Annotated in this window: 54 protein-coding genes, 2 tRNA genes and 1 other RNA gene (2 of these 57 cut by a window edge); 44 read left to right on the forward strand and 13 right to left on the reverse strand. The window is 54.0% G+C overall.

Going from position 1 to position 57,335, the window contains the following annotated elements:
- From ACW44H_RS01375 to ACW44H_RS01410, 8 genes are all read left to right on the forward strand, one after another.
- Window positions 1-283, forward strand: the 3' end of a protein-coding gene (locus ACW44H_RS01375) for an alkaline phosphatase D family protein (RefSeq protein ID WP_457506337.1). The gene continues 1,637 nt to the left of window position 1, outside the view; the window shows 283 of its 1,920 coding nt (coding positions 1,638-1,920); the start codon falls outside the window, past its left edge; the stop codon is at window positions 281-283.
- 192 nt (window positions 284-475) lie between these two features.
- Complete coding sequence (locus ACW44H_RS01380; RefSeq protein ID WP_457506339.1) at window positions 476-2,287, forward strand: bifunctional diguanylate cyclase/phosphodiesterase; 1,812 nt, start codon at window positions 476-478, stop codon at window positions 2,285-2,287.
- A gap of 92 nt (window positions 2,288-2,379) precedes the next feature.
- Window positions 2,380-3,345, forward strand: a complete 966-nt coding sequence (gene phnD / locus ACW44H_RS01385; protein WP_457506341.1) for a phosphate/phosphite/phosphonate ABC transporter substrate-binding protein — start codon at window positions 2,380-2,382, stop codon at window positions 3,343-3,345.
- A gap of 77 nt (window positions 3,346-3,422) precedes the next feature.
- Window positions 3,423-4,268, forward strand: coding sequence for a phosphonate ABC transporter ATP-binding protein (phnC, locus tag ACW44H_RS01390; protein WP_457506343.1), 846 nt, complete (start codon window positions 3,423-3,425; stop codon window positions 4,266-4,268).
- Window positions 4,265-5,125 carry a phosphonate ABC transporter, permease protein PhnE gene (gene phnE, locus ACW44H_RS01395; protein WP_447045371.1) on the forward strand — a complete coding sequence of 287 codons (861 nt, stop codon included), beginning with the start codon at window positions 4,265-4,267 and terminating at the stop codon, window positions 5,123-5,125. The genes phnC and phnE (ACW44H_RS01395) overlap by 4 nt, the downstream gene beginning before the upstream one ends.
- 61 nt (window positions 5,126-5,186) lie before the next feature.
- The gene (gene phnE, locus ACW44H_RS01400) at window positions 5,187-6,002 is read left to right on the forward strand and encodes a phosphonate ABC transporter, permease protein PhnE (RefSeq protein WP_113269776.1); all 816 of its coding nucleotides are present in this window, start codon (window positions 5,187-5,189) and stop codon (window positions 6,000-6,002) included.
- Window positions 6,003-6,028: 26 nt separating this feature from the next.
- Complete coding sequence (locus ACW44H_RS01405; RefSeq protein ID WP_457506345.1) at window positions 6,029-6,658, forward strand: histidine phosphatase family protein; 630 nt, start codon at window positions 6,029-6,031, stop codon at window positions 6,656-6,658.
- A gap of 235 nt (window positions 6,659-6,893) precedes the next feature.
- Window positions 6,894-8,699, forward strand: a complete 1,806-nt coding sequence (locus ACW44H_RS01410; RefSeq protein WP_457506347.1) for a putative bifunctional diguanylate cyclase/phosphodiesterase — start codon at window positions 6,894-6,896, stop codon at window positions 8,697-8,699.
- On the opposite strand, the gene ACW44H_RS01415 is transcribed toward ACW44H_RS01410, so the two are convergent.
- Entirely contained in the window at window positions 8,696-8,905 is a 210-nt protein-coding gene (locus tag ACW44H_RS01415; protein WP_457506349.1) for a hypothetical protein, read from the reverse strand. The two genes, ACW44H_RS01410 and ACW44H_RS01415, sit on opposite strands and share 4 nt — an antisense overlap.
- Window positions 8,805-9,380 (reverse strand): putative metalloprotease CJM1_0395 family protein, encoded by a 576-nt coding sequence (locus ACW44H_RS01420; RefSeq protein ID WP_457506351.1) that lies wholly within the window; start codon window positions 9,378-9,380, stop codon window positions 8,805-8,807. Before ACW44H_RS01420 ends, ACW44H_RS01415 begins: the two co-directional genes overlap by 101 nt.
- A gap of 135 nt (window positions 9,381-9,515) precedes the next feature.
- On the opposite strand from ACW44H_RS01420, the gene ACW44H_RS01425 reads away from it, so the two are divergent.
- The 5 genes from ACW44H_RS01425 (at window position 9,516) to ACW44H_RS01445 (ending at window position 13,763) form a co-directional block, all read left to right on the forward strand.
- The gene (locus ACW44H_RS01425) at window positions 9,516-9,743 is read left to right on the forward strand and encodes a DUF2835 family protein (RefSeq protein WP_113269772.1); all 228 of its coding nucleotides are present in this window, start codon (window positions 9,516-9,518) and stop codon (window positions 9,741-9,743) included.
- A gap of 7 nt (window positions 9,744-9,750) precedes the next feature.
- Window positions 9,751-10,134: a hypothetical protein gene (locus tag ACW44H_RS01430; RefSeq protein WP_113269771.1), complete on the forward strand. Its 384-nt coding sequence runs from the start codon at window positions 9,751-9,753 to the stop codon at window positions 10,132-10,134.
- A 151-nt stretch (window positions 10,135-10,285) separates the two neighbouring features.
- A complete protein-coding gene (locus ACW44H_RS01435) occupies window positions 10,286-10,867 on the forward strand; it encodes an antibiotic biosynthesis monooxygenase (RefSeq protein WP_113269770.1) in 582 nt (193 codons plus the stop codon).
- Window positions 10,868-11,036: 169 nt separating this feature from the next.
- Window positions 11,037-11,708 carry a glutathione S-transferase gene (locus ACW44H_RS01440; protein WP_457506353.1) on the forward strand — a complete coding sequence of 224 codons (672 nt, stop codon included), beginning with the start codon at window positions 11,037-11,039 and terminating at the stop codon, window positions 11,706-11,708.
- 102 nt (window positions 11,709-11,810) lie between these two features.
- Window positions 11,811-13,763 (forward strand): putative bifunctional diguanylate cyclase/phosphodiesterase, encoded by a 1,953-nt coding sequence (locus ACW44H_RS01445; protein ID WP_457506355.1) that lies wholly within the window; start codon window positions 11,811-11,813, stop codon window positions 13,761-13,763.
- Between the two features lie 66 nt (window positions 13,764-13,829).
- Here ACW44H_RS01445 and nhaD read toward each other — a convergent pair whose 3' ends face one another.
- On the reverse strand, window positions 13,830-15,308 hold the full coding sequence (gene nhaD, locus ACW44H_RS01450) for a sodium:proton antiporter NhaD (protein WP_447045381.1): 1,479 nt from the start codon (window positions 15,306-15,308) through the stop codon (window positions 13,830-13,832).
- Window positions 15,309-15,751: 443 nt separating this feature from the next.
- On the opposite strand from nhaD, the gene ACW44H_RS01455 reads away from it, so the two are divergent.
- Together ACW44H_RS01455 and ACW44H_RS01460 are read left to right on the forward strand one after the other, a co-directional pair.
- Window positions 15,752-16,729, forward strand: a complete 978-nt coding sequence (locus tag ACW44H_RS01455) for a TAXI family TRAP transporter solute-binding subunit (RefSeq protein ID WP_457506358.1) — start codon at window positions 15,752-15,754, stop codon at window positions 16,727-16,729.
- A gap of 95 nt (window positions 16,730-16,824) precedes the next feature.
- Entirely contained in the window at window positions 16,825-18,624 is a 1,800-nt protein-coding gene (locus tag ACW44H_RS01460) for a TRAP transporter permease (protein ID WP_457506360.1), read from the forward strand.
- Between the two features lie 7 nt (window positions 18,625-18,631).
- Here the strand turns inward: ACW44H_RS01460 and ACW44H_RS01465 are convergent, their stop codons facing one another.
- The gene (locus ACW44H_RS01465; protein WP_457506362.1) at window positions 18,632-19,189 is read right to left on the reverse strand and encodes a hypothetical protein; all 558 of its coding nucleotides are present in this window, start codon (window positions 19,187-19,189) and stop codon (window positions 18,632-18,634) included.
- Window positions 19,190-19,235: 46 nt separating this feature from the next.
- Window positions 19,236-20,192, reverse strand: coding sequence for a calcium/sodium antiporter (locus tag ACW44H_RS01470; protein WP_457506364.1), 957 nt, complete (start codon window positions 20,190-20,192; stop codon window positions 19,236-19,238).
- 369 nt (window positions 20,193-20,561) lie between these two features.
- Here ACW44H_RS01470 and ACW44H_RS01475 point away from each other — a divergent pair, with 369 nt between their 5' ends.
- The 4 genes from ACW44H_RS01475 (at window position 20,562) to ACW44H_RS01490 (ending at window position 23,923) form a co-directional block, all read left to right on the forward strand.
- Entirely contained in the window at window positions 20,562-20,768 is a 207-nt protein-coding gene (locus ACW44H_RS01475) for a cold-shock protein (protein ID WP_007111857.1), read from the forward strand.
- Window positions 20,769-21,036: 268 nt separating this feature from the next.
- Window positions 21,037-21,786, forward strand: a complete 750-nt coding sequence (locus tag ACW44H_RS01480) for a metal-binding protein ZinT (RefSeq protein ID WP_457506366.1) — start codon at window positions 21,037-21,039, stop codon at window positions 21,784-21,786.
- Between the two features lie 146 nt (window positions 21,787-21,932).
- Window positions 21,933-22,331, forward strand: a complete 399-nt coding sequence (locus tag ACW44H_RS01485; protein WP_457506368.1) for a lysozyme inhibitor LprI family protein — start codon at window positions 21,933-21,935, stop codon at window positions 22,329-22,331.
- Window positions 22,332-22,561: 230 nt separating this feature from the next.
- Complete coding sequence (locus ACW44H_RS01490) at window positions 22,562-23,923, forward strand: GntP family permease (RefSeq protein ID WP_457506370.1); 1,362 nt, start codon at window positions 22,562-22,564, stop codon at window positions 23,921-23,923.
- Between the two features lie 193 nt (window positions 23,924-24,116).
- Here the strand turns inward: ACW44H_RS01490 and ssrA are convergent.
- Window positions 24,117-24,496, reverse strand: a transfer-messenger RNA (tmRNA) gene (ssrA, locus tag ACW44H_RS01495).
- A 45-nt stretch (window positions 24,497-24,541) separates the two neighbouring features.
- On the reverse strand, window positions 24,542-25,033 hold the full coding sequence (gene smpB, locus ACW44H_RS01500; RefSeq protein WP_008958772.1) for an SsrA-binding protein SmpB: 492 nt from the start codon (window positions 25,031-25,033) through the stop codon (window positions 24,542-24,544).
- Window positions 25,034-25,159: 126 nt separating this feature from the next.
- On the opposite strand from smpB, the gene ACW44H_RS01505 reads away from it, so the two are divergent.
- Window positions 25,160-25,594 carry a type II toxin-antitoxin system RatA family toxin gene (locus tag ACW44H_RS01505; protein WP_447045396.1) on the forward strand — a complete coding sequence of 145 codons (435 nt, stop codon included), beginning with the start codon at window positions 25,160-25,162 and terminating at the stop codon, window positions 25,592-25,594.
- Window positions 25,584-25,901, forward strand: a complete 318-nt coding sequence (locus ACW44H_RS01510; protein WP_457506373.1) for an RnfH family protein — start codon at window positions 25,584-25,586, stop codon at window positions 25,899-25,901. Before ACW44H_RS01505 ends, ACW44H_RS01510 begins: the two co-directional genes overlap by 11 nt.
- Window positions 25,902-25,908: 7 nt before the next feature.
- On the opposite strand, the gene ACW44H_RS01515 is transcribed toward ACW44H_RS01510, so the two are convergent.
- Complete coding sequence (locus tag ACW44H_RS01515; protein WP_113269757.1) at window positions 25,909-26,367, reverse strand: outer membrane protein assembly factor BamE; 459 nt, start codon at window positions 26,365-26,367, stop codon at window positions 25,909-25,911.
- 72 nt (window positions 26,368-26,439) lie between these two features.
- On the opposite strand from ACW44H_RS01515, the gene fur reads away from it, so the two are divergent.
- Window positions 26,440-26,892, forward strand: coding sequence for a ferric iron uptake transcriptional regulator (gene fur, locus ACW44H_RS01520; RefSeq protein WP_096276274.1), 453 nt, complete (start codon window positions 26,440-26,442; stop codon window positions 26,890-26,892).
- A 174-nt stretch (window positions 26,893-27,066) separates the two neighbouring features.
- On the opposite strand, the gene recN is transcribed toward fur, so the two are convergent.
- Entirely contained in the window at window positions 27,067-28,740 is a 1,674-nt protein-coding gene (recN, locus tag ACW44H_RS01525; protein WP_457506376.1) for a DNA repair protein RecN, read from the reverse strand.
- A gap of 214 nt (window positions 28,741-28,954) precedes the next feature.
- Here recN and grpE point away from each other — a divergent pair, with 214 nt between their 5' ends.
- From grpE to ACW44H_RS01545, 4 genes are all read left to right on the forward strand, one after another.
- Window positions 28,955-29,596: a nucleotide exchange factor GrpE gene (gene grpE / locus ACW44H_RS01530; protein ID WP_113269755.1), complete on the forward strand. Its 642-nt coding sequence runs from the start codon at window positions 28,955-28,957 to the stop codon at window positions 29,594-29,596.
- A 158-nt stretch (window positions 29,597-29,754) separates the two neighbouring features.
- Window positions 29,755-31,689: a molecular chaperone DnaK gene (gene dnaK / locus ACW44H_RS01535; protein ID WP_113269754.1), complete on the forward strand. Its 1,935-nt coding sequence runs from the start codon at window positions 29,755-29,757 to the stop codon at window positions 31,687-31,689.
- Window positions 31,690-31,840: 151 nt separating this feature from the next.
- Window positions 31,841-32,983: a molecular chaperone DnaJ gene (gene dnaJ / locus ACW44H_RS01540; RefSeq protein ID WP_447045402.1), complete on the forward strand. Its 1,143-nt coding sequence runs from the start codon at window positions 31,841-31,843 to the stop codon at window positions 32,981-32,983.
- Window positions 32,984-33,072: 89 nt separating this feature from the next.
- Entirely contained in the window at window positions 33,073-33,978 is a 906-nt protein-coding gene (locus tag ACW44H_RS01545) for a DMT family transporter (RefSeq protein ID WP_457506379.1), read from the forward strand.
- Here ACW44H_RS01545 and ACW44H_RS01550 read toward each other — a convergent pair.
- The 3 genes from ACW44H_RS01550 to ACW44H_RS01560 are packed head-to-tail and all read right to left on the reverse strand — an operon-like array spanning window position 33,975 to window position 36,911.
- The gene (locus ACW44H_RS01550; protein ID WP_457506381.1) at window positions 33,975-34,724 is read right to left on the reverse strand and encodes an ABC transporter ATP-binding protein; all 750 of its coding nucleotides are present in this window, start codon (window positions 34,722-34,724) and stop codon (window positions 33,975-33,977) included. The two genes, ACW44H_RS01545 and ACW44H_RS01550, sit on opposite strands and share 4 nt — an antisense overlap.
- Complete coding sequence (locus tag ACW44H_RS01555) at window positions 34,718-35,773, reverse strand: FecCD family ABC transporter permease (protein WP_457506383.1); 1,056 nt, start codon at window positions 35,771-35,773, stop codon at window positions 34,718-34,720. Before ACW44H_RS01555 ends, ACW44H_RS01550 begins: the two co-directional genes overlap by 7 nt.
- A gap of 4 nt (window positions 35,774-35,777) precedes the next feature.
- Window positions 35,778-36,911, reverse strand: a complete 1,134-nt coding sequence (locus tag ACW44H_RS01560; RefSeq protein ID WP_457506385.1) for an ABC transporter substrate-binding protein — start codon at window positions 36,909-36,911, stop codon at window positions 35,778-35,780.
- A 270-nt stretch (window positions 36,912-37,181) separates the two neighbouring features.
- Here ACW44H_RS01560 and ACW44H_RS01565 point away from each other — a divergent pair, with 270 nt between their 5' ends.
- The 5 genes from ACW44H_RS01565 (at window position 37,182) to greA (ending at window position 43,686) form a co-directional block, all read left to right on the forward strand.
- A complete protein-coding gene (locus ACW44H_RS01565) occupies window positions 37,182-37,463 on the forward strand; it encodes a DUF2218 domain-containing protein (RefSeq protein WP_113269748.1) in 282 nt (93 codons plus the stop codon).
- 118 nt (window positions 37,464-37,581) lie between these two features.
- Entirely contained in the window at window positions 37,582-38,388 is an 807-nt protein-coding gene (gene dapB / locus ACW44H_RS01570) for a 4-hydroxy-tetrahydrodipicolinate reductase (RefSeq protein WP_457506387.1), read from the forward strand.
- A gap of 381 nt (window positions 38,389-38,769) precedes the next feature.
- A complete protein-coding gene (carA, locus tag ACW44H_RS01575) occupies window positions 38,770-39,915 on the forward strand; it encodes a glutamine-hydrolyzing carbamoyl-phosphate synthase small subunit (RefSeq protein WP_457508887.1) in 1,146 nt (381 codons plus the stop codon).
- A gap of 67 nt (window positions 39,916-39,982) precedes the next feature.
- Window positions 39,983-43,213: a carbamoyl-phosphate synthase large subunit gene (gene carB / locus ACW44H_RS01580; RefSeq protein WP_457506389.1), complete on the forward strand. Its 3,231-nt coding sequence runs from the start codon at window positions 39,983-39,985 to the stop codon at window positions 43,211-43,213.
- Window positions 43,210-43,686 (forward strand): transcription elongation factor GreA, encoded by a 477-nt coding sequence (greA, locus tag ACW44H_RS01585; protein WP_113269745.1) that lies wholly within the window; start codon window positions 43,210-43,212, stop codon window positions 43,684-43,686. The genes carB and greA overlap by 4 nt, the downstream gene beginning before the upstream one ends.
- Window positions 43,687-43,782: 96 nt before the next feature.
- Here greA and yhbY read toward each other — a convergent pair whose 3' ends face one another.
- Window positions 43,783-44,109 (reverse strand): ribosome assembly RNA-binding protein YhbY, encoded by a 327-nt coding sequence (gene yhbY, locus ACW44H_RS01590; protein WP_113269879.1) that lies wholly within the window; start codon window positions 44,107-44,109, stop codon window positions 43,783-43,785.
- Window positions 44,110-44,223: 114 nt separating this feature from the next.
- Here yhbY and rlmE point away from each other — a divergent pair, with 114 nt between their 5' ends.
- From rlmE to truB, 13 genes are all read left to right on the forward strand, one after another.
- Complete coding sequence (gene rlmE, locus ACW44H_RS01595; protein ID WP_447045410.1) at window positions 44,224-44,871, forward strand: 23S rRNA (uridine(2552)-2'-O)-methyltransferase RlmE; 648 nt, start codon at window positions 44,224-44,226, stop codon at window positions 44,869-44,871.
- Window positions 44,872-45,148: 277 nt separating this feature from the next.
- Window positions 45,149-47,167, forward strand: a complete 2,019-nt coding sequence (gene ftsH / locus ACW44H_RS01600) for an ATP-dependent zinc metalloprotease FtsH (RefSeq protein ID WP_457506391.1) — start codon at window positions 45,149-45,151, stop codon at window positions 47,165-47,167.
- Window positions 47,168-47,273: 106 nt separating this feature from the next.
- On the forward strand, window positions 47,274-48,188 hold the full coding sequence (gene folP / locus ACW44H_RS01605; RefSeq protein ID WP_457506393.1) for a dihydropteroate synthase: 915 nt from the start codon (window positions 47,274-47,276) through the stop codon (window positions 48,186-48,188).
- Window positions 48,185-49,534, forward strand: coding sequence for a phosphoglucosamine mutase (gene glmM / locus ACW44H_RS01610; protein ID WP_457506395.1), 1,350 nt, complete (start codon window positions 48,185-48,187; stop codon window positions 49,532-49,534). The genes folP and glmM overlap by 4 nt, the downstream gene beginning before the upstream one ends.
- 94 nt (window positions 49,535-49,628) lie before the next feature.
- Window positions 49,629-50,378: a triose-phosphate isomerase gene (gene tpiA / locus ACW44H_RS01615; RefSeq protein WP_113269740.1), complete on the forward strand. Its 750-nt coding sequence runs from the start codon at window positions 49,629-49,631 to the stop codon at window positions 50,376-50,378.
- A gap of 4 nt (window positions 50,379-50,382) precedes the next feature.
- Complete coding sequence (secG, locus tag ACW44H_RS01620) at window positions 50,383-50,742, forward strand: preprotein translocase subunit SecG (RefSeq protein WP_457506397.1); 360 nt, start codon at window positions 50,383-50,385, stop codon at window positions 50,740-50,742.
- A 44-nt stretch (window positions 50,743-50,786) separates the two neighbouring features.
- A tRNA-Leu gene (locus tag ACW44H_RS01625) sits at window positions 50,787-50,873 on the forward strand.
- Window positions 50,874-51,061: 188 nt separating this feature from the next.
- A tRNA-Met gene (locus tag ACW44H_RS01630) sits at window positions 51,062-51,138 on the forward strand.
- 339 nt (window positions 51,139-51,477) lie between these two features.
- Window positions 51,478-51,939, forward strand: a complete 462-nt coding sequence (gene rimP, locus ACW44H_RS01635; protein ID WP_113269738.1) for a ribosome maturation factor RimP — start codon at window positions 51,478-51,480, stop codon at window positions 51,937-51,939.
- A 72-nt stretch (window positions 51,940-52,011) separates the two neighbouring features.
- Window positions 52,012-53,526 (forward strand): transcription termination factor NusA, encoded by a 1,515-nt coding sequence (gene nusA / locus ACW44H_RS01640; RefSeq protein ID WP_113269737.1) that lies wholly within the window; start codon window positions 52,012-52,014, stop codon window positions 53,524-53,526.
- Window positions 53,527-53,553: 27 nt separating this feature from the next.
- Window positions 53,554-56,133, forward strand: coding sequence for a translation initiation factor IF-2 (infB, locus tag ACW44H_RS01645; protein ID WP_447045415.1), 2,580 nt, complete (start codon window positions 53,554-53,556; stop codon window positions 56,131-56,133).
- Window positions 56,134-56,151: 18 nt separating this feature from the next.
- Window positions 56,152-56,562, forward strand: a complete 411-nt coding sequence (gene rbfA, locus ACW44H_RS01650; RefSeq protein ID WP_113269735.1) for a 30S ribosome-binding factor RbfA — start codon at window positions 56,152-56,154, stop codon at window positions 56,560-56,562.
- Window positions 56,562-57,335: the 5' portion of a tRNA pseudouridine(55) synthase TruB gene (gene truB / locus ACW44H_RS01655; protein ID WP_457506400.1), read on the forward strand. The gene runs 147 nt beyond the window's last position; the window shows 774 of its 921 coding nt (coding positions 1-774); the start codon lies at window positions 56,562-56,564; its stop codon lies off the right edge, out of view. Before rbfA ends, truB begins: the two co-directional genes overlap by 1 nt.

The following is a 57,335-nucleotide window of genomic DNA, read 5'->3' on the forward strand; positions in this document are numbered from 1 at the left end:
TGGGATTAAAAACACCTTTCCGACAACCCTGCTCAATACCTTTGATCGCCTGAACCGCTGGCTTTATGCGCCGTGGTCGCCGCTGAACTGGTTCACCAAGCGCCGCAAGCTGAGTGTTCATCCGCGTGATCCTGATCGCGCCAGCGCTGGCGAACGGCTCTGGAACGCTAGCGGCATTGGTTTGGTGACGCTGGATGAGAAAGGTCACCCAAGCGATATTCGTCAGCTTGACGCGGATGGCCGTGATGTCGTTTTCCCGCCGCCCGAGAAGCCTCTTTTATAAAGAGTCCTACTCCTAAGCAGGGCCTGTACAGAAAGGCTATTACGACGTTAACTGACTGAATCTATAGTTGATTGTCATGATAGCGTCACGAAAATGACGCACGCTTGCAGTTTCTCAATAACCTCCAGGGAAGGTTGCACATCAGTATCCACGTCGCTGTTTGATAGGGCTGATGAAGAGGACAGCAAGTAAATGACCGCACAAGAAGCGCAGTGGCTTAACCAGATTATTGCGACAGAAGAGTTGCATGTGCTATTTCAGCCCATTGTGGACGCCAGCCAACAGGCGATTTATGGCTACGAAGCCCTGATTCGTGGGCCTAAATCATCACCACTGCACTCGCCGTTACGGCTATTTGATGTGGCGACCCAAGCGGGGCTGCTGGTGGAGTTGGACCTACTCTGCCGTCGTTTGGCCATCCATCGATTTGCAGAGCTGGAGCTACCCGGCTTGCTGTTTCTTAACGTCATGCCGTTGACCATTGTAGAGCGTGATTTTCGCGAAGGCTTAACGCTGGGCTTTATTCGCGAAAGCGGCTTACCCCCCGAGCGGGTGGTGATTGAACTCACTGAGCATGTGCCGATTCATGACTATGACCTGATGCGCCAAGCGGTGGCTCATTATCGCGATATGGGCTTCCAGGTTGCACTCGATGACTTGGGAGCAGGGCACTCAAGCTTGCGTCACTGGTCAGAGCTGCGCCCTGATTTCGTTAAGCTCGACCGGCACTTTATCTCCGGCATCGATCAGGATCCTGCCAAGCGAGAATTTCTGCGATCGATTCTTGACGTGGCGCGTAGCCTGGATTGTCAGCTGATCGCTGAAGGCGTGGAGACCGCCGCTGAGCATCTTTGCTTGTGGGAACTCGACCGCGGCCTCGCTCTACTGCAAGGCTTCTATTTCGCCCGTCCCAGCCGGCAGCCGCCTTTAGAGCTCAACATGCTGCTACCGGCGACCACCCATTTAAAAAGCCCAGCTGGCCGCACTGCACGCTCTATCTTGCGCCCAATCGACGCTATCACGGCTGATTGCTCGGTGCCGCTAGTTTCCGAGCGGTTTCGCCAACACCCCGGCTTGCGCTGTGTGGCGGTGGTAGAAGATAGGAAGCCTGTGGCGGTGGTGCGCCGCAACGCATTTCTGACCCTGTTTACCAATCCTTTTAGCCACGCGCTGTATGCCAAGCGTTGCGTGCTGGATGTTGCTGATGCCCGCATGCTAGTGGCAGAGGCGGATACGCCGCTTGAGATGTTGAGCCAGGAATTGACCGATAGCCGCGATATTGAGCAAGAGGATTTTGTGATCGTCAGCCCTGAGGGGGACTACCTGGGCATGGGCAATATTGTTGATCTGCTACGCGAGATCACCGCGATACAAGTGCGGCAAGCGCGCCACGCCAACCCACTGACCGGTTTGCCAGGTAATATCCTGATTAACGAAACCCTGGCTACCTATTTAGCCGCTGAGCAGGGTTTTGCCGCTGCTTATGTCGACTTGGATAATTTTAAAGCGTTTAACGATGCTTACGGCTATGCCCGGGGCGACCATGTGATTATTTCGCTATCGCGGCTACTGCAGGCACAAGTGGAGAGCGCCGGCGGCTTTATCGGCCATATTGGTGGTGACGACTTTATGATGCTGTTACCGCTCGGTCATTGGGAAAATGTTTGTCAGCAGATACTGCGCTCATTCGAAGTAATGGCGCCGGGCTTTTACGAAGAAGCTGATCGCCTTCAGGGCGGTCTTCATATTGAAAATCGACAGAACATGGTGACATTTTACCCTTTTGTTAGCGTCTCGATTGCGGTGAAGCCCATTACTGATACCTCTCTCTGCCAATCGTTAGCTATCGCAGGCGAGCTTTCCGAACTAAAGCACCAAGCCAAAAAAATGGCGGGTAACAGCCTGTTCGTTGAGCGCCGTGGTCACTGCTCTGAACCGGTTCAGGACCCCGTTCAGGAACAGGTTCAGGCCAACGTGGCGGGCACTGTCGCTGAGCATTCATAAAGTTGTCACCAACTGGTCATGGGAGTGACCTGCCGTTGTCATGTGAAGTGGTCAGGATTGTGGCTATCTTCTAACAACGCTTTAGGTGTCCCATGCAGACTTTATCTCTATCCCGCACATTCATCAGCACTGCTGTTGCCAGTGCTTTCGCCGTGGTGGCGGTGAATGCCTCAGCGGATCTCTCATCGCGTTATGTCGATAACGATGGCGATATGGTTGCCGATGCGCCCAGCGATGAATCTCAATGGGCCGATCCTGATACGCTTGTGTTTGCCTACACGCCGGTAGAAGACCCAGCGGTTTACGCAGATGTATGGTCCGACTTTTTGGATCACTTGAGTGAAGCCACCGGCAAAGAGGTTCAATTTTTCCCCGTGCAATCCAATGCAGCTCAGCAGGAAGCGCTGCGCGCTGGCCGTTTGCACGTTGCTGGTTTTAATACCGGCGGCGTACCGGTAGCGGTTAACTGCGGTGGTTTCAGGCCGTTTGCCATGATGGCGGCAGAAGATGGTAGTTTCGGCTACGAGATGGAGATCATCACCTACCCTGGCAGCGGTATTGAATCGGTAGAAGACCTTGAGGGCCGCCAACTCGCGTTTACCTCCGAGACCTCTAACTCCGGCTTCCGCGCGCCTTCTGCACTGCTACGCTCCGAGTACGGCATGGAAGCGGGCGAAGATTTTGAAACCGCTTTCTCTGGCTCCCACGACAACTCCATCCTCGGCGTGGTTAACGAAGACTATGATGCGGCGGCCATTGCTAACTCAGTGGGTAAGCGGATGATTTCTCGTGGCGTGGTTAACGAGGGTGATTACGACATTATTTACACCTCAGAAACGTTCCCCACCACCGCTTACGGTCTGGCGAACAACCTGAACCCGGAACTCGCCGAGAAGATTCAGGACGCGTTCTTCAGCTACGACTGGGAAGGCACTGCGCTTGAGTCGGAATTTGCCAACTCGGGAGAAGCGCAGTTTATTCCGATTACTTACCAGGACAATTGGTCTGTTATTCGCACCATTGCGGATGCCAACGGTGTGACTTACGACTGCGATTGATCGTTTATACGGTATCCCTGCTCGGCCAGGAAGGCACGCCTTTCTGGCCGTTTCGCTATACATACGAGGTGGGAAAAATGTTGACACTAAGCGGCGTAGGCAAGCGCTACCCCACCGGGGACCGAGCGCTGACGGATATTGAACTCACCTTGCCGAAAGGCCAGGTAATGGCATTGATTGGGCCTTCTGGCGCGGGTAAAAGCACACTAATTCGCTGTGTGAACCGCCTGGTTGAGCCTACCCAGGGCAGCATTCGCCTGGAAGGCACGGAGCTTACCAAGCTCTCTGGGCATAAACTGCGCCACGCCCGCCGCTCCATGGGAATGATTTTCCAAGAGTATGCGTTGGTAGACCGGCTCACCGTGATGGAGAACGTGCTATCGGGCCAGCTTGGTTATGTCGGCTTTTGGCGCAGTTTTTTGCGACGCTACCCTCAGGAAGCCGTTACCGAAGCCTTTCGGTTACTGGAGCGGGTAGGGCTTTCCCATGCAATAGATAAGCGCGCTGATGCTCTTTCAGGCGGGCAGCGCCAGCGCGTCGGTATCGCCCGGGCGCTATTACAGAGCCCCAAGCTACTGCTGGTTGACGAACCCACCGCCAGCCTCGACCCGAAAACCTCTCGCCAGATCATGCGCTTGATTCGCGAGTTGTGTGCTGAGCGCGATTTGGCGGCGATTATCAATATTCATGACGTGGCACTGGCCCAGCAGTTTGCGGATCGGATTGTCGGCCTGCGCGCAGGAGAAATCGTTTTTGACGGTCAGCCCAGCGAACTCACCAGCGAGATGCTCACCACTATTTATGGTGAAGAGGATTGGGACACCACACCCGAGCCGATAGACGACGAAACTGTTGATGATAGACCAGAAGCGTCTTCTTATCCGGCTAACATGCCGGCGATGGCGGCGGGGAGTGCTCGATGAGTAAGCTGGCTGATGCACCGCTAACAGCAGAAGTGCAGGCAGAAGGGCGGGCGCGCCAACAAGCCGCCAGACAAGGCCATTGGCGGCGCCTGCCGCTGATTGATAACCCGCGACTGCGTTGGGGTCTGGTGATTGGCGCAGTAGTCTATTTAGCCTTGGCGCTCGCATCGGTAGAGGTGAACTGGGCGCGGGTGGCGGAAGGTGCGGGTCGGGCGGTTAATTTTTTGGGTGCCTTTATGCAGCCCGACTTTGTCAGTCGCTACGACGACATTGTGGCTGGCCTGATGGAAAGTTTGACCATGACCCTGACTTCCACGGTGTTGGGGGTATTGCTGGCGATACCCGTAGGCTTAGGGGCCGCGCGTAATATTTCACCCCTACCGATTTACATTGCCTGCCGCGCCATTATTGCCGTTTCACGTACATTCCAGGAGATCATCATCGCAATTCTGTTTGTGGTGATGTTCGGCTTTGGCCCATTTGCGGGCATGATTACCTTGGCATTCGCCACGATTGGTTTTATGGCCAAGCTGCTAGCGGAAGATATTGAAGACCTGGATTGGCGCCAGGTAGAGGCGGTGCGTGCCACCGGAGCTAGCTGGTGGCAGACCATGAATACAGCAGTGCAGCCACAAGTGATGCCACGTTTGATCGGGCTTTCCATGTATCGCCTGGATATTAACTTCCGCGAATCCTCGGTGATTGGCATTGTCGGCGCGGGCGGTATCGGCGCCACCTTGAACACCTCGCTGAGCCGCTATGAATACGACACTTCCGCAGCCATTTTGCTGATCATCATCGCCATCGTGTTGCTGTGCGAGTACAGCTCAAGCCATGTCCGCCGCTGGACCCAATAATTGCTGGATCAATATTTTCTGGGCCGGTCACCGCTGCGCCCGTAATGTGTGGAGAAGTTAAATGCCTGTTTCATTTACACCGAAGGGGCTGCCGGTATGGCGACGGCGTACGACACGTGCTCAATGGCTGGAATATGTAGCCTGGCTGGCGGGTATCAGCCTATTTTTGCTCTGCTGGAAGATGATTTCCGATAACACCATGTGGGTGTTTGTCGAAGACGCTGGGCGTCAAGGGGCCGACCTGATTAGTCGCATGACGCCGCCAGAGTGGCGCTATGCCAATGTGCTGTGGAAGCCCATGTGGGACACGCTGAACATCGCCACTTTGGGCACTGCGCTAGGTATTGTCATGGCGTTCCCCGTCGCCTTTCTCGCTGCCCGTAACACCACGCCTCATCCGCTGGTACGCAGTGCGGCGCTGATAGTGATTGTCTCATCACGATCAATCAACTCGCTGATCTGGGCGATGCTATTGGTGACCATTCTCGGCCCTGGCGTGCTGGCGGGAATTATCGCTATTGCACTGCGCTCGATCGGCTTTGTGGGCAAGTTGCTCTACGAAGCCATTGAAGAGATTCACCCTACGCCGGTGGAAGCGATCAGTGCTACAGGCGCGAGTCGCATGCAGGTGATGAACTATGGCGTGTTGCCCCAGGTGATGCCTGCCTTCGCCGGTATTAGCGTTTATCGTTGGGACATTAATATCCGTGAATCGACGGTGTTGGGTTTGGTGGGCGCAGGGGGTATTGGTTTGCAGTTGAACGCTTCGATTAACAGCCTCGCCTGGGATCAAGTCAGCGTCATTTTTATCATGATTTTCGCTACTGTGTTGGTATCCGAATGGATCTCCGCGCGGGTTCGTCACGCGATTATTTAAACGCGCTAACCGCCCAGGAGTCGAGTATGCGTTTTCCAGATGCGGAAATCATCACTATTGATTTGCTGCGCCATGGTGAGCCGGTGGGAGGGCGTATGCTGCGTGGCTCCACGGATCATCCGCTGAGTGAAGCCGGCTGGCAGCAAGTGACCGATGCAGTCATGCAGCATGCGGTTAATGGGCATTTACCCTACGATGCGATTGTTACATCGCCCTTAATGCGCTGTCGTGAATTCGCCCTGTGGCTAGGGGAAGAGTTTGATCTGCCCGTTCAGGTGGAGGACGATCTTGCCGAGCTGCAGCTGGGGCAATGGGAAGGCAAAACCTACGCGCAGGTATTTGCTGAAGAGGGCACCGAGCGAATGAGGGCGTTTTGGCATGATCCGGCTAAAGTTTCTCCCCCCGGTGGTGAAACCATTCAAGCTTTTGACGCGCGCCTCGCTGACGTATGGCAGCAGCTTTTAATCAATCCGCTTGGTAAGCATGTATTGGTAGTGGCGCATTTGTTTGTCTGTAATGGCCTGCTGCGACAGGTTATCGAGCAGCCACTCTCGCGGATAATGGCGATGGATTTACCTTACGCGGCGATGAGCCGGGTACGCCATGAGCGCCATGCGCTTGGTGAGACCACGTTTATTGAGTGGATCGGCCGCTAACGTACGGTGGATTAAACTTATTATCTTGACAGCCGATAAGGTACTTTGCAGCACAAAGTACCTTGTACGTCATTCAGTGCTAATATGCCGACGTACTGATATGTGTACGAGGGAGGAATAACGGGGCAGGCCTTACTACGGTCAGCCACGATAAAACCTACATCACACGCGCCTAACGCGACGATCTATAACGGTCTATAACGATCTATAACAACGACGAGGAGCGCAAAGACGTATGCATGAATCCTTGAATTTATCGAAGGAACAGTCTTTGTCTCCACAGCCCGCCCAGCTAACTCCTTCACTGCCCCGCTCGGATGTAATGCCAATTGCCTCTGTTAGCGATATAACGTCCCCCACTGAATCCGTGTTTTGCTTCGCCAATGAAGCGATCATTATTACCGATGCGGAAAATCGAGTGGTGCAAGTGAATCCTGCTTTTTGTGAGTTAACAGGCATTATGCAGGGCGATGTGCTAGGCAAAACACCTGAAGCTTTCAGTATTTTACCGCTGGATGATAGCCGCACCACGCGCTTAATGCGCGAAGAGCTGCAATTACGCGATCGTAGCAAGAGCCAAGTGAGCTATCGCAGCCACGATGGCCAGTTTTACCCAGGAATGATGTCGATTAATCGAGTACGCAATGAGCACGGTGAGATTGACCACCATGTTATTGTGCTGGCAGACCTTTCGGCGATTCCCGCGCATGCTCGTCACCTCAATCGTGAAGTCTACTTTGACGCCCTGACGGGGCTGCCCAACCTGCAGTTGCTGACGCAATTGATTCAAGAATCTATTCAGCATGCAGAAGCCAAACAGCTCCCATTGGCGGTATGCTCACTGGATATCGATTTCTTCAAAAATATTAATGACCGACTAGGCGCATGCGTGGGTGATTCGCTGCTTGCTTCATTTTCCCAGCGGATAAGCCATCTGCTGTTTGGGGATGATGTCCTTGCGCGGGTGGGGGGCGATGAGTTTGTGCTGTTACTCCACCACGGTGTAGACGACGATTTTTTTGAGAAATTGTTAGCCTCCATTCGCCAACCGCTAATGATAGATGGGCAGAGCATTCATCTAACGGCAAGTCTAGGGGTGACGCTCTACCCCAATGACCATGTACAGGGGGATGTGCTGCTGCGTCATGCCAATCAGGCAATGTATCGCGCTAAACAGCGTGGCCGTGATACCTATCATTTTTTTGATCCCCACCATGACCGCTTACTACAAGTGCGCCATGAGCAGCGGCAGCGTTTTGTTGATGCGCTCAACCACAATGAGCTGTGTCTTTACTATCAACCTCAGATCGATATGCGCAGTGGTAATGTGGTCGGCGTTGAAGCCTTGATTCGCTGGCAGCACCCTGATGAGGGCCTGCTTGCGCCTGGGCAGTTTTTACCTATCATCGATACCACACCGTTAGAAGCAGAGCTTGGCGAGTGGGTCATTGAGCAGGCACTGCGTCAGTTGTCTGAATGGTATGCCCAAGGCATCACCCTGCCGATCAATGTGAATATTAGTCCTACGCATTTGTTAATGAGCAATTTTAGCCAACGGCTGGGTGAGCTATTGGCGCAACACCCTGATGTACCGCCATCGATGCTAAAGCTCGAAGTGCTGGAAAGTGCCGCGATGCATGATATCCAAGCCGCGTTGCAAAATATGTCACGCTGTCAAGACCTGGGTGTCAGCTTTGCCATTGATGACTTTGGCACTGGGTTTTCGTCGTTAACCCATTTGCGTCAGTTGCCGGTTAACTTGATTAAAATTGACCAGAGCTTTGTGCGCGATATGCTCAGCGATCAAGATGATATGGCGATTGTGGAGAGCGTTATTTACATGGCTAACCGCTTTAAGCGGCCGATGCTGGCTGAAGGCGTAGAAACACTTGAGCACGCTAGAGCCTTGATGGCGCTGGGTTGCGAATTAGCGCAGGGCTATGGCATTGCACGCCCAATGCCTGCCAAAGACTTGCCTGCTTGGCTGGCGCGCTGGCCTACACGTAAGGATTGGAATTCATTGGCGCAGTCGAATAATTAAGCGGCCTGCTCGTCAGTCGATGACGCAGAGGTTGATGGTACAGAAGTTGGTGACTCAGCAGTTGATGAATTAGTCGCCGCGCCTGCACTACGAGCTTGCTCCATTTCACTGCGCAGCATGGCTGCTTCTAGCTTGGCCTCCAATAGATATTGACGCGCTTGGGCGGCTACTTGGTAATCTTTTGGCGAAGGGTCTGCAGGTGCCATGGCGGCGGCGATAACGGTCTGCATTTTTTTCGATAGTAGCCTGAGGGTCGTTAGGCACCGGGCCATAATCAATGGGCACTTCGCCCGCTACCGCGTAGCGTTTGCCATCGGGACCAGCTTCATAGTCATAGCTGGCACCGCCCGCATAGGGGCCTCCCACCACTTGATGAGCCATCTCGTGCTGGCGTACTTCGCGGTCGGTTTGTTTAAGCTGTTCTAATTGCTGAATCTCTTCCGGTGCCATAGGCGTACCGTCAGCCCGTTTAGGGCCAGCAGGAGTGCTACTCTCTTCATTATCTTTACTGCTGCTTTCTTCACTGCTGTTGGTACGGGCCAAGCTCGTATCTTTTTTAGTTTCCTCGTCCTCTTGAGTAGCACGGCCTTTTGCGACTTGTTCAACACGTGGTGACGCAGCATTTGCTGCGGGGTATGCCCAGGTAGCGATGGAAGTGGTACTAACGGAAGAAACGGCCATAGGTCATTACCGACGAAGTAAGAGTTGGGATATCATGAAGTATTAGCGAGCAAAGCCGACAGCGCAAGTTTGCGCGGTACGATGCTAACCCTTTTCTGACACGATGCCAGCCCATGCCAATCCTATCCCCGCGCTATGCAAACCATTGATGTGGTCATTCATCTCAACTACGACGAATGCCTGGCTCATTACGAGGGCCGCATTGCCAACGTGCGTACCCGCAGTGTGGATGGCCGTTGGGTGATATTTCCCGCCGAGGCGATTCGCCGAGTCGTCAGTCGTGACGGCGTGCATGGTATTTACCGATTAAGTTTTTCTGAGCAGGGCCGATTTATTAGCATTGCTCCCTTAACCAGACGTTGATCCGCTTATGCACCGCCATGAAACATCAATTACCTTGAATGACCTCATTTATGCCGTTATCCCCAATTTAAACAGCGCTGAAAAGTTAGTTTTCTCTACGCTAGATAGTTTAATTGAAGAGGCTACAACCCCTTTGGATATACTTAAACGCACTGAACAGCGTCAGGCATTTGGGTTGGAAGTTCACCGGATTAGGATTAATTTAGAGCACCTGCTGAACAGCTATCGGCCCGAGGTAGATGCCATATTACGCAGTGAAGGTGAGCACCAAGGGCCGGTAGTAGAAGCCGACCACCACGAGGCAGATGCCATACGCAGTGCTATAGATATCTATCAACACGTCTGTGCTTTCCAACGCGGCGAGCGTCCTCACCCCGCACCTGAACGCTAAATCGTCCTGGCAAACTTTCATAGCGCAAACAGTCACAGCATGGCATCAACATTGCTTGTATAATGTGGCAATTGGACTTTCAGGCTTACCCGTTTGAAAGCAAACAGCCTGCCTACCCGGCGTTGGCTGTCGACACATTAGGAGATATACCATGTCTGCCTCACCTGTCACATTGATGGTGGCGCGTCGCGTTGAGCACGGCCGCTACTTGGATTTTAATCGTTGGCTTAATGAAGGGCGCGAGCTAGCGGCCGATTTTGCCGGCTACCTTGGCTCCGGCGTATTGGCACCCCCCGCTGATGACGATGAATATCAAATCATATTCCGCTTTAGCAACAGCGAAACGTTAGCCGCCTGGGAACACTCGGCCTCGCGCCATGCATGGTTGGCGCGCGGCAAAGGGCTATATGAAGCGCCTCATGAGCACCGCGCCACCGGACTAGATACGTGGTTTCAAACCAGTGGCAGCAGTGCTCCGCCGCGCTGGAAGCAAGCAGTGGCCGTCTGGTTGGCCTTCTTTCCTATCTCGCTGCTATTTCAGTGGATATTTGGTGGTGTGCTCGCCGATTGGGCACTGGTGCCACGTGTGGTGGTTAGCACCTTGATGTTGACGCCGGTAATGGTGTTTGTATTTATCCCCCTCTCTATGCGCCTGTTAGCTCCCTGGTTGCAAGGTAAATGGTCACCTTTGGATCTAGTCGCGCGTTGGCGGCACACCCAGCGTTCATCGTAAGTTTGTCTTTAGTTCTGCGCTTCCATGGGTTCTATGCTGTGTTGGTGCTAATCTTAGTATACTGGTCCTTTGATGATGGCCTTTATGATACTAAGCTGAATGTGCCTGCAGAAAAGGATAACTGACGCCAGTGTAATGCTGGCGTAAAACCCAGCCCCATGGAGTGTTTATGATCCACGTTCACCATCTGGAAAAGTCTCGTTCGCATCGTATCTTATGGCTTCTAGAAGTCCTTGAACTGGATTATGAGCTAGTGGTTTACCAACGCGATGGCAAAACACAGCAAGCGCCAGCTTCGCTGAAAAAGATCCACCCGCTGGGTAAATCGCCGGTAATTACCGATGGTGATCTCACTGTAGCTGAGTCAGGAGCGATCATTGACTACTTGTTACAGCGCTATGGGCAGGGGCGATGCCAGCCTTCCTCCGATGATAGTCGCGCTTGGGTGGATTATCGCTACTGGCTGCACTATGCAGAAGGCTCATTGATGCCGCTATTGGTGATGCAGCTTGTGTTTGGCCAACTTCCCAAGCAGTCACCCTGGTTGATAAAGCCACTGGCAAAAGGCATTAGCGACACGGTTAGTAAGCGCTTTCTAGCACCGCAGCTTAAACAGCATCTCACCTTTATTAACCAACATCTGTCAGCCAACGGCAGTTTTGCGGGGCCATGGCCTAGCGGTGCCGATATTCAAATGAGCTTTCCGCTACAGGCGGTTGCCGCCGTCCAGTCACTGGAAAAATACCCTGCCATTGCCGCTTTTGTTTCCCAAATCGAGCAAGATGCTGCATGGCAGCGAGTGGTAGAGCGGGCAGGTCCGCTTACCATTCCTGGCCAGTAAATAATTGCCATGCGCTATTCGGTAGCGGCTATTAATAGCCGCCAATCGTTTAAAAATTCCGTACTTCAGCGGATGGCTGGCCTGCTCAGAGGTGGCGGGGCGGTGTTTCTTTTGTGGACTTTTTTATACGCGCCACAGAGTTACGCGAAGAATGCCCAACCAGCAGATTTTCTTGGGCGAGCACCGCTGAGTGGGGAGAGTGCTGAGGTTATCGCCAGCGCTGCCTTATTAGCGTCTGCTGCGACACTCCCAGTCGATGTCCTGCGCCGAGTTGACGATTATTTGGGGCGTTGGGGCATTGTGTTACTGCTTGTTCTGCTGTTGTTGGCACTTATTGGCAATGTATTAATGAAGCGCCGTATAAAGCATAACCGTGCTTTGCTACAAACCAATAAAGAGATGCTGGCGACGATACTGGACAGTGTAGACGCCTTTATTTATATCAAATCTCCAACGTTAGAGTATCAGTACGTTAATCGTCGTATTAGCGATCTATTTGGGCTGCCTGCAGACAAGATTATCGGTAAGCGTGATGAGGCATTCTTTGATGCTGGCAGCGCCGCCGAAATCGACCAGGTTGATCGCAATGTATTACTTTCTGGTAAAAAAGTGACGGTAGAGGAGAGTAACGTCTTGCAAGGCGAGAGCCGGGTAAGAACCTTCTTATCAATTAAAATGCCGCTGTCGATGTCTCCAGGGGCGCCTCCTTCGCTATGCGGTATTTCGACCGAACTCACCGATTATCTCGAAATGCAGTCGCACACGCATTACCTAGCTTTTTATGACTCGCTGACGGGACTGCCCAACCGCCGATTACTGTTGGACTCATTAACGGCTGCTATTGAGGATGATGAGTGGGCCGCGTCATATAGCGCAGTGCTGGTGATAGACCTGGATAATTTCCGTTTAGTGAACGATATACAGGGCCATAATAGCGGTGATCAGTTGCTGATTAATGTTGCTGAGCAGCTACGCCAGCGGCTTGGAGAAGAAGCTACCTTGGCACGCTTCAGTAGCGATGAGTTTGTAGTGCTGGTCAATAACCTAGGCGAGCAGCAGACGGATGCTGTTCTTAAAGCCGAGCGCGTGGCGCGCCAACTGTTGGAAACCATTGCCCAGTTAAGAAGCGGCCACTCGTTACCCATCAGTGCCAGCATTGGCATTTCGCTGTTTACTGGGGGCGAGCACAGCATGGATAGCGTGTTGCAACAGGCTGATATGGCCTTGCAACAGGCAAAGCGCGCTGGGGGAAATACGCTGTGCTTTTTTAATACTGACATGCAAACCAGCGTGTTGGAAAGGGCCAGTTTAGAAGCTGATCTGCATAAGGCGCTTGAGCGCAACGAGCTGGCGCTGCATTACCAAGTGCAAGTCGACCATCAGGGCGTTACGACGGGTGTGGAAGCGTTGTTGCGTTGGTATCACCCCCTGCGCGGTTGGGTTTCCCCCGCGACGTTTATTCCTTTGGCGGAGGAGAACCGACTGATTTTGCCGATCGGTTACTGGGTGCTGCGATCAGCTTGCGAGCAATTAGCGAAGTGGTCGCATCAAACGGCCTATGCGCCCTTAAGTATTTCCGTCAATGTGAGTTCAGTGCAGTTTCAGCAGCCGGAGTTCGTGCGTGACGTTGAGGCATTGCTGGCAGAAACGCAGGCACCGCCGAGCCGTTTGGTGCTAGAAGTAACCGAGAGCCTGTTGATGCATGAGCCAACGCGAGTGCGTAATACGATGTTGAGACTCCGGGCTAAGGGGGTCCGCTTTGCGCTTGATGATTTTGGAACAGGCTATTCGTCGCTAAGTTATCTCAAGCGATTGCCGTTAGATGAGTTGAAGATTGACCAATCGTTTATTCATGAACTGCTTACCGATAAAACGGATGCGGCAATTGTTGATACCACGATACTGCTCGCAGTGAGCTTAGGTTTAACGGTGGTGGCGGAAGGGGTAGAGAAAAAAGAGCAGCTTGATTGGCTCAGAGGCCATGGCTGTTACCGCTATCAAGGTTACCTATTTGGCCGCCCGACACCGATTGAGTACCTTTTTGAGAGCTATTAAGCGGTTATATCCCCCCCTTCAAACAAGCTGAAGGGGGGGAAGGCAGTTCAGTATAAGGTGCCCATCTTAGCTAAAAAGCGCAAAGCTCTCAGCGTTGAGCCACATATGTACCAAAATGCTGGCGACATAACCGAGTAAAATAACCGGTGACCAGCGCAAATGGCCCATAAACGTATATGACCCCCTTGCCTGGCCCATGACCGCCACACCAGCAGCTGAACCAATCGATAGTAAGCTGCCCCCGACGCCCGCGGTTAAGGTAATCAGCAGCCATTGGCCATGGGACATGTCGGGCTCCATCGTTAGTACTGCAAACATCACTGGAATGTTGTCGATGACCGCCGAGACAACGCCTAACGTAATATTGGCTGCGGTGGCATTCCAGCCGGTATAGAGCGCTTCCGACAGCAAGCCGAGATAGCCCATAAAGCCAAGCCCGCCGACGCACATAACCACCCCGTAGAAAAACAGCAAGGTATCCCACTCTGCGCGCGCCACGCGGTTAAACACATCGAAGGGAACCACACTGCCCAACTGCGCCAGCTTACGGTCATCACCACGACGGCTATAGCGTTCGCGTTTACGCTCCAGCGAGCGGGGTAGGCTGCGACGCAGGTAGTAGCCAAAGAACTGCAAGTAGCCCAAGCCGGTCATCATGCCCAACACTGGCGGCAGGTGGAGCACAACGTGACACAGTACAGCGGTCACGATCGTCAATAAAAACAGCAGCACAATGCGCCGCGCGCCGCGCTTCATCCACACATCTTCATAAACGCTGGCAGGCTTCTCATCCTTGATGAAGAAGCTCATGATGGCTGCAGGAATCAGGAAGTTGACCAAGGAGGGGAAGAACAGAATGAAGAACTCCTGGAACTCAACCATGCCTGCTTGCCACACCATCAGGGTGGTAATATCGCCAAACGGACTAAACGCCCCCCCCGCGTTGGCGGCCACTACGATATTGATACAGGCCAGGTTAATAAACCGCCGATCACCTTCGGCGACCTTCGTCACCACCGCACACATCAACAGCGCGGTAGTGAGGTTATCGGCAATCGGGGATAACACAAAGGCGAGACCGCCGGTCAGCCAAAACAGTGTGCGATAGTTGAAGCCCTTGCGCAGCATCCAGGAACGCAAGGCGTCAAAGACCCGGCGTTCTTCCATGGCGTTGATATATGTCATGGCCACCAGCAGGAACAGCATCAGCTCGGTGAATTCCAAAAGCGTTACGCGAAAGGCGTACTCGGATGCTTCCGACATACCATTTTGAACATACACCCAGCCGATGAGCCCCCAGATAATGCCGGCGGCAACCAACACGGGTTTAGACTTACGCATATGAATCTTTTCTTCCGCCATGACGAGTGCGTATGCCAGAACGAAAATAGCTAATGCGAAAAAGCCCACGAAAGAAGCCGTTAGATCTAACTCACCGGTGACTGCAAAAGCAGAAGGACTCACAGAAAATAGTAAGGCCGCTAACAAAAAAAGCCAGCGACGATACAATCGAGGCTGGCGAGAGGGTTGGCACAACGTAGGCATGTGACTTTCTTCCTCATGGTTAAGTTGTCAGGAGTGGTTTGAAAACGGAATTAGTTTATCAGCCTATATTGCGATGCAATACCTTATAAAAACGAACGAAAACAGTTCTTCTTAGGGTAATGGCATCTTTTTTTAATAAATTAATCTTTTAGGTAATGGTAACTTTAGCAGTATTAGTTTTACAAAAGACTTAACAAATTCATGATTATTATACTAACGCCGAATAGTATTATTGAATAAACGTCAATTTTATAAATGTTATCACTAATACAGCCTTGCTTAAGCAGTCTCAGGCTTTCTCCGATGTAATCGTGAAGAGGGCGATGGGGAGAGTGCTCGCTTAGGGACATCGTGCTATGTTGAATCCCGCCAAGCTGGCGGCTTGGTAAGATAAAAACGAGGCCCGTTAGAAAACGGCCACTGAATACGCTAAGGAAACAACGATGCGCAATCCATTTCGCTCCCTTTGCCGTACGCTTAGCGTGTCGGCTGCTACGCTCGCGCTGGCGAGTGCCGCTTTCTCTGCCCATGCTGAAACCCGAGTGACCTATAAGTCGGCTTCTGCTGGCACCGCCTATTACCAGATGGGCGTAGAGCTTTCAGAGGCAATTCGCCAGGGTACGGATGACGCTATTGTGCTGACCCTGGAAGAGAGTCAAGGCTCGGTTCAAAACGTAATGGAAGTCATGGCGCGCCAAGGTAACTATGTGTTCACCACACCGCCTGCATTAGTCGCTCAGGCGATGGCTGGGGAAGGGGCGTTTGCAGAACGTCAGAATCCCCGCTTTCAAGAGATACGCGGGTTATTTCCGATTCCCTCGATAACCATGCATTTTGTACTGGCAGGTGACGAAGGCGTCACCGATGTGTCTGCATTGGCAGACAAGCATTTATTAATAGGCCGAGGCACTTTTGGCGCCCGCGAAGCGTCTCGTTATCTGGAACTGTTTGGTCTGGAAGAAAGTGTCCAAATTGCCGATGCAGCCATTGGCAGCGGTCCCGATGCGCTCAAAAATGGTCAGATTGATGGTTTTGTGACCGCCAGTTCTTTCCCGTCTCCTAATGTGATTGAGACGGCCGCCAGCATGCCAGTCTCATTGATCAGCCTGAGCGACGAACAAATTGAACAAACCGGCGCAGCGCGCCAAACGATCCCCGGCGGCACCTACCCCGGTATCGATAAAGATGTCGAGACCACATCGCTGCCGGTGATTGCCTACACTACGACGGCGATGGATGATGACACCGCTTATACACTGACTAAAACATTCTGGGAGCGCCGCGATGCCATGGCCGAAGAGGCCGCCTGGTGGGGCAGTATTACCCCTGGCATGCTGGAAAACATGAGCGGCACGTTACACTCAGGTGCGCTGCGTTATTACGAAGAAGCGGGGTTCGATGTGCCTGATACCCTGCGTTAGCATTTTGCAGTAACCCTTTATGTTTATTTCCCCACCGCCACGGCGCTTACGCTGTGGCAGTCCTGTGTTGATGCAGTATTGATAGGCAATTTGGCATGCGTGTTTTAACCTCGTCGCACACGGCGGCCCCCGCTGATGATGACGCAATAGCGCCTGGTTGGATGATGCTGGGCGCGGTCAGTGTGGTGTTCCATCTTGGGTTGATTTTTTATGGTTTAACGCCTGCACTCGTTAGCCGCCCCCTACACATGGCGCTGTTATTACCTTGGGTGCTGGTCTATATGGCTAACACCCCGGCGCAGCGAATGAGTGGTTGGTTGCTGACAGTGCTGGGTATTGCCGCATGCGGCTATATTGCGATTAACGAGGCTGCGTTAGCCAACCAGTACGGTTTTATTGATACCCACTTACAGATGGCGATTGGACTGTTTTTAATTGCTCTGGCGCTTGAGGCGGCACGCCGGGCAATTGGCTGGCCACTCCCACTGGTGGCCCTGCTGGCTTTGCTATACGGCGCTTTTGGCCAGTATATGCCGGGCGCCTTTGGCCATCCTGGGCTGCCGCTGCCCAGTATGGTGGGCACGTTAACCATTGCCGAGGGCGGGCTATGGGGCTCGCTTACCGGCGTCAGTGTCAGCGTTGTCGCCATTTTTGTGATTTTTGGCGCAGTGCTAAATGCCGGCGAGGCGGGCCAAGGCTTTATGAACCTGGCAAGCGCCGTCGCTGGGCGGTTTACCGGCGGAGCCGCCAAGGTGGCGGTGATTTCCTCTGCGCTAATGGGCTCTATTTCGGGCTCGGCCTCGGCTAACGTGGCGTCCACCGGGGCGATTACCATTCCTTCCATGGTGCGCCTGCGTTATCCGCGCTCGTTAGCCGGTGCGGTAGAAGCAGTTGCCTCCTCTGGCGGACAAATCATGCCACCGCTGATGGGCGCGGGTGCGTTCGTGATGGTGGAACTGACGGGCACACCCTACACCCAGATTATGGCTGCAGCTATGCTGCCGGCAGTGCTCTATTTTTTAACCGTTTGGGTCGGTATTAACGCCTATGCGACCCGGCATGACTTACAGCCTGTGGCTGAAAGCGAACGCCCCGGCGCGAAAGAGGTGGCCATTACTTCGCTGTTTTTCGCGATCCCGTTCGTGCTGCTGTTAGAGCGCATCTTTAATGGCGGTTACACCCCGCAGTACGCGGCTAGCATTGCGATTTTTGCAGGCATGGCGCTGCTATTCTTCAACGTGACGCTGCGTTTTTCGTTTCCCGGTTTTGCCAGTCGGTTAGCGGTCGCCGCGATCACCGCGGGGCGTCAAATTGCGGTGATCGGGGCGATTATCCTGTGCGCTTCGCTGGTGGTGGGCGTGCTGTCGTTGACAGGGTTGGGCGTTAAAATCACCTCAGCTATTTTATCGCTTTCCAATGACATGCTATGGCCAGCGCTGCTACTCACGGCGCTCGCCTGTTTGATTTTAGGCATGGAAGTGCCGACAACCGCCGCCTATGTGATCTGTGTCTCAGTCGCCGGCCCTGCGTTAACATCGCTGGGTTTAGAGCCGCTCTTGGCGCACCTGTTCGTCTTTTGGTACGCGCTGCTTTCGACGATTACGCCGCCGGTGTGTGGCGGTGTGTTTATCGCCGCGGGGATGGTGGGCGAGAACTGGCTCAAAGTCGCCTTCAAGGCCATGGCGTTAGGGATCGGACTATATATCATTCCCTTGGCGATGGTCGCCAACCCAGAAATAATTCGGCTGGCGTTCAACCCTGCAGGTGCCTTGTTTGACGCATTGAAAGTGGCGATTGGCTTGGGTGCCATCTCTTACGGTGTTATTGCGCATAAAGCGCTATGGCAGCGAGGCGCACTTGTCGCGGCGGGGACCCTTCTGATTTTCATGATCTAGTTCTGCTTTAAGTGTCAGCCTCCAGGCGTAGCGAAGAAGACGCCGGCAGTGGGGTGGTGGCAAACATCACCCAGGTATCTAGCGCGGGGCCCAGCGACTGCATCAATCGCAACTGATTGGGTGCCTGCTCGAGTACTTCTGCGGCGCAAATGCCTGCTTCATAACGCCCAGCGAGCAGGCCCTCTGCCACTGCTACTGTGGTAGGGGCCTCAATAATCTCTATGTATTCCGTTAAGTCAGTGTAATAGCGTGTCGCTGGTTGCAGGGCCACCTGGGTGGGCTGGGTAATGGCACGTTGTGCAATCAATGCCAGTGGCTTGCTGCCTGCAATAAACGTATCCACTGGGAAGACACGATGCATATAGCGACCCACACAATCACTGTGGGCCGGGTGAGCAGTACACTGCAGTACATGGCTGGCTTGCCCTGCAAGGAGAGCCTGGAAGGCGTCTTCAAACTGGGTGAATAGTGTCACGCTACCTTTGCCTGAGCCGCGTCTCGTTAAATAACGTTTAGCAATCAGTTCGTGGTTATTGCCACTAGGTCCTAGGGTTGCAATGTACACGGTATTCCTTATTCATCAGGAATGGCCAAACAATTGAGCCAAAAACCTAAAAGATCGTAAAGCTGAGTGCTATATAGGCCGCATAACCGGCGAGTAATGCGGCCCCTTCCCAACGAGATAGGCGCATGCCGGTATACAAAAACAGCACCAGTATGCCGGCGGCACCTAGCATGACCCACTGGTCAAACAGGGCTACGCGTGATGCAAGGGGCAGCGGCTGTAAAAATGCTGAAATGCCCAGGATGCCCAGCAGGTTGAAAATATTACTGCCAAGGATATTACCCACGGCGACATCGGCATGACGGCGCAATGCAGCAATCACCGATACGGCCATTTCAGGTAGCGATGTGCCAACGGCGACAATGGTTAAGCCGATTACCGCCTCGGAAATGCCCATGGCTTGGGCCAGACCAATGGCGCCAAACAGCAGCAACTGTGAACCGCCAATTAGCATGCCCAAACCGACTACTAGCGCGATGGCAATCATCCAGCCTGTGGTGGGGAGCTTGGTCATTTCTTCGGCTTCCGAAGCGTGCATCTCCGCGGCGGGAACGTGCTGACGGCTTTCGCTAATGTATGCCCACACAAGATAACCGACGAGTCCTGCTAAAAAAATTCCCGCATCAATGCGTCCCAATGCGCCGCCGAATGAGAGGCCAATAAACAGTAGGCTGGCCAGTACCACCACCAGGCCATCCCGGCGCAGCGCTAATGGTTGAACTACCATTGGGCAAATAACGGCGCACATGCCCAAAATCAATAAGATGTTGCCGATATTGCTGCCAACAATATTACCCACAGCAATGTCCGGTTGTTGATTAATAGCGGCATCAACCGAGACGACAAGTTCCGGAGCTGAGGTGCCAAAACCAACCACTACAAGCCCTGTGAGCAGTGGCGAAACCCCCACTCTTCGTGCGCCAGCCACCGCGCCGCGAATAAGCGACTCTCCCCCAAGGGTTAAAAGCGCGATACCTGCTAATAAACTGAGTCCATATAGCATTTCCAAAACCTCATCCAGAGTACTCGCCAAGCCGCTATTAATGCGGGGTTTGCTTGGCTAGTAGAGCGCGCTAGGCGGTCGGATTAATGGTGCCCAGCTCACTGCCAAGATTACTGCTTTTTTTAGTAATTTGCGCTGTTTATAAACGTTTATAAAAGGCTGGTCGGCAAATTAAAAAATACAAAAGCTTTGACCTGTTTGTACATACGTGGCAAGGTGTGCGCAGTTAGTAAGTTAGCAAGCAAGCATGGTTCCAGAAACATTCGAATTCTTTCGGTAGTCTGTAATTGTATTCCTTGTTCTACTCACTATTTATCTGGGTAATACCAGGAATTTTACAATTCGCGATTAGCGAGAAGGATTTATATCATGGCAACTGGCACAGTTAAGTGGTTCAACGATTCTAAAGGTTTTGGCTTCATCGCACCGTCTGACGGCAGCGACGACGTTTTTGCTCATTTTTCTGAAATTCAGTCTGATGGCTTCAAAACTCTGCCTGAAGGCGCTAACGTTTCTTTTGACGTTACCCAAGGTCAGAAAGGCCTTCAAGCATCAAACATTAAGCTGCTTTCTTAATCCCAGCGATTATTTAAGTTCTCGAATCGTTTAGATTCGATGATCGGGCCCCGCTCACGCGGGGCCCGATGCGTTTGTGAGTTCACAAGAACCGCCGTAGCCATCATTGCTGTATCCGCTGTCGGTCATCGCTCCCCCCCCCCCGTTATCTCTTTCCTAACACCATCTGTATGCCTTTATAAAACAGCTTGATTAAATGATATGTTATATTGTATCTTTTTTGCTGCTGTTATTTCACAAGGGAGAAAGCAAGATGGGCGTCAGCAAAATGCTAGATAGTAAAATGATGATATCGCCACTTAAGAGTGTGAGTGTCTTAGCATTCAGTACGTTGTTACTGGCGAGTGCTCACTATGCCAGTGCTGATGACCATGACCACAGCCATGATCACGATCATGCTCATCATGACCACGACTACGACCACGACCACGACCACGACCACGACCACGACCACGACCACGACCATAAACATAACCATGATAGCGATATCTATTCGGGTTATTTTGAGGATGAGCAGGTCAAGGATCGCTCGCTGTCAGACTGGGAAGGGGACTGGCAATCCGTCTATCCGTACCTACAAGATGGCACGCTAGATGAAGTGTTTACGAATAAGGCAGATAGTGGCGATAAAACCGCCGAAGAGTACAAAGCGTATTACGAGATAGGGTATGAAACGGAGGTAGATCGTATCGTTATCGAAGGTAGCAATGTCAGCTTCTTTGCGAACGGCGAAGAGATGTCGGGTGACTATCAGTACGATGGCTACGAGATTTTAAATTACGAGGCGGGCAACCGGGGGGTTCGCTTTATATTCGAGCTTGAAGGCGAAGGGGCTGAAGAGCTTCCCCAGTATATTCAGTTCAGCGACCACAGCATTTACCCCACTGATGCAGACCACTACCACCTTTACTGGGGCGATGATCGTGAAGCACTGTTAGAGGAAGTGACTAACTGGCCAACTTATTATGCCTCAGAGCTAAGTGGCGAAGAGATTGTTGAAGAGATGCTGGCCCATTAAGCTGTATTAAGCATACGGTAATGATTGAAAAGCGCTGGCTATCATGCCAGCGCTTTGTTGTTATGGGCACTGTTAAAATAGGATTCAGGACAGATCGACGGCACACTTTCCGTATGGTTTTACCAATTGTCATAGGGCCATTCATTATGCGCTTGTCTGCACTTTTTATTGTTATTGGGTTGTTGGTCTCAAGCAGCTTTGCCTATGCGGGCGATAGGTGTGATAACGCGACTACCCAGGCTGAGCTCACTGAATGCTCGGCGCAGGCCTATCACACAGCTGACGATGCGCTAAATGAAGCCTACCAAGTGCTGGTAGACCAACTGAGTAACAACGTCGCGTCATTGGAAAAGCTTAGAGCCGCCCAGCGGGCGTGGATCGGTTTTCGCGATGCCGAGTGTGCGTTTGAAAGTAGCGCTGTTGAAGGCGGCAGCGCCCAGCCGATGATACGCAATCGCTGTCTTGAAAGTGTGACCCAGGCGCGCACACAAACACTGCTTGAGCATGCCCGCTGTGAAGAGGGAGAACTTAGCTGCCCGCGCTAAGTGAGATAAGAGATTTCGTCGTGAAACGGAAAAGCACCTGAGGGTGCTTTTTTCGAATGGTAGCCGGTGAGATATCCCATACTTTCTGGGGGCAAAGCATGGTTTTTTCACCTTGTTGTGTACGCCATATGGCCGCTTCGGGTACGTTATGCCGACTGCTTGAGTGATTAAAGCGCTGAGCGGAAGGTGATACGTATCAAGCTGAATAAGCAACCATTTAGGAGAAGGGCATGGGGCTGGTCTTAATATTGTTAATCGTAGTGGGGTTTATTGTGCTAGCCACCAGCAGGTGGAAAGTACATCCCTTCCTGGCACTGCTGGGTGCTGCTTTTATCGCGGCCTTCGCTTACCGGTTACCCATTGACTCGATTGTCAGCACGATTACCTCAGGGTTTGGGGGCATTCTCGGCTACATAGGTTTGGTCATCGTGTTGGGCACCATTATCGGGGTGATCTTGGAAAAAAGCGGGGCGGCCATCACCATGGCTGATTTCATTATCGCGCGAATAGGTGACCGCTTTCCTACGCTGACGATGTCGATGATTGGCTATATCGTCTCGATCCCGGTTTTTTGCGATTCCGGCTTTATCATTCTCAATTCGCTCAAGGAGTCGCTCGCCAAAAAGCTGCATACCTCCTCAATTACGATGAGTGTGGCTCTCGCCACCGGCCTGTATGCCACGCACACCTTCGTTCCACCAACGCCGGGCCCTATTGCGGCGGCAGGCAACCTGGGGCTTGAGTCGAATCTTGGACTGGTAATTGCTGCAGGTATTCCCATAGCCGCCGTTGCCGCCATTGCCGGTATGCTCTGGGCAAAGCGTTTTGCACATACCGACCCTGACGTGCACGACACACCCCAGCATACTGATGACCAGTGGCAGGACTGGGAAGCGCTCAAGGCCAGCTACGGCCGTCTGCCTGGGCCTATGGCAGCATTCGCGCCTATCATTGTGCCTATCCTTTTGATCTGTATCGGTACGCTTGCCCGCCTGCCGACAGCGCCTGTTGGCGACGGGGCGGTAATGGACATTCTCAGCCTGCTCGGGCAGCCGCTAACGGCCCTGCTGATCGGTCTGCTGCTTTCCTGCACGCTGCTGAAAAGTGACGATAGGATCGCTGAGTTCAGCGAACGTATCAGCGAAGGCATTCTGGCGGCGGCGCCCATTTTGCTGATTACCGGTGCTGGTGGTGCCTTTGGGGCCGTGCTCAGCGCTTCGCCATTGGGTGACTACCTGGGCAACACGCTCTCCACGCTGGGTATCGGTATCTTGATGCCGTTTATCGTATCGGCCGGGCTGAAGTCGGCGCAGGGCTCTTCTACAGTGGCGCTTGTGACGACATCTGCGCTGGTTGCCCCCATGCTGGACTCGTTAGGGCTGGGTAGCGATATCGGGCGTACGCTCACGGTAATGGCCATCGGCGCAGGTGCCATGACGGTCTCGCATGCCAACGACAGTTTCTTCTGGGTCGTCTCGCGCTTCAGCCGCATGAGCGTAGGGCTTGCCTACCGAGCACAGACGATGGCAACCCTCGTTCAGGGTGTTACCGCGATGCTACTAGTGTATGGGCTATCGCTGGTATTGTTGTAAATCGTACTGACTGCTTTAAATCGTTAACGCCCCTGACCACTCGAAATGGTGTGGCCAGGGGCCAATACGTATACAGCCATGGTTGCTTAGGATTCGCGGAGTTTCTATCACAGGCTGAGTGTCTATCTGAATAGTTTTCTCATATCCGAGACACAAAAAAAGCACCTAAAGGTGCTTGATTTGTAGGGGTGTCTGGTGGAGGCGGCGGGAATTGAACCCGCGTCCGCCAGCACGCGCCTATTGGCTCTACATGCTTAGATTTCGTCATTTGTTTTAACGCGACTGACTCCGACGATCAGGATTCAGCCACGCGAGCCTTCTAAAGTTTAACGGTTGGCGAGAAGACACCACCAACCGCGGTCCTATCAGCTTTAGCTCATATCCCCGCAGTGATGAATAGGCACATCACCTTGGGGCCAGGCAAGAAGCTAACAGTGTTTAAGCTGCTAGCGCGCCTTGAGCGTAGTTTTCGTCATTTGCGACTATTTTTCGTGATGTGGGATTTACGAGATACATCACGCTCTCGGCATGCACCGCAAGGGTTGTCACCGGCGTCGAAACCATGTCGCCCCCTGATTACAGATGAGCATTCTAACGTGCTCACAGCTAATTGACCAGTTATGCCTTGTTATGTTCCCGCATAATTCGACCTTTTTGGCGACTCCAGTCGCGATCTTTTTCGGTGGCGCGCTTGTCATGCAGCTGTTTACCGGTGACCAGCGCCAGCTCGCACTTTACCTTATTGCGCTTCCAGTAAAGTTTTAGAGGTACACAGGTGTGGCCTTTGTCCTGGGTGATCGAAAAGATCTTGGCGATCTCTTTGCGATGCAGCAGCAATTTACGCGTGCGGGTAGGGTCGGCAATTTCATGGGTGCTTGCCGTGTTGAGCGGCATGATGTGGCTGCCCAGCAGAAAAGCCTCGCCATTGCGTACCAAAATATAGGTGTCGGTAAGCTGGGCTTTGCCAGCACGCAAGCTTTTCACTTCCCAGCCAGCCAGCGACAATCCTGCCTCGAAGGTCTCATCGATATGGTATTCAAACCGTGCCTTCTTATTTTGGGCGATAACGCTGCTACCGGGGCCCTTACTATTACCTTTCTTAGTGGCCATGGAACCTCATAATTAATCTGTCAGTGGCATCCCCTTCGTTATTTGGGGAGGCGTGATACCATTTAAGGTCTGAAATAATGTTTCCCATGATACGCTTTGAGCACTGTGAAGTCAGCGGAGAGGTCAATGCCAACCGTCAATCGTTCCGCCTTGGTGCGGCACACCCCCCAAAAGATGTTCGATCTGGTCAACGACTTCGAGCGCTACCCGGAGTTTTTGCCTGGATGCCGTCATGCGCGCTTGATTGAGCATGATGAAGCGCACCTGATCGGCGAAATGACCCTGGGTCGCGCCGGCGTCGAGCAAACCATCACCACGCGCAACGACCTTTTTGCGCCCGAGCGTATTGAGCTTTCGTTGGTAAAAGGACCGTTCAAACGTCTAAAAGGTCGCTGGCTGTTTATCCCCATGGGAGAGGGCGCCTGCAAGGTCAGTTTAGAAATGGAGTTTGAATTCGCCAACCGGCTGCTCGGTATGGCCTTCGGAAAGCTTTTTCAGCAAATAGCTGGGCAGCTGGTCGATGCCTTCACCAAGCGCGCTAACGAGCTGTATGGCCGTTGAAACGCTAACGGTTGAAGTGGCTTTTGCATTGCCGTCTAAGCAGCGCATAGTGGCTCTGCGCGTGCCGGAGGGCACCACCGCACGCCAAGCTGTTGCCTTGGCTGATCTACCGACACTATTCCCTGAGCTGCCTGATACTACATTCTCTCAGGCACCTCTAGGGATCTTCGGTAAAGCACTACGCGACCCTGACACTTACCTGTTGTGTGCAGGTGATCGCGTAGAAGTCTACCGGCCGCTGGCCATCGACCCAAAGGTCGCTCGTTTAGAGCGTGCAAAGCGGCAAGCGAACGACCCAGGGCGGTAAGCGTGCTTTAAGGCTGTGACACGGGCTGCGCACTTGGTGGTATCGGCGTCTGGGTGCTCTCTTCTGGTAATGCATCCATGGGATCAACGCCTTCCGTTGCTGGCCCCATGCTGCTCTCACCCTCAAGCGGCAAATCTTCGGAGAAATCACCTTCTTGCTCAATGTTCGCCAAACGGCCCTGAGGGTCGAAGGTGAGCGTGACGCGGCGTTGCTCTACACCGCCATACGCTTTGTCTAAACGGAACACATAGTCCCATTGACTGGCATCAAAAGGCGCTTCTAGCAGCGGCCTACCCATCACATAAGTGACCTGCTCCCGAGTCATGCCGGGCTGAAGTTGGCTGACCATCTCCTGTGTCACTAGGTTGCCTTGGGGAATGTCGCGCTTGTACACGCCAACGTAGCTGCAGCCACTAACAACGGTCAGGGCAACGGAGAGCGTGATGATTCGAGTCAATTTTTGCATTTGGGCCTATTCTTCACTATCGTGGTTTCGGTTGATCATACCCGACCTAACCTGTTACTGCGAAGAGCGACCATGGCCGATCAGAACCATGAATTGCGCAAAGCCGGTCTAAAAGTGACCCTGCCGCGCGTCAAGATACTTCAGATTCTCGAAAATGTTTCGGGTCAGCACCACCTTAGCGCGGAAGAAGTGTACAAAACACTGATTGATGCGGGCGAAGATGTTGGCCTGGCGACTGTATACCGCGTATTGACTCAGTTTGAGTCAGCGGGTTTGGTTATTCGTCATAATTTTGACGGTGGCCATGCAGTTTTTGAGATGACCCAAGAGGATCACCATGACCACATGGTGTGCCTTGAAAGCGGTGAGATCATCGAGTTTGTCGATGAAATCATCGAGCGTCGTCAGCAAGAGATCGCTGAAGAGCATGGCTACGAACTAGTGGATCATGCGCTGGTGCTTTATGTGCGTCCCCGTGGATCAGATGTGACGCGCCAAGACAGCGGGCCGACGAATAGAAAATAATGTTCGTGGGTCGACACAGTAGCCGTGGATAAGACGTATAAGCGTCCCTGGTCTACTTGGCAAATTCGCTATTAATGGAATTCGCCAAGTAGGCAGGGGCGTTTTGTTGTGCTGGATATAATTGTGCTGGATATAGTTGTGTTGATGTAACTGCGATATCGCAGTTCTCGCTTATCAATGTGGCGGGCGCTGGCTAGCGTGCAGCATTTCGCGTGCGTGGGCGAGGGTTTGATCAGACAGCGTCACACCTCCCAGCATACGTGCCAGTTCGCTGATGCGGCCCTGTTCGTCGAGTAGCGCCATTTGGGTCAGTGTTGTATCGCGTTTGGCCTGTTTCTCAATATGCAGGTGCTGATGCGCCTGTGCCGCTACTTGGGGTAGGTGGGTCACGGTCATCACCTGACCATTTTCACCTAGCTTACGTAGCAATTGACCTACAATTTCGGCAGTGGCGCCGGATATGCCCACATCCACTTCGTCAAATACTAAGCTAGGCACCGTCGAATGGGTTGCTGCGACGACTTGAATCGCTAGGCTGATCCGCGACAACTCGCCGCCGGAAGCCACTTTGGTTAACGGCCTTGCGGGCTGGCCGGGGTTGGCGCTAATTAAGAACTGCACACGATCAAGACCTTCAGGGCTCGGCGCCTCTTTCGCGGTGACCTCCACTTCGAAACGCGCTTTACCCATCGCTAAAAAGCCCAACTGTTGCTGTACCTCTTTACCCAAGCGAAGCGCGGCTTTTTGGCGGCTCTCGCTGAGCTTTTTCGCCTCTTGGCGGTAGCTTTCGCGTAGCTCAACGACCCGTGCACTGAGAGCTTCCAGATCATTGCCACCTTCTTCTAACTGCGCAACTTCGCGTTGCAAATTGGCATGTAGGGCGCATAGCTCTTCAGGGGCAACATGATGTTTGCGAGCAATTCGATGTACGTCGGCCATTCTCTCTTCAACCCACGCTAGCCTTTCAGGGTCTAATTCGGTCGTGCTGGCGAGGCGATTGAGTTCGCTGGCAGCCTCTTCCACTTGAATGCGAGCATCGCTCAGCATAGCCAGTGTATTCGCCAAGGTGCCTTTGTCACTGCCCGGCAGTGCGCTTAAATGAGTGAAGGCCTGATTCAGTAATGACAATGCACCCCCTTCATCGCTGGCGCAGCAGTCAGCGGCAAACTGAGTCTCGCGTAAGGTCTCTTCCGCATGGGCGAGCGTATGTTGCTCTTCCTCTAGTGTGGCTAATTCGCCTTCTGCTAAGCCGAGCTGATCCAGCTCTTCCACTTGGTAGCGCAGCAACTGCCGTTTGGCCTCAACTTCGCTGCCTTCTTCGCTTAGCTTCTTTAGCTGACGGCGGGCATTACGCCACTCGCGGAACGTTTCGGCTAATTGTGTAGTGGCATCGTTCAGGCCTGCGTAATCATCCAGCAGCGCAAGATGGGTCTCTTCGCGCATTAAGGCGTGGTGGGCATGCTGGCCATGAATTTGAATCAGCTGCTCGCCGAGAGATTTGAGATCCGAGATAGTCGCAGGGTGGCCATTAATCCATGCTTTGGAGCGACCATTGGCAGTGACGACACGGCGCAGCAGGCATTCTTCCGCCGGCAGTTCGCGGGCCGAAAGCCACTCGACGGCAGCGGGCAGGTGCTGGATGTCGAAACGTGCAGAGAGGTCCGTGCGCTCACGTCCATGACGGACGCTGCCCGCATCGGCACGCTCACCCAGGCATAACCCGAGGGCGCCTAGCAGGATGGATTTGCCTGCCCCGGTCTCCCCGGTAATGGCCGTCATGCCGCCGGATAAATCGAGTTCTAAATGATCAACAATAGCGAAGTCTTGAATAGCGAGCTGAGTAAGCATGGCGCCTCCCAAGGCGGAACAGCATAGGAGCTGGGTACTTATCCAATAGTTGTTGATTTATACAGTAGTTAATAACTCACTTCAATGCACCTCTTGAGATGGAATTTATGGCCCCCATATAGCGTGCATGATCAATAAAAGCGAGTAGCTAACGGCTTACTTCTTTGCGCGCAGCCCGCGTGGTAGCGCACTACTTGTTATTTAGGAGCACAACATGGCGAAAGAACCGCAAACACCAATGGATGATGAGTTGGCCCGCCACGAGCATGAAGCCGAGGGCGCTGAACAAGCGGCTGAGAAAGTGGCCGAAGAGCGCTTGATGGAAGGCGAGCTTGAAGGGTTGATCAATGATGAGGAGCCGTTAGAAGGCAACGTCGACAACCCTGAGGCGGAAATGCTGGCTGCCCAAGTAGGCGAGTTAGAGCAGAGCTTGGCCGACGCCAAGGATCAAGCCCTGCGCGCCGCCGCGGAAGCACAAAACGTGCGTCGCCGTGCCGAGCAGGAAGCTGAGAAAGCGCGCAAGTTCGCGCTTGAGAAGTTTGTGAAAGAGCTACTGCCGGTGGTGGATAGCCTGGAAAAAGCACTTGAGACAATGGAAGAGGGCGCCTCCGAGGTTCACCGTGAAGGCGTTTCCATGACGTTGAAAATGCAGCTGGATGTGCTCAATAAATTCGGCGTCGAAAGCATCGAGCCTCACGGCGAGCCTTTCGATCCGCAGGTGCACGAAGCAATGACCATGGTACCTAACCCAGACCTTGATCCGAATACCGTGATGGATGTTATGCAGAAGGGCTATTTGCTCAATGGACGCCTAGTGCGCCCGGCCATGGTAGTGGTCAGCCAAAAAGCCAATTGAGCCATTGGCTGCACAGGGAGTGAAAAAAAGCCCTTGAAATGTCAGCGGCGGCCCCCAAATAAAGGGCAACCCCGCGGGGAAACCCGCAACTGAGTTTTAAAAAATCAGTTCTAAAACTTAATTTTCAGTTTTGTAACAATCGAATTCGAGGTATTGCTATGGGACGTATAATTGGTATTGACCTGGGCACCACTAACTCTTGTGTGGCTGTGCTCGATGGTGACAGTGCTAAAGTTATCGAAAATGCCGAGGGTGGCCGTACGACACCTTCTATCATCGCGTATACAGATGATGGTGAAACGCTGGTCGGTCAGGCGGCCAAGCGCCAAGCCGTCACTAACCCAGAAAACACCTTGTATGCTATCAAGCGTCTGATTGGCCGTCGCTTTAAAGACGACGTTGTTCAGAAAGACATTAAGATGGTGCCGTACAAGATCACCGAAGCCGATAACGGTGATGCCTGGGTTGAAGTAAAAGGCAAAAAAATGGCACCGCCGCAGGTTAGCGCGGAAGTGCTGAAGAAAATGAAGAAGACCGCCGAAGACTACTTGGGTGAAACAGTCACCGAAGCGGTCATCACTGTGCCGGCCTACTTCAACGACAGCCAGCGCCAGGCAACGAAAGACGCCGGCCGCATCGCCGGTCTAGACGTTAAGCGCATCATCAATGAGCCGACCGCTGCCGCACTGGCTTACGGTATGGACAAATCGCGCGGCGACAAAACCATCGCGGTTTATGACCTGGGTGGCGGTACCTTCGATATCTCGATCATCGAAATTGCCGATGTTGACGGCGAAACCCAGTTTGAAGTGTTGGCCACCAACGGTGACACCTTCCTGGGTGGCGAAGATTTCGACTTGGCATTGATCAACTACTTGGTCGACCAGTTCAAGTCTGACAGCGGTATTGATCTGTCCGGCGACAACCTGGCCATGCAGCGTCTGAAAGAAGCCGCAGAGAAAGCCAAAATTGAGCTTTCTAGCGCTCAGCAGACCGACGTGAACCTGCCTTATATCACTGCCGACAACACTGGCCCGAAACACCTTAACGTTAAGGTGACACGCGCCAAGCTGGAGTCGCTGGTAGAAGAACTGGTTCAGCGCTCGCTTGAGCCGTGCAAAATGGCGCTGAAAGATGCTGGCCTGTCCGCTTCTGAAATCGATGAAGTGATCCTGGTCGGTGGCCAGACACGCATGCCGATGGTGCAGAAGAAAGCCGCTGACTTCTTCGGTAAAGAAGCACGCAAAGATGTTAACCCGGACGAAGCGGTTGCGGTTGGTGCAGCGATTCAGGGCGGCGTACTGGGTGGCGACGTTAAAGACGTTCTGCTGCTTGACGTTACCCCGCTTACCCTGGGCATCGAAACTCTGGGTGGTGTAATGACGCCGCTGATCGAGAAGAACACCACCATCCCGACCAAGAAGACACAAACCTTCTCAACGGCGGATGACAACCAAACGGCGGTGACCATCCACGCTGTTCAGGGTGAACGTAAGCAAGTGTCGCAGAACAAGTCGCTGGGTCGTTTTGATCTTGCCGACATTCCGCCGGCACCGCGCGGCGTGCCTCAGATCGAAGTCGCCTTCGACTTGGATGCCAACGGTATCCTGAACGTATCGGCGAAAGACAAGGCTACCGGTAAAGAGCAGTCTATCGTCATCAAGGCCTCTAGCGGTTTGTCCGAGGAAGAAGTCGAGCAGATGGTGCGCGATGCCGAAGCGCACGCCGAAGAAGACAAAAAGTTCGAAGAGCTGGTACAGCTGCGTAACCAAGCCGATGGCATGATTCACGCCACACGTAAAACGTTGGAAGAAGCAGGCGACAAAGCGACTGACGACGAAAAACAGGCGATTGAGACCGCTATCAGTGAGCTGGAAGAAGCGGTTAAGGGTGACGACGTCGATAACATTCAGAAGAAGCTGGATGCATTGACCGAAGCCTCTGGAAAGCTGGCTCAGAAGATGTACGCCGAGCAGGCAGAAGCCGCTCAGCAAGAGGGCGGCGAAGGTGCCGAGAGCACCGGCTCCAAGCCAGAAGACGACGTGGTTGACGCCGAGTACGAAGAAGTCAACGACGATCAGAAAAAGCAGTAACAACCTCTTTCTGCCAAGGAAAGCGGTGACGCGGGAGCTTACTCCCGCGTTGCTGTTTCCGCGGCCAAGACGCACGTGGCTAAATGCGTAGTTATAAATATGTAGCTAAATGTGCAGTTGAGTGCGTAGCTAACCAGGAGGCGTAGGGCCCATGTCCAAGCGCGATTATTACGAAGTCCTGGGTGTCGAAAAAGGGGCCGATCAGAAAGAGATCAAGAAGGCCTATCGCCGTCTGGCGCAAAAATTCCACCCTGATCGAAACCCGGACGATACCACCTCAGCGGAAAAATTCCGCGATGTGTCCGAAGCTTACGAAGTGCTGAGCGACAGCGAAAAACGCGCTGCTTATGACCAGTTCGGCCATGCAGGCGTTGATGGCCAAGGTGGCGGTGGTTTCGGCGGTGCTGGTGCTGGTGATTTCAGTGATATTTTCGGCGATGTATTTGGCGATATTTTTGGTGGAGGCGGTGGCCGTCGTCGTGGGCCCAATGCCCCGGCACGCGGTTCCGACCTACGCTATAACCTAGAGCTGGATCTTGAGAACGCCGTTTCCGGTACCACAGTCGATATCCGTGTTCCACGGCATATCGAGTGTGACCGTTGCGATGGCGGTGGCGCTGAGCCGGGCTCTTCTAAAGAGACGTGTCCTACCTGTCATGGCCATGGTCAAGTGCGTATGCAGCAAGGCTTCTTCGCCGTGCAGCAAACGTGTCCGACCTGTCATGGCTCTGGCCAGCACATCAAAGTGCCGTGCCATAAGTGTAATGGTGAAGGCCGCGTACGTGAGACGCGCACGCTGTCGGTCAAGATTCCGCCGGGTGTCGATACCGGTGACCGTATTCGCCTAAATGGTGAAGGTGAAAGCGGCGTCAACGGTGGCCCGCCTGGGGATCTATACGTGCAGGTGGCCATCAAGCCGCACCACATCTTCCAGCGTGACGGCAAGCACTTGCAGTGTGATGTGCCGATTAACTTTGTGGATGCAGCGCTAGGCGGCGAGCTTGAAGTGCCCACGCTAGATGGCCGTGTGAAGCTGAAGATTCCACCGGAAACGCAAACCGGCAGGCTGTTCCGCCTGCGCGGTAAAGGTGTGAAGCCCGTGCGTGGTGGCATGCCCGGCGACCTGCTGTGCAAGGTGGTAGTGGAAACACCGGTGAAGCTTAACGATGAGCAGCGCGACCTACTGCGCCAGCTCCAGGAGAGCTTTGACGGCAGCAATAGCCACAACCATTCGCCGAAGAAAACCGGTTTCTTCGACAGCGTGAAGAGCTTCTTTGAAGATATGAAGCCGTAAGTCTGAGATAATGGTTAAACGTTAGTTGTTTGTCTCAAAAAACCCTCGGTTCGCCGGGGGTTTTTGCTGTTTAGGGAAGGCTGCGCGCAATGGATAACCTTCAGGAAAAGCCCACAAAGGGCATTTTGCTTCGGATACTGTCAGGTGCCCTGTTTACCGGCATGCTGGTGTGTATTAAAGCTGTCAGTGACGACGTGCCGGTGGGGCAGTCGGTGTTTTTTCGCTCGTTGTTTGCGCTGTTCCCGATCGTTATCTTTTTAATGATTCGTCGGGAGTTCCCTAAAGCGCTAGCCACCCGCCGCCCGCTGGGCCATTTATTACGCTCTGGACTGGGCGCGGCGGCGATGTTCTTCTCGTTTTCCGCCGTGGCGTTCTTGCCGGTGGCCGAGGCGACACTGTTAGTCCAGCTGGCGCCGATCTTTATGGCGCTGGGCGGGGTGTTGCTATTAGGCGAGCGGTTCTCGTTTTATCGCGCGGGCGCCATTGTATTGGCGCTGGCCGGCATGGCGGTGCTGGTCGTCCCCAATCTTAATTCCGAAGCGGGCGATGGTCGGCTGCTGGGCTATGTATTGGGGACGTTCGGGGCGCTGCTCACCGCGGGGGCGCTACTCACCGTTAGACGCATTTCGCGTACCGAGACCGCTGGCTCCATCGCGTTCTACTTTATTTTAGTGTCGTCGTTGGCTGGGCTTGCGACGTTGCCGCTGGGGTGGGCCTCACTTAGCCACATCGAGTTTGGCCTGTTAGTGCTTTCAGGGTTATTTGGCGGGGCGGGGCACATTGCCATGACGTTGGCGTTTCGCTATGCCGAAGTCTCGCGGCTGGCTCCCTTTGAGTATGTGGCGCTCGTCTGGCCTGTGATCGCCGATTGGGTGCTGTTTGGTATCCCGGTCTCCAGTGGCTTTCTGCTGGCGCTACCGCTGATGTTAAGCGGGGTAGCGCTAGCGGCGATGGAGGGGCGGCGGCTTAAGTTCAGGGCTAAGACTAATGGCTAGATAGCCTCTTCGACAATAAGCTGAGGTCGGCCCTTCGAGCACGGCTCAATGCGGGCGGTGACTTTATAAACCTGATGCAATAGCGCGGGCGTAATAACGTCTTCGGTGGGGCCGCAGGCAATCAGATGGCCGTTTTCCAATACCATCGAAGCATCGGTAAAGCGCAGCGCATGACCTAAATCATGAAGCGCTACCAGGATTAGCATGTTGCGCTCATCCGCCAGCCGTCTCAGTACCGATAACAGGTTGATCTGGCGATTGAGGTCGAGCGCTGAGGTCGGTTCATCCAACATTAAAATCTCAGGCTCCTGCACCAGCGCCTGAGCGGCACTGACAAGCTGACGCTGCCCGCCGCTAAGGTTGCCGAGGTCGCGTTCGCCTAGTGAGGTAATCGAAAGCTCAGCAAGCGCACGGTCAACCTGGGCCAGATCCTCTGGCTGCACTTTAAGGCTGCGACCCTGCATGCGCGCCAATAGCACTGACTCATAAACCGTTAGTACCGCTCTGGCGCCGGTGTCCTGGGGCATATAGGCCACCGGGCGCTCGACGCTGGTGCCGCTGATAATGACCTCCCCTTCGCCTTTCAGTAGGCCCAAAATACGTCGAAAAAGCGTCGATTTCCCGGCAGCGTTAGGGCCAAGTAAGGCCACAATTTGCCCGCCCTTAAAGGGAGGCGTTGTTATCTCTTGTAAAATGGCGCGACGCCCATAACGCGCCGATACGCGGTTTAATTCTAGAGTTACCATGAGGCCTTCTTGTGGTTAAGCACGAGAAATAAGAAGAAGGGGATGCCCACCAGTGAAGTAATAATGCCAATGGGAATAATGGTGCCCGGGATAATAATTTTGGAAATCACCGAGCCCACCGACAGAATCAGCGCACCGCATAGGGCCGAGCCGGGTAAGAAGAAGCGTTGATCTTCGCCCAGTAAGATGCGCGCAATATGCGGACCCACCAGACCGATAAAACCAATCGTGCCCACAAACGCCACCGCGATAGCCGCGAGCAGCGACACTAGCACCAACACTTCTAAGCGCAGCGCGCGAGGGTTGACACCCATGCTTTCTGCCTTGGCATCACCCAGGCGCACGGCAGTTAATGCCCACCCGTGGCGGGCCAGCAGTGGCATTACCGCAGTCAGTATCCCCAGAGCGATCCAGAACTTGGGCCAGGTCGCTTTAGTTAAGCTGCCCATGGTCCAGAACACGACTGCTGAGACGGCTTCCTGGCTGGCAAAAAACTGAATCAGCGCCATCAGCGAATTAAAGATAAACACCATCGCAATACCGAGCAGCACAATGGTTTCGACCGTGACGCCGCGCTTAAGGCTTAGTGCATGAATAAGAAACGCGGTGACCATCGCCATTAAAAAGGCATTGATCGGCACCACAAACTCAATGGCGGCAGGAATGATCGCTACGCCAAACGCCAGCCCAAGGGCTGCACCAAAGCTCGCGCCTGCAGAAATTCCCAGGGTAAAGGGGCTGGCTAATGGGTTGCTCAGTATAGTTTGCATCTGTGCGCCAGCCACCGACAGGCTGGCGCCCACCACGAGTGCCATCAGCGCCACCGGCATACGTATTTCCCAGAGAATTACCCGCGCCTGCTGGCTGACGCTATCTGGCGACAGTAGCGTTGCGATCACCTCATTCAGGCTATAGCGGGCTGGGCCCAGAGCTAAATCCACACAGAGGCTTAAAAACAAGGCCACCACCAGCGCCGCCAATATGATTTGGCGGCGAAAAACCTGGGTGCGATAAAAAGCTCGCCCCTGGGAGAGCTCTTGGGTGCTCATCGTTTTAATCGTCATTCAGCGTGACCCAATAGCCGGGTTCATAATCAATGGGCAAGAAGCGCTCGTGCAGTTCTTCCATTGTGGCATCGGGGTCTAAGTCGGCAAACAGCTCGGGGTGTAGCCACTTGGCCAGCTGTTGCACGGCCACGAAGTAGTAAGGACTGTTGTAAAACTGGTGCCAGATGGCGTGGAAGTTACCTGATTCCACCGCTTCAATGCCTGTCATCGCGGTCCGCTCGGTCAGCGCTTCAAGCTTAGCACGCGCGTTTTGCATATCTGACCCCGGTCCAACGCCGACCCAGTTGCCGCCCGGCACGTAGGCGTCCCAGTTGCCGCCGGTAACAACCACATGATCAGGATTGGCAGCAATAATCTGTTCAGGGTTCAAATTGCCGAAACTTTTCGGAATGATTCCTTCGGCAATATTGCTACCACCCGCCAGGGTGACATACTCGCCAAAGTTGGCAGGGCCAAAACTCATGCAACATTCGTCAGAGTAGCCGCCTGCCCGGTCGATAAACACGCTGGGGCGTTCTGGATTAGCCTCGGCGATCACATCGGTTACCCGTGCCAACTGTGTCTCGGCAAACTCGATGAATTCTTCGGCCGCGGCTTCATCGTCCATAATCTGGCCGATAATGCGCATGGAAGGAATCGTGTGCTCTATCGGATCCTCACGAAAATCCACATAGACAATAGGGATGCCAAGTTGTGCCAACTTATCGTCGTAGGCAGCGTCTTCCGTGGCGGCTTTTGCTTCGATATTCATCAGCACGACGTCGGGGGTGAGCGAGGCGGCCTGTTCAACATCAAAGGTGCCATCCTTAAACCCACCAAAGGTAGGTATTGATTCGATTTCCGGAAAGCGTTCCAGATAGCGGGCATAGTTATCAGGGTCTGCCTGAGAAAAATCTTCACGCCAACCGACCACATGAGCAAAAGGCGCTTCCGGTTCGAGCAACCCCAGCAGGTAAATTTGCCGCCCTTCACCTAAAATAACCCGCTCAGCAGGCGCGTCTAGAGTGACTTGGCGGCCTGCGATATCGGTGACGGTAATATCTTCACCCATAACAGTGGTGCAGTAACCAAAAGTGATGAGTGTGCCAAGCAGGAGTTTCAAGCGATGAGAGTTGAGCATTTAATGACTCGCTGGTCGGTGTGGGTAAACAATGGATTGGCGCCTCTTGCGCACGAGGACGACTTGTTCGTAGAGAGATGCAGTTGTTATTGTAACTGATTCGCGTTCTGTTTGTAGGGCTACATTATGCCTCTATCTATTGAAATGATACGGACTATCGAAATGATACGGGCATCCATGTGGCGGAGAATGCTCGGCGGTTTTCATCCATAATGCTAATGTTTATGGACAACTTTAAGTTAGTGAGTCATCACATAATGGAGCAGTGCTATGCCTTTATCCCGTGCAGAAATCGAAACCACATCGGCTGAGCGATTAATCAATCGTCTCTGCAAACACTGGGCGCATAAGCTTGAGGTTGAGCAAAACGACCAGCAAGCGACCATTAAGTTTGCTACCGGTACCTGCTTAATGGTTGCTGAGCCAGACAAGCTAGTGGTGGCCCTCGAAACCCTTGAGGAAGAGCATTTGGATGAGCTTGAGGGGGTCGTTGAGCGACACCTGGTACGTATGGCCGGGGATGAAGAGCTGGCAATTGTGTGGGAGAACTAATCCCTTTCTCTTGGGAATAATGAAGAGAGCGTCGAAGGCGTTGGTGCGTCTGTTATAATCGCGGCAATTTTTGAAAACATAAGTATTACGCACTGAAACGCAGAGCGCAGGAGTTCGCATGACCCGAATTGCCATTGTAGGTGTGGCTGGCCGTATGGGCCGTACGCTGGTAAATGCTGTCGAGCAGGAGGCTGAAGCCACTCTGGCTGGCGGTATTCTGGAGCCAGGCAGCTCTTTAGTGGGGGCTGACATTGGTGAGCTAGCCGGCGTGGGCAAGCGCGGCGTCGTTGCGGTCGATTCACTCGCCTCGATCGTTGATGATTTTGATGTGCTGATCGACTTCACGGCTCCTCAGGTCACGCTGGGTAATTTGGCGTTCTGCGCTGAGCACGGTAAACGCATCGTGATTGGTACCACCGGCATGAGCGATGATGAGCTGGCGCAGCTCGACAGCTATCGCGATAAAGTCGCTATGGTGTTTGCCCCCAATATGAGCGTCGGTGTGAATCTAACGCTGAAGTTGCTCGAAACCGCTGCTAAGGCGCTGGGCGATGAAGGTTACGATATCGAAGTCATCGAGTCGCATCACCGCCACAAAGTGGATTCGCCTTCGGGTACGGCGATTAAAATGGGCGAAGTGATCGCCGACAGCCTGGGGCGCACCCTGAAAGAGCACGGCGTGTTCGAGCGGGTAGGGCAGTGCGGCCCGCGTACCGATAAAGAGATCGGCTTTGCCACCGTGCGCGCGGGCGATATCGTGGGCGAGCACACGGTGATGTTTGCCACCGAAGGCGAGCGCATCGAAATTACCCACAAAGCCTCCAGCCGGATGACCTTTGCCAAAGGCGCGGTGCGCGCAGCGCGCTGGGTCGCTGGCAAAGAGAGCGGCCGTTACGATATGCAGGATGTGTTGGGGCTGGATTAAGAAAACACTAATGTCTGCGGGTGCTACGATTAAGGGGTAGTCCTAGGCCAAGAATTCCTGTAACATTTCAAAAATTTTGGCCGGGTGGCTTAGAAGCTCTGACTGACAGACCTTAGACGGCGCGCTTGTTGCGTTGGCCAGCCCAAAGCCTGTCCCGAGTCCGCTAGCCAATTTTAGGTTGTGCCAGCGGCTCAGGAGGCATCGAACAACAAGCGGGATGAAACCGATTCTTTTTTATCGGCTTCGTCCCGCTTTTTTACGACCTCATTATTGATAACGAATCGTTGGATGATGAGGCCGTGGATTCATGAAGAATTTGCTGAGCCTGCGCCCTACAGGCTCCCACCAGCATGGGAGGATCTTGTTTTGAATAACCCCGCATTGAGCAAACCCGCAATATTGGCCCTGGAAGATGGCAGCGTGTTCCACGGAATCGCCATTGGCGCGGAGGGAGTAACCAGCGGTGAGGTGGTGTTCAATACGGCCATGACCGGCTATCAAGAGATCCTCACTGACCTCTCCTATGTCCGCCAGATAGTAACGCTCACCTACCCCCATATCGGCAATACCGGTATTAATGCAGAAGATGTGGAGTCAGCCTCTATCGCCGTCGCGGGTTTAGTGATTCGCGATCTGCCGCTAATGGCCAGTAGCTTTCGCTCTGAGCAATCGCTGTCGGACTACCTGAAAAGTCAGAATGTGCTGGGCATTGCCGATATTGACACTCGCCGTCTGACGCGCATTTTGCGCGATAAAGGGGCGCAAAACGGTGCGATTTTGGCGGGCGCTGATGCTGAAGGCGAGGAGGCAGTCGCACGGGCGCTGGAAGCCGCCAGGGCATTCCCTGGGCTGAAGGGGATGGATCTCGCCAAAGAGGTCTCCTGTAAAGAAGCGTACGAGTGGAGCGAAGGCGAGTGGACCTTGGGTGAAGGCTACGCCGATACCACTCAGCAAGAGCGTCCTTACCACGTGGTCGCGTACGACTATGGCGTCAAATTTAACATCCTGCGCATGCTGGCTGCGCGCGGCTGTCGCTTGACGGTGGTTCCAGCGCAAACGCCCGCTGCCGAGGTGTTGGCGATGAGGCCTGATGGCATTTTACTAGCCAACGGCCCAGGCGACCCAGAACCCTGTGATTACGCCATCAAAGCGATTCAGGACGTGCTGAAAACTGATATTCCAATGTTTGGTATCTGTCTGGGTCACCAGTTGTTGGCGCTTGCGGCAGGGGCGAAGACAGTCAAAATGAGCCTCGGTCACCACGGTGCCAACCACCCGGTGCAGGATCTCGATACTGGCGCAGTGATGATTACCAGCCAAAACCATGGCTTTGCGGCGGATGAAGCGACCCTGCCTGCGAACGTGCGCGCAACGCACCGTTCGCTGTTCGATGGCACTTTACAAGGGATTGAGCTAACTGACCGACCAGCATTCAGCTTTCAGGGCCACCCGGAAGCGAGCCCAGGTCCGCGCGATGTGGCGCCGCTGTTTGATCGCTTCGTGGCCATGATGCAGGCACGCCGCTAACGCGCTCCTCGCATCACCTTATCGCCTTATTTGTCGCTCATCGTCACCATTTTTTGCGGGAACCGTTATGCCTAAGCGTACCGACATCAATAGTATTTTGATCATTGGCGCTGGCCCGATTGTGATCGGCCAGGCCTGCGAATTCGACTACTCCGGCGCCCAGGCGTGTAAAGCGCTGCGCGAGGAGGGCTTCCGGGTTATTTTGGTTAACTCTAACCCAGCCACCATCATGACCGACCCGGCCATGGCGGATGCTACTTACATCGAGCCGATTACCTGGCAGGCGGTCGAGAAAATCATCGAAGCCGAGCGCCCCGATGCGATTCTGCCCACCATGGGTGGCCAGACGGCGCTGAACTGTGCCCTTGAACTTGAAAAGCATGGCGTGCTGGATAAGTTCGGCGTTGAGATGATCGGTGCCAACGCCGATGCGATTAACATGGCTGAAGACCGCGATCTGTTCGATCAGGCCATGAAGCGCATTGGCTTGGAGTGCCCGAAAGCGAAAGTGGCGCACACCATGGATGAGGCCTGGGAAATTCAGGCTGAGCTGGGTTTCCCGACTATTATTCGACCCTCCTACACCATGGGCGGCTCCGGCGGCGGCGTGGCGTACAACAAAGAGGAGTTCGAAGAGATCTGTACGCGCGGGTTCGAGCTTTCCAACAACCACGAGCTGCTGATTGACGAGTCGCTGCTGGGTTGGAAAGAGTACGAGATGGAAGTGGTGCGCGACAAAAACGACAACTGCATCATCGTCTGCGCGATTGAGAACTTCGACCCCATGGGCGTGCACACCGGTGACTCTATCACCGTGGCCCCGGCGCAAACGCTGACTGATAAAGAGTATCAGATCATGCGTGATGCCAGCCTCGCGGTACTGCGCGAGATTGGCGTAGAGACCGGTGGCTCCAATGTCCAGTTTGGTATGGACCCCAAGACCGGGCGCCTGGTGGTGATTGAAATGAATCCGCGGGTGTCGCGCTCCTCGGCGCTGGCCTCGAAGGCGACCGGTTTCCCGATTGCCAAGATCGCCGCGAAGTTGGCGGTTGGCTATACCCTGGATGAGCTGCAAAACGATATTACCGGTGGTCGTACGCCCGCGTCGTTTGAGCCATCCATCGACTACGTGGTTACCAAGATACCTCGCTTCACCTTCGAGAAGTTTCCTCAGGCCAATGACCGTTTGACCACACAGATGAAGTCAGTGGGTGAGGTAATGGCGATTGGCCGTACTTTCCAAGAGTCGCTGCAGAAAGCGCTGCGCGGCCTGGAAACCGGTAACGATGGTCTTGATCCGATCATTACCGACTTCACGCCGGATAATATGGCGATTATCCAGGGCGAGCTGCAAGCCGCTGGCGCCGAGCGTATTTTCTACGTGGCAGATGCCATGCGCTCGGGCATGAGCGTTGATGACGTGTTTGCGCTGACTAATATCGACCCTTGGTTCCTGGTCCAGCTGGAAGATTTAGTACTGACTGAAAGCGCCGTTGCCAAGCGAACGCTGAGCGATTTTTCCGCCCGTGAGCTTTACCAGCTCAAGCGCAAAGGCTTTGGCGATGCGCGCCTGGCCAAGCTACTTAATGTCAGCGAAAAAGAATTCCGTCAAACGCGTCAGTCCGCGGGTATTCGCCCGGTCTACAAGCGTGTCGACACCTGCGCCGCTGAGTTTGCTACGGACACTGCCTACATGTACTCCACTTATGAAGAGGAGTGCGAGGCGGATGTGTCTGATCGCCAGAAAATTATGGTACTGGGCGGTGGCCCCAACCGTATCGGCCAAGGGATCGAGTTTGACTACTGCTGTGTTCACGCTGCTTTTGCCATGCGCGACGACGGCTACGAAACCATCATGGTCAACTGTAACCCGGAAACGGTTTCTACCGATTACGATACCTCTGACCGCCTCTACTTTGAGCCGGTGACGCTGGAGGACGTGCTCGAAATCGCCGATAAAGAGAAGCCGGTAGGGGTGATTGTTCAGTTCGGTGGTCAAACGCCGCTGAAACTGGCGCGTGAGCTTGAAGCCGCTGGCGTGCCGATTATCGGCACCACGCCGGATGCCATCGACCGCGCCGAAGACCGCGAACGCTTCCAGGTGATGATTGATAAGCTGGGCCTGAAGCAGCCGCCCAATGCCACGGCGCGTAGCTTTGCCGAAGCCTTCGATAAGGCGGAAGCGATTGGTTATCCGCTCGTGGTTCGCCCCAGCTACGTACTGGGTGGTCGGGCGATGGAGATCGTCTACGACGCCTCCGAGCTTGAAAATTACATGACCCACGCGGTGAAAGTGTCCAACGACTCGCCAGTGCTGCTTGATCACTTTCTGAGCGCCGCGATTGAGATCGATATTGATGCGGTGTCAGATGGCCAGCAGGTCGTGATTGGCGGCATCATGCAGCACGTCGAGCAAGCGGGTGTTCACTCCGGTGACTCCGCCTGCGCGCTGCCGCCTTACTCGCTGCCTGCGGATGTGCAGGACGAGATGCGTCATCAGGTGAAGCAGATGGCGGTCGAGCTGGGTGTGAAAGGTTTAATGAACGTGCAGCTTGCCTGGCAGGACGGTGAAATCTACGTCATTGAGGTGAACCCGCGCGCCTCGCGTACGGTGCCCTTTGTGTCCAAGTGCATCGGTACCTCGCTTGCTCAGATCGCGGCGCGTTGCATGGCGGGTAAAACCCTCGCCGAACAGGGCTTTGAGCGCGAAATCGTGCCGCACTTCTATAGTGTTAAAGAGGCCGTTTTCCCGTTTAATAAATTCCCTGGGGTTGATCCGATTCTCTCGCCGGAAATGAAGTCTACCGGCGAAGTGATGGGCTCTGGCGACACCTTTGCAGAGGCCTTCTTCAAGGCGCAGTTGGGGGCAGGCGAGGCCATTCCTGGGCTGACCGGGGAGCGTAAAGCGTTCCTTTCTGTACGTGAGCCCGACAAGACGGGGATTATCGAAGTGGGGCGTTCTCTGTTAGCATTAGGCTTTACGCTATGTGCAACACGGGGAACTGCGGCTGCTTTGGAAGCTGCCGGGCTAGCCGTGGAGCACGTCAATAAAGTTTACGAAGGTCGTCCCCATATCGTCGATCTGCTCAAGAACGACGAAATCGCCTACATTGTGAATACTACCGAAGGTCGCCAGGCAATTAATGACTCTTCGGTCATTCGCCGTACTGCTCTCTCGCGCAAGGTGCCCTATGCGACCACCTTGGCGGGCGCTAATGCTGTTTGCATGGCGCTTGAGTACGGTAGGGAGATTACGGTGCGGCGCCTTCAGGATCTGCATGCAGGAGCAAGTCAATGAACAAGGTCCCGATGACAGTTGCGGGAGAAAGAAGCCTTCGTGAAGAACTCGACCACCTTAAAAGCGAAGCGCGTCCGCAGGTGATCGCGGCCATCGCTGAAGCGCGCGAGCACGGTGATCTTAAAGAGAACGCCGAGTATCACGCTGCTCGCGAGCAGCAAGGGTTTATCGAAGGGCGTATTCAGGAGATCGAGAGTAAGCTTTCTGTCGCACAAGTGATTGATGTCACTAAACTGCCGAAAACCGGCAAAGTGATTTTTGGTGTGACCGTATCGCTGCTTAATTTAGATACTGATGCCGAAGTCACTTATCGCATCGTCGGCGAAGATGAGGCGAATATTAAATCTGGTCGCATCTCGGTCACCTCGCCAATTGCTCGTGCGTTGATCGGCAAAGAGGAAGGCGATGTTGTCGTGGTTAAAACACCCGGCGGCGACGTGGAGTATGAAGTAGGTAGTGTCGAGCACTTGTGATGAAAAATGCCCTTTCAATGGACGTTGGTTAGGTCGCTTGAAGGGGCATTTGATGGCAGCGGCATATTCGCTAAAAGAGAACTTACAAGCTAGCGGTTAATGCCGGCCGTGGTGATTCTCAAAGCGAGTAACATTAGAAAGCTTCGGGTTCACCTGTGGGTTCCGGCGATAAAGAAGCGCCATTTTGCCAATGGTTTGCACGAGTTCTGCGCGGCTGTTGGCGATCAGTTCGGCGATCATGGCAGCACGATCATCACGCTCAGGAAGGGCGAGCTTCACTTTGATCAGTTCGTGATCGGTAAGTGCGCGGTTAAGTTCTGCGAGCAAATTTTCGGAGACGCCGTTCTCAGAAACGGTGACCACGGGGTTAAGGTGGTGGCCAATGCTACGAAATGCTTTCTTTTGTGCCTGTGACAAGCTCATGGTATCTTGCGGTATCCCGGTTAGCGCATAACGCTCCATCTTACGGTGAAACGCCACCGAGTGAAAGCGATCGCGTGAATGCGCCCATCTCATATTCTAGTGTTAGATTCCCACATGCAGCAAAAGCCCCCGAACCGTAAACATTCAGTCAGCAAGACCAGTAATAATTGGAAGAAGGAGCATTTTGACGACCAGTACGTGAAGCAGAGTTGGCAAGATGGTTATCGCTCTCGCGCCAGCTATAAGCTGATCGAGCTGGATGAAAAGGATAAGCTACTGCGTCCTGGCATGACGGTGATTGATTTGGGTGCAGCGCCCGGTGGCTGGAGCCAAATTGCCGCTGAGAAGGTAGGGCCGGAAGGGGTGGTCATTGCTTCGGATATTCTGGAGATGGATGCGCTAGCTGGCGTCGATTTTATTCAGGGCGATTTTACCGAAGAATCGGTGCTGGAGGCGATATTAAAACGCCTGGATAATCGCCGTGTAGACCTTGTGATGTCGGATATGGCCCCCAATATGAGTGGTATGGCGGCGATTGATCAGCCTCAGGCGATGTACTTGGTGGAGCTAGCGTTGGAGCTGGCACGCGAAACGTTGTCACCTGGTGGTCGATTTTTGGCTAAAGTATTCCAAGGGGAAGGATTTGACGCCTACTTAAAAGAGCTGCGCGGCAGCTTTAACAAAGTAGTGACGCGCAAGCCAGATGCATCTCGAGCGCGTTCCCGTGAAGTGTATTTTCTGGCAGAAGGGTTTCGTGGGTAACTGTCGGTGTGGTTCGATAATTGCTCTTGGGGTTCGGTATTCGGACGTATGGTCCATAGCCAAGATTTATCAGCGCAATTGCCAGACAGGCAGGCGCAACGTGTGTCACATTAGCTGCAATCAGCGCGCGTGACACAGATGGCCCGAGGCATAAGACGCTTTGGCAATGGTTGAACGATTGATGCTGGTGTAGTGTCGTAGTACTAAGCTTATTGGTATCAGGCTTTATTAAGCATCAGCGTTTAACTGACGGATTCTTGTTAATGAGGGTAGCCCCTTGAACGATATGGCGAAGAACCTGATTCTGTGGTTGGTCATCGCGGCCGTCCTACTGACAGTGTTCAATAATTTCAGTACGGAAAGCGCACCTCAAAACACGAACTACTCTCAGTTTGTGCAGCAGGTGCAAAATCAGCAGGTAAGAAGCGTGACAATTGATGGTTATACCATCAGGGGTGAGCGCACAGATGGCTCTCAGTTCCAGACGATCCGCCCAGCGGCGGAAGATCCGAAGCTGATGGATGATCTGCTGAGCAATGACGTGACGGTCGTCGGTAAGGAGCCAGAACAGCAAAGTATCTGGACGCGCCTGCTGATCGCCAGCTTCCCGATTTTGCTGATTTTGGGCATCTTTATGTTCTTTATGCGCCAAATGCAGGGCGGAGCCGGCGGTGGTAAAGGCGGCCCCATGAGCTTTGGTAAATCAAAGGCTAAGCTGCTCTCTCAAGATCAGATCAAGACGACGTTTGCCGATGTGGCTGGTTGTGATGAAGCCAAGGAAGAAGTAGAAGAGCTGGTCGACTTCCTGCGTGATCCGACCAAATTCCAGCGCCTGGGCGGTATGATTCCCCGTGGTGTTTTGATGGTAGGGCCTCCGGGTACTGGTAAAACGCTGCTGGCGAAGTCCATTGCTGGCGAAGCCAAAGTGCCGTTCTTCTCCATTTCGGGTTCTGACTTCGTTGAAATGTTCGTCGGTGTCGGTGCATCCCGTGTGCGTGATATGTTCGAGCAGGCTAAGAAGCAGGCGCCGTGCATTATCTTTATCGACGAGATTGATGCCGTGGGCCGTTCGCGTGGCACCGGTATGGGCGGTGGTAACGATGAGCGCGAGCAGACGTTGAACCAGCTGCTGGTCGAAATGGATGGTTTTGAAGCTAACGAAGGCATCATTGTTATTGCCGCAACCAACCGTCCGGATGTGCTTGACCCGGCGCTAATGCGCCCAGGCCGTTTTGACCGTCAGGTAACCGTTGGTTTGCCGGATATTCGTGGCCGTGAACATATCCTTGGTGTTCATCTACGTAAAGTGCCGCTGGCAGATGACGTCAAGCCGCAGTTGATCGCACGTGGTACGCCGGGCTTCTCCGGTGCGGACTTGGCTAACCTGGTGAACGAGGCTGCACTGTTTGCCGCGCGTCGTAACAAGCGCTTGGTTGGCATGGAAGAGCTGGAGCTTGCTAAGGACAAGATCATGATGGGCGCTGAGCGCAAGTCGATGGTCATGACCGACAAAGAGAAGCTCAATACCGCTTACCATGAATCGGGCCACGCGATTATCGGTTTGGTTGTGCCTTCGCACGACCCCGTCTACAAGGTGACCATTATTCCTCGTGGACGTGCGTTGGGCGTAACGATGTTCCTGCCTGAAGAAGATCGCTATAGCCTGTCGCGCCAGCAAATTCTTGGGCAAATCTGCTCGCTGTTTGGTGGCCGTATTGCTGAAGAGATGACGTTGGGGCCGAACGGTGTTACTACCGGCGCTTCTAACGATATCAAGCGTGCTACTGAGCTTGCCCACAACATGGTCGCTAAGTGGGGCTTGTCGGATGAGATGGGCCCGATTATGTACGACGAGGATGAGTCGCATCAGTTCCTCGGCGGTCCGGGTCAGGGTGGCGGCAAGATGAAGTCCGGTGACACCACGACGCGTCTTGATAAAGAAGTACGTAAGATTATTGATGATTGTTATGAGCAGGCACGTCAGATTCTGACGGACAATCGCGATAAGCTAGACGCCATGGCAGAAGCCTTGATGAAATACGAGACCATTGATGCCAATCAGTTGAAGGACATCATGGAAGGGCGTGAGCCACGGCCGCCTGAAGGCTGGGATGATGGTGATTCATCTGGCGGTGGTACGCCGATCAACGATGATAAGCCGAAAGCTAAGGCCGAAGACGATATTTCTTCTAACGCTTCCGGAAATGATGCTTCTGGAGATGATGGTGAAGAAGAGGATGATGACGAGCCGCGTCGTCGCCCCTCCGATCCGCTAGGTGGCCCTGCAGGCTCATAAGCCCCAGCAGTCTCCTAAGCGCCGAAGGCGTCCCGTCATGGGGCGCCTTTTTTGTTATGCTATGCACCTATCACTGCAATGTTTCTTTTCTTGACCAGGCTGCAGCATGAAATCACTTCTGGACACCTATTCTACCCGAACCACTGAAAATGCTTTCCAGCTGCGCTGTGGGCGCCATTTGCTGGATCTATCCTTCCCCCGTGTCATGGGCATACTTAACGTAACGCCGGACTCCTTCTCAGATGGCGGGCAGCACGTGGCGTTAGATGACGCATTGCGTCATGCCGAGCGAATGTTGGCGGAAGGCGCGGCGATAATTGATGTAGGGGGAGAGTCTACCCGTCCTGGCGCTGATCCTGTCAGCCCACAGGAAGAGTTGGATCGGGTTGCTCCGGTGGTGGAAATCCTGGTGCGCGAGTTGGATGCGTTGGTATCGGTGGATACCAGCTGCCCAACCGTTATTCGCGAGGCGAGTGAATTGGGCGCTGGGATGATCAACGACGTGCGTGCATTAGAGAGAGAAGGTGCATTGCTGGCAGCGGTTGGTAGTGGTCTGCCGGTTTGCTTAATGCATCGCCAGGGTGAGCCCCAGGATATGCAGCAGGCGCCCGCTTATGCGCGTCCAGTAGAGGAGGAAGTGGCTGACTATCTGGCACGCCGAATCGCCGAGTGTGAAGCGGCTGGCCTGCGTCGTAATCGACTATTGATTGACCCTGGCTTTGGTTTCGGTAAGCGCGTTGAGCACAATCTACGCTTGCTGAAATATATGGAGACTCTTCAGTCGCTGGAGCTTCCTCTGCTGGTGGGTATGTCGCGCAAGAGTATGATTGGAAAAGTATTGGGCCGCCCGGTGGAAGAGCGTCTCTCCGGTGGCTTGGCGCTAGCGGCCATGGCGGTGGAGCGTGGAGCGAATATTCTGCGTGTACATGATGTCGCTGCAACGGTAGATGCCGTTAATATGACGTGGGCGGTATTACAAGAAGGATGCGAGCCGCCGCTTAACAAGGAGTCTGACGCATGACAAGGCGCTATTTTGGGACCGATGGTATCCGTGGCACGGTGGGGGAGTCACCCATTACGGCTGATTTTATGCTCAAGTTAGGCTGGGCGGCGGGGCAAGTATTGCGCCGTGATAAAGGTCGTACGCGGGTGCTGATCGGCAAAGATACGCGTATCTCAGGCTACATGTTTGAGTCCGCCCTGGAAGCCGGGCTTTCAGCGGCAGGTGTCGATGTCTCTCTGCTGGGCCCGATGCCCACGCCGGGTATTGCCTACTTAACGCGCACGTTCCGTGCCGACGCGGGTATTGTTATCTCCGCTTCGCACAATCCCTTCGATGACAATGGCATCAAATTCTTCTCCGCAGAGGGTAAAAAGCTACCCGATGAAACGGAAGACCGTATTGAAGCCATGCTGGAAGCGCCGCTGACCACAGCCGAGGCCGCGCAGCTGGGTAAGGCAACGCGCATCGACGACGCCGCAGGCCGTTACATCGAGTTTTGTAAATCGACCTTGCCTGACCGGCTTAGTCTGCACGGCCTTAAAATCGTTTTAGACTGTGCTCACGGTGCCACTTACCATATCGCGCCCAATGTGTTCCGCGAGCTGGGGGCTGATGTTACCACCATTGGCTCTGCACCTGATGGGTTAAACATTAACCAGCAGGTGGGCTCAACGCACCCCGCGGCTCTACGCGCTGCCGTTATTCAGCAAAATGCGGATTTGGGGATCGCCTTTGATGGGGATGGCGACCGCGTGCTGCTGGTAGATGGCGACGGGCGCGAAGTCGACGGCGACGATATTCTCTACCTGATTGCCCGTGATCGCCACGAGCGTGGTTTGCTTCAAGGTGGCGTAGTAGGCACCTTGATGACTAATTTTGGCCTATCAATGGCGCTTGATAAGTTGGGTATCCCTTTTGAGAGGGCTAAAGTGGGCGACCGCTTTGTCATGGAGCGCATGGCCGCCAAGGGTTGGGAGTTGGGTGGTGAATCGTCGGGTCATATTGTATGCGGTCATGTACAAACCACGGGCGATGGGGTCGTCTCGGCCCTGCAGGTGTTAGCGCTGATGATGCGCGAGCAAAAAAGCCTACCAACATTGCTGAAAGCATTGGAAAAAGTGCCACAAGCCCTTGTCAATGTGCGCTTACCTGCGGGTGCAAATCCGAGCGATGTAATGGGGTCTGCGCCGCTTCAGCAGGCGGTTGCCGCGTTAGAGCAAGAGTTAGGCGATGAGGGGCGTGTGTTGCTAAGGCCGTCAGGCACCGAGCCTTTAATTCGTGTGATGGTAGAAGGACGTGCTCATTTGGATGTAGACCAGTTGGCGCGTACCTTGGCTGATCAGGTGCAGGCCTTGCTCAGTTAACGTGTCCAATAAACCGGGTTTGTGTTTGTAACAGCGGTTGTCTTGACAAGGCCGCTCCTATACCATTTCGCTCCACCTTGAGTGAGGAAAGTCGATGCGTACGCCCTTAATTGCCGGTAACTGGAAAATGAACGGTTCCGTGGCGTTGATCAATGAGTTCGGCCGGGCCTTCTCCGAAGCCGTATCGCCAACGAAAGTGGATACCGTTATTATTCCGCCGTTCCCTTATTTGGATGCGGCGCGTAACGCGTTTGAGGGAACGGTGCTGTCATTAGGTGCGCAAACGCTGAACCCCATTCACTCCGGCGCCCATACGGGTGAAGTGAGTGGCCGCATGCTCAAAGAGTTCGCAGTGACTTATGTGTTGGTAGGGCACTCAGAGCGCCGCCAGCTTTATAAAGAGAGTGATGAGCAGATATTTGCACGCCTGCTAGCGGCATTAAGCGTGGATATCACGCCGATTCTCTGTGTCGGGGAGTCACTGGAGGAGCGTGACGCGGGGCGCACGATGGATGTGGTGCTTCGTCAAGTAGGGTACGTAATGTCTCGCCTGGAGCCGGGCCAGCGCAAACAGGTGGTGATTGCCTATGAGCCCGTTTGGGCGATTGGTACTGGGCGCACGGCGACGCCTGATCAGGCCCAAGAGGTCATGGCCGGTATTCGTGCCTACCAAGCGGGTTTTGATAAGGAGCTCGCTGATCAACTGCGGTTGCTTTACGGTGGCAGTATGAATGCAAGCAATGCGGTTGAGCTACTCGCTCAGCCGGATATCGACGGCGGTCTAGTGGGCGGAGCCTCACTTAAGATCGATGATTTTTATGCTATTTGTCAGTCAGCAGGATAACGCCATGCAAGTTGCAATTCTTATGATTCATGTGGTGATTGCGGTCGCCCTGGTGGTACTCATCCTGCTTCAGCAGGGTAAAGGTGCCGAAGCCGGCGCGGCTTTCGGGGGTGGTGCTTCACAGACGGTGTTCGGTTCGCGGGGCAGTGGTAATTTTTTGTCGCGTACGACAGCTATCCTGGCGGCGGGTTTTTTCGTCACCTCGATGGCGTTGGCTTACTTCGCGACTCAAGCCGGACAGGCGCCGGAAGCCGGCATCCCAGACTCGCGTCTGATCGAGCAGCAGCAGAGTGTTCCGACGCTTGACGATAGGCCTTCGGATGTGGATAATACCGCGCCAGTGCTAGAGGAAAGCAACGACTAAGTAGTTGATGATTCGGTCGCTGTTATTTTTTAGTCTCCCCTGATGCCGAAGTGGTGGAATTGGTAGACACGCTATCTTGAGGGGGTAGTGACCGTATGGTCGTGCGGGTTCAAGTCCCGCCTTCGGCACCATCTGTTTTGCTGGCTCGCCAGCTTCCCAGAATGTTTTTATCGTCAGAATGCCAGGTTTGGTTTTTAGGCGAAAAAACAGCTTTAAGTAAGTGCTATTGAAATTAGTAATTCTTGAAATAAGCAATTCTTGAAGCAAGTAGTTCTTGACGTAAGTGGCTTAAGTGTCTATTATCGTCGACCTAGATTGATGCGGGGTGGAGCAGTCTGGTAGCTCGTCGGGCTCATAACCCGAAGGTCATCGGTTCAAATCCGGTCCCCGCTACCATTTTCTAGTGGCATGTTCGTCAGCTGTTTTCTCTATTTGTATAGACTGAATTATATAGATTGAAAATAGCGGCTATCAGGTTAATCCTGGGGCGTGTTGCTGAAACGGTACTTAAGGTTTCTTTTAAAAAGCCCCTTCCAGTGAAGGGGCTTTTTGTTAGCAGCTTTTGGTTAGCTAGAGCGCTAGGCTAACGCCCGCTTGTCGCTAACACGAGTAATCTTAATAGCGGATGCGTCCGTATGAATGGATGCACATTTCCGAGTAACGCCAATCAGCCACCTAGCTTTTCTAATAACTCCTGGCCAGGTGCCTGATGCAACGGCTATAGGAGCTTTGTCTGTGGCCACTAAACACGCTGCGCTTCACGCGCTGATTGAACCTGTTGTTGCCGCTATGGGCTTTGAGCTTTGGGGCATCGACCATCTTTCCCAGGGCAAGAATTCGCGGCTGGTGATCTATATTGAGCGCGAGAGTGGTGTCAGCGTGGAAGACTGCGCAGATATTAGCCGCCAAGTCAGTGCTGTCATGGATGTGGAAGACCCCATTGCCGGTGAGTACCGGTTGGAAGTCTCCTCGCCCGGCATGGCACGCCCCTTGTATTCCCTGGATCAGTTTGCCCGCTTTCAAGGTCATCACGTCGCGCTAAAGCTGCGCACTGCCTTTGACGGGCGGCGCAAGTATCAAGGGCTTTTGGTCGGTGTTGAAGGGGACGAAATACTCCTACAACTGGATGGCGAAGAGTACTGCTTTCCTATTGAAAGTATTGATTCCGCTCACATTGTACCGCAGTTCGACGATTAACCGGGTAGCGGCGCTGCCGGCAGGCTGCCGGGGTGATGCATATAAGGATAGGTTTTCTGGCGAGGCATACGCATGAGTAAAGAAATTTTAATGGTCGTTGACGCGATCTCCAATGAGAAGGGCGTCCCTCGTGACGTCATCTTCGAAGCGGTAGAAGCCGCTCTTGCGAGTGCGTCACGTAAGCGTTTTGAAAAAGAAGAAGCCAATGTGCGCGTGCATATTGACCGGCGTACCGGCGAATACGAAACCTTCCGCTTTTGGACCGTTGTGGAAGATGACGAATTCGAAACGCCAGATTACGAGATTAAAGAGAGCATTGCAGAGCAGCGCGATCCGCCGCTGAAACTGGGTGATGTGGTCGAGAAAAGCATCGAGAACGCTGCATTCGGCCGTATTGCGGCGCAAACTGCTAAGCAGGTTATCGTACAAAAGGTGCGCGAAGCTGAGCGGGCAGAAGTCGTTCGCCAATATGCCGACCGTGAAGGCGAGCTGGTCGCCGGGATTGTTAAAAAGACCACCCGCGATGGCCTGATCATTGACCTGGGTGAAAACGCTGAAGCGTTTTTACCGCGCAACGAAATGATTCACGGTGAGCGTTACCGCATGAATGAGCGGGTGCGCGCCCTGTTGGTTAAAGTGGACCCAGATGCTCGCGGTGCCCAGCTTCAGCTATCACGGACATGCCCCGAGCTGATCATTGAACTGTTTAAAATTGAAGTGCCTGAAATCGCTGAGCAGTTAATTGAGATTAAAGGTGCTGCGCGTGACCCCGGTTCGCGCGCCAAAATTGCAGTTAAGACTAATGATCGCCGCATTGACCCTGTTGGTGCGTGTGTGGGTATGCGTGGTTCGCGCGTTCAAGCAGTCTCTTCCGAGCTGCAAAACGAACGCGTCGATATCGTGCTGTGGGACGACAATCCCGCCCAGTTGGTCATCAATGCCATGGCGCCTGCCGATGTAGGGTCTATTCTAGTGGACGAAGATGCCCACGCGATGGATGTGGCGGTTGCTCAGGATAACCTTGCTCAGGCCATCGGTCGGAGCGGTCAGAACGTGCGGCTGGCTTCTGAACTCACCGGCTGGCGTATTAATGTCATGACCGAAGAGGAAGCGGAGTCTAAGCGCGACCAAGAGATTGATAGCCTGGTGGACTCCTTTATCCAGCACCTTGAAGTGGATGAGGATGTCGCCCGCCTGTTGGTAGAAGAAGGGTTCACAACCCTAGAAGAAGTCGCCTACGTGCCGCTGGAAGAGATGCTCGAAATCGAAGAGTTCGATGAAGATTTGGTAGAGGAACTCCGTGCACGAGCGAAAGACGAGCTGCTAACGATGGCAATCGCCTCGGAAGAAGCGCTAGACGGCGCCCAGCCAGCAGCTGATCTGCTGGAGATGGATGGCATGGAGCGTCACTTGGCCTTCATTCTGGCCAGTCGCGGCATTGTCACCATGGAAGATCTCGCCGAGCAGTCTGTCGACGATCTGGTCGATATCGAGGAGTTGGACGAAGCGCGCGCAGCGGCACTGATCATGACTGCCCGTGCGCCCTGGTTTGAAGTCGATGACGCATCGGGTTCGAACACACAGTAAACAGGTCACGGGCTGAGGAGGGTCACTATGTCAGATATGACAGTTAAAGATTTCGCAGTAAAGGTGGGCCGTGATGTGCCTCGCCTACTAGAGCAAATGAAAGAAGCCGGTTTAAAGCACGCTTCTGAAAGCGATGCTGTGTCTGAAGAAGATAAGCAGAAACTGCTGAGTTTCCTCAAGAAGAGTCACGGCGGTAGCGATACAGGCGATGCAGGTAAAAACCGCATTACCCTGACGCGCAAAACCCGTAGCCGCATCAATACCGGCGAGCGCGGCAAAACCATCGAAGTGCAGGTACGTAAGAAGAAGACTTACGTCAAAAGCGCTGAAAATGAGAAGCCAAAGGCGCCAGAGCCGAGCTATACAGGCCCACGCCAGTTGGTCGGTGATATGGCTGAAGCGGAAGCTGAGCGTAAGGTAAGCGATGCGCGTGCCGCTGAAGAAAAAGCCGCTGCGCAGAAGGCTCAGGCAGCTAAAGCCGCTGAAGAGGCTGCTAGCAAGAAAGAAGCCGCCGCTAAGAAGCCAGCTGAAACCAAGCCGAAAACTGAAAAAGCGCCGGCAACGCCAGATATCGACGTGCCCAATCTTGAGATTGATGACACGCCGTCCGGTGACGATATGCCGCCAGCGCCGCCGAAAGAAGGTCGCTCTGACCGTCGTACCGCTCCGCCTAAGAAAACGGCGGCGAAAGCCAAGGGGCGGCGTGACGATGAAGATCGTGGTGATCGTGAAGAGCGTAAACGCGGTGGCGGTGGTAAGAAGGTAAAACGTGCCGAGCAGCGTCGTGGTGGTCGCCGTGGTGGCAGCCAGGCCGGCAATGGCAAGCACGCTTTCCAGAAGCCGACCCAGCCGATCGTGCGTGAAGTGTCGATCCCTGAGTCTATCAGCGTGGCTGAATTGGCCGACAAGATGTCGATCAAGGCCAACGAAGTGATCAAGGCCATGTTTAACATGGGCGCAGCGGTCACCATCAACCAAACCATCGATCAGGATACAGCAGCGATCGTGGTGGAAGAGATGGGCCACACGCCGAAGTTGGTGAAAGATGACGCGCTGGAAACGGAAATGCTCGAAGGCATCTCCTACGAAGGCGAAGAGATCACCCGTTCACCCGTTGTTACGGTAATGGGTCACGTCGACCACGGTAAAACGTCGCTGCTGGATTACATCCGTAAAGCGAAAGTGGCGACTGGTGAAGCCGGGGGTATCACCCAGCACATTGGCGCGTACCACGTGGAAGATAACCACGGTGGCGTTACCTTCCTGGATACCCCAGGCCACGCGGCGTTTACCGCCATGCGTGCCCGCGGTGCCAAGGCAACGGACGTGGTCATTCTCGTTGTCGCAGCGGATGACGGCGTGATGCCGCAAACCATCGAAGCGATTGAGCACTCCAAAGCCGCTGAAGTACCCATGGTGGTGGCGGTGAACAAGATCGATAAGCAGGGCATCGATCTGGATCGCATCAAAAACGAGCTTTCCCAGCACGGCGTGATTTCGGAAGAGTGGGGCGGTGATACGCAGTTTGTTCACGTCTCTGCTAAGACCGGTGAAGGTATGGAAGAGCTGCTGGAAGCGATCCAGCTGGCCTCCGAAGTACTCGAGCTTAAGGCTGTTCCTTCTGCGCCGGGTAAAGGTGTGGTGGTGGAATCACGTCTTGATAAAGGGCGTGGTCCGGTCGCTACGGTGCTGGTTCAGAATGGCACGCTGAAAAAGGGCGATATCGTCCTGGCTGGCCTGCACTACGGCCGCGTACGTGCGTTGACCAACGAGCTTGCCCAGCAAGTCGATGAAGTTGGCCCGGCCATGCCGGTCGAGATTCAAGGCTTGGGCGGCACGCCGGACGCCGGTGATGACTTCATGGTCGTGGCCGACGAGAAGAAAGCCCGTGAAGTGGCTAACTTCCGCCAAGGCAAATACCGCGAAGTGCGCCTGGCACGTCAGCAGAAGGCCAAACTGGAAAACATGTTCAGCCAGATGGGCCAAGACGAAGTGGCCAAGGTCAACATCGTCCTCAAAGCCGACGTACAAGGCTCGCTGGAAGCGATCAAAGGCGCCCTGGAAGAGCTTTCCACTGATGAAGTCGAAGTGGCTGTGGTCTCCTCGGGTGTGGGCGGTATTACCGGTACCGATGCCAACCTAGCGCTGGCTTCTGAAGCCATCGTGGTCGGCTTTAACGTCCGTGCTGACGCCGCTGCTCGCGAGATCATCGAGCGTGAAGGCTTGGATCTGCGCTACTACAGCGTTATCTACCAGCTGATCGACGAGGTCAAGCAGGCGATGAGCGGTATGCTCGCGCCGGAGTGGAAAGAAGAAATTGTCGGTGTTGCTGAGGTACGCGACGTCTTCCGTGCGCCGAAAATTGGTGCCATCGCCGGCTGTATGGTCATCGAAGGCAACGTGCATCGTAATAAGAAGATCCGCGTGCTGCGTGATGACGTAGTGATCTACGAAGGCGAGCTCGAATCGCTGCGCCGCTTCAAAGACGATGTTCAGGAAGTGCGTAACGGTATGGAGTGTGGCATCGGCGTGAAGAACTACAACGATGTTCAAGTCGGTGACAAGATCGAAGTCTTCGACCAAGTGAAGGTCGAGCGTAGCCTGTAAGGTTACGAGGAGCTAAACATGCGCGAATTTAAGCGTACCGACCGGGTGGCCGACCAGCTCCAAAAGGAGCTGGCGGTACTGATTCAACGAGAAGTGAAAGACCCTCGTTTAGGCATGGTCACGGTCAGCGGTGTTACCGTTAGTCGTGATCTTGGCTACTCAGATGTGTATGTCACTTTGTTGGGTGAGCAAGAGCCTGAGCGTATTAAAGAGAACCTGCAGGTGCTTAAGCGTGCTGCTGGTTTTCTAAGAAGCCAGATTGCTAAGCGCATTAAGCTACGCCACGTGCCGGAACTACGCTTCCATTTCGATGAAAGTGTGGTGCGCGGTCAGCAACTTTCTTCATTGATAGATGAAGCGGTGACCACGGATCGTGCACGTTATCAAGACCAAGAGGATGACGCTGACCAGAGTGAGGAGACTCGCTAGTGGCGCGTCAACGTCGTGGCTTGCCGGTCAATGGCGTACTACTGCTGGATAAGCCCAAGGGCGTTTCCAGCAACCATGCGCTGCAGCGTATTCGTCGGCTGTTCCAGGCGCAAAAAGCCGGGCACACCGGCACATTAGACCCGATGGCAACCGGTTTATTACCGATTTGCCTAGGCGAAGCGACCAAGTTTTCATCGCACTTGCTGGAAGCCGACAAGGTGTATCGCACCCGGGTTGAGCTGGGTGTGATCACCGATACCGGCGATGCGGAAGGTACGATTATTGAGCAGCATGAGGTTCCTAGCCTAAGCGTCGATGACGTGGAAGCTGTACTCACTCGTTTTCGTGGTGAAATTGACCAAGTGCCGCCGATGTATTCGGCCTTAAAACATCAGGGCAAAAAACTCTACGAGTTAGCTCGCGAAGGCAAGCAGGTAGAGCGTGCAGCACGGCGAGTAAGCGTGTATGATGCGCGCCTGCTTTCATTTGATGGTACTGCTTTCGAGCTGGAAGTAAGCTGCAGCAAAGGCACCTACATCCGCACGTTAGCCGAAGATATTGGTCTGGCACTTGGTTGTGGCGCGCACATCAGTCAGTTAAGAAGGCTCAAGACGGGGCCTTTTTTAGCCGACGCCATGTGGACGCTAGAGGCCTTGGAAGCATTGGCCGACCAAGCGGCACTGGAAGCTGAGCTCATGCCCGTGGATGTGCTGGTGGATCATTTACCGTTACTGACGGTAGACGACACCGCCCATTCTCGTTTGGCCCATGGC

The sequence above is a fragment of the Vreelandella sulfidaeris Esulfide1 genome (assembly GCF_054072535.1).

Coding starts and splice junctions, on each gene's coding strand:
- ACW44H_RS01475 (WP_007111857.1), top strand. CDS start 20,562: ATGGCAACTGGCACAGTTAAGTGGTTCAACGATTCTAAAGGTTTTGGC.
- ACW44H_RS01565 (WP_113269748.1), top strand. CDS start 37,182: ATGCCTTTATCCCGTGCAGAAATCGAAACCACATCGGCTGAGCGATTA.
- yhbY (WP_113269879.1), bottom strand. CDS start 44,109: ATGAGCTTGTCACAGGCACAAAAGAAAGCATTTCGTAGCATTGGCCAC.
- ACW44H_RS01410 (WP_457506347.1), top strand. CDS start 6,894: ATGCATGAATCCTTGAATTTATCGAAGGAACAGTCTTTGTCTCCACAG.
- tpiA (WP_113269740.1), top strand. CDS start 49,629: ATGCGTACGCCCTTAATTGCCGGTAACTGGAAAATGAACGGTTCCGTG.
- glmM (WP_457506395.1), top strand. CDS start 48,185: ATGACAAGGCGCTATTTTGGGACCGATGGTATCCGTGGCACGGTGGGG.
- ACW44H_RS01380 (WP_457506339.1), top strand. CDS start 476: ATGACCGCACAAGAAGCGCAGTGGCTTAACCAGATTATTGCGACAGAA.
- ACW44H_RS01560 (WP_457506385.1), bottom strand. CDS start 36,911: ATGCTCAACTCTCATCGCTTGAAACTCCTGCTTGGCACACTCATCACT.
- phnD (WP_457506341.1), top strand. CDS start 2,380: ATGCAGACTTTATCTCTATCCCGCACATTCATCAGCACTGCTGTTGCC.
- dapB (WP_457506387.1), top strand. CDS start 37,582: ATGACCCGAATTGCCATTGTAGGTGTGGCTGGCCGTATGGGCCGTACG.
- ACW44H_RS01425 (WP_113269772.1), top strand. CDS start 9,516: ATGCAAACCATTGATGTGGTCATTCATCTCAACTACGACGAATGCCTG.
- rlmE (WP_447045410.1), top strand. CDS start 44,224: ATGCAGCAAAAGCCCCCGAACCGTAAACATTCAGTCAGCAAGACCAGT.
- fur (WP_096276274.1), top strand. CDS start 26,440: ATGGCCGATCAGAACCATGAATTGCGCAAAGCCGGTCTAAAAGTGACC.
- phnE (WP_447045371.1), top strand. CDS start 4,265: ATGAGTAAGCTGGCTGATGCACCGCTAACAGCAGAAGTGCAGGCAGAA.
- ACW44H_RS01440 (WP_457506353.1), top strand. CDS start 11,037: ATGATCCACGTTCACCATCTGGAAAAGTCTCGTTCGCATCGTATCTTA.
- smpB (WP_008958772.1), bottom strand. CDS start 25,033: ATGGCCACTAAGAAAGGTAATAGTAAGGGCCCCGGTAGCAGCGTTATC.
- nusA (WP_113269737.1), top strand. CDS start 52,012: ATGAGTAAAGAAATTTTAATGGTCGTTGACGCGATCTCCAATGAGAAG.
- nhaD (WP_447045381.1), bottom strand. CDS start 15,308: ATGCCTACGTTGTGCCAACCCTCTCGCCAGCCTCGATTGTATCGTCGC.
- ACW44H_RS01430 (WP_113269771.1), top strand. CDS start 9,751: ATGCACCGCCATGAAACATCAATTACCTTGAATGACCTCATTTATGCC.
- rbfA (WP_113269735.1), top strand. CDS start 56,152: ATGCGCGAATTTAAGCGTACCGACCGGGTGGCCGACCAGCTCCAAAAG.
- grpE (WP_113269755.1), top strand. CDS start 28,955: ATGGCGAAAGAACCGCAAACACCAATGGATGATGAGTTGGCCCGCCAC.
- ACW44H_RS01505 (WP_447045396.1), top strand. CDS start 25,160: ATGCCAACCGTCAATCGTTCCGCCTTGGTGCGGCACACCCCCCAAAAG.
- folP (WP_457506393.1), top strand. CDS start 47,274: ATGAAATCACTTCTGGACACCTATTCTACCCGAACCACTGAAAATGCT.
- ACW44H_RS01470 (WP_457506364.1), bottom strand. CDS start 20,192: ATGCTATATGGACTCAGTTTATTAGCAGGTATCGCGCTTTTAACCCTT.
- ACW44H_RS01415 (WP_457506349.1), bottom strand. CDS start 8,905: ATGGCACCTGCAGACCCTTCGCCAAAAGATTACCAAGTAGCCGCCCAA.
- dnaJ (WP_447045402.1), top strand. CDS start 31,841: ATGTCCAAGCGCGATTATTACGAAGTCCTGGGTGTCGAAAAAGGGGCC.
- ACW44H_RS01460 (WP_457506360.1), top strand. CDS start 16,825: ATGCGTGTTTTAACCTCGTCGCACACGGCGGCCCCCGCTGATGATGAC.
- ACW44H_RS01435 (WP_113269770.1), top strand. CDS start 10,286: ATGTCTGCCTCACCTGTCACATTGATGGTGGCGCGTCGCGTTGAGCAC.
- ACW44H_RS01485 (WP_457506368.1), top strand. CDS start 21,933: ATGCGCTTGTCTGCACTTTTTATTGTTATTGGGTTGTTGGTCTCAAGC.
- ACW44H_RS01480 (WP_457506366.1), top strand. CDS start 21,037: ATGCTAGATAGTAAAATGATGATATCGCCACTTAAGAGTGTGAGTGTC.
- ACW44H_RS01510 (WP_457506373.1), top strand. CDS start 25,584: ATGGCCGTTGAAACGCTAACGGTTGAAGTGGCTTTTGCATTGCCGTCT.
- dnaK (WP_113269754.1), top strand. CDS start 29,755: ATGGGACGTATAATTGGTATTGACCTGGGCACCACTAACTCTTGTGTG.
- secG (WP_457506397.1), top strand. CDS start 50,383: ATGCAAGTTGCAATTCTTATGATTCATGTGGTGATTGCGGTCGCCCTG.
- phnC (WP_457506343.1), top strand. CDS start 3,423: ATGTTGACACTAAGCGGCGTAGGCAAGCGCTACCCCACCGGGGACCGA.
- ACW44H_RS01555 (WP_457506383.1), bottom strand. CDS start 35,773: ATGAGCACCCAAGAGCTCTCCCAGGGGCGAGCTTTTTATCGCACCCAG.
- ACW44H_RS01455 (WP_457506358.1), top strand. CDS start 15,752: ATGCGCAATCCATTTCGCTCCCTTTGCCGTACGCTTAGCGTGTCGGCT.
- ACW44H_RS01405 (WP_457506345.1), top strand. CDS start 6,029: ATGCGTTTTCCAGATGCGGAAATCATCACTATTGATTTGCTGCGCCAT.
- ACW44H_RS01515 (WP_113269757.1), bottom strand. CDS start 26,367: ATGCAAAAATTGACTCGAATCATCACGCTCTCCGTTGCCCTGACCGTT.
- greA (WP_113269745.1), top strand. CDS start 43,210: ATGAACAAGGTCCCGATGACAGTTGCGGGAGAAAGAAGCCTTCGTGAA.
- carB (WP_457506389.1), top strand. CDS start 39,983: ATGCCTAAGCGTACCGACATCAATAGTATTTTGATCATTGGCGCTGGC.
- ACW44H_RS01550 (WP_457506381.1), bottom strand. CDS start 34,724: ATGGTAACTCTAGAATTAAACCGCGTATCGGCGCGTTATGGGCGTCGC.
- phnE (WP_113269776.1), top strand. CDS start 5,187: ATGCCTGTTTCATTTACACCGAAGGGGCTGCCGGTATGGCGACGGCGT.
- recN (WP_457506376.1), bottom strand. CDS start 28,740: ATGCTTACTCAGCTCGCTATTCAAGACTTCGCTATTGTTGATCATTTA.
- ACW44H_RS01420 (WP_457506351.1), bottom strand. CDS start 9,380: ATGGCCGTTTCTTCCGTTAGTACCACTTCCATCGCTACCTGGGCATAC.
- ACW44H_RS01545 (WP_457506379.1), top strand. CDS start 33,073: ATGGATAACCTTCAGGAAAAGCCCACAAAGGGCATTTTGCTTCGGATA.
- infB (WP_447045415.1), top strand. CDS start 53,554: ATGTCAGATATGACAGTTAAAGATTTCGCAGTAAAGGTGGGCCGTGAT.
- ACW44H_RS01490 (WP_457506370.1), top strand. CDS start 22,562: ATGGGGCTGGTCTTAATATTGTTAATCGTAGTGGGGTTTATTGTGCTA.